Genomic DNA, 57,671 nt, shown 5'->3' on the forward strand with positions numbered 1-57,671 from the left:
CCATTCAATGGGAAATGTCAGAAAATTGCTCAGCAAGTCCTGTTGTTTGGTCAGAAATATCGGGTGCCAATGGTGAAACTTTTAATCCTTCAACCCTTTACCAAACCACCTGCTACCGCAGAAAAGTGACTGATGAATGTGATGCCGAGGTTTACTCGAATATTGTTACGATTGAAATTGTTGACGATCCTAAGGTGATCGTCACAGCAGATGCTGATACTCTTTGCTCCGCAGAACCTTTTACTCTGACAGCCCAAGTAACTGGTGGAACTGGTACCTGTTACACCAGCTGGCAACGAAATTTGAATTCCTCTTCACCGGGCTCTCCCTTTTGGGAAGACATTTCGGGTGACACTTTTACTCAAGCCATATCCGGGTTTGAGAATACAACCGGAAGCCATATCTCGGTGTACTACCGGGCTATTTATGACTGCGAATTGACCAATTGTAATAAAGCAACTTCAGAGGCTGTGGAGGTCGTCATCCTACCTTCAAATGAGGTGACCCTGAATTTAACGGATACGACTATTTGTGCGGGGAACCCCGTTGAGCTGGTGGCCTCATCCTGCGGTGGCACTTTGGTATGGAATGATGGTTTTACAGAAGCTAAAAGAACCATTACCCCGACTCAAGATGCTGATGCTGTTTACACCGTAACCTGTTCGGGTTCTTGTGGATCCTATTCAGCTACGGCAACTATCAATGTGATTCAGGGCTTGCCTTTACTTGTGAACACTACGCCGTCAGCAGCTATTCAGCCTGATACTTTATTCTTTTCAGCCAAAGGAACCAACCTCCTTTGGTATTCTGCGAATCATCCGGATTCACTTTTATCAGCCGCACCGTATGAAACTGAAGTTGATGAATATACCTATTGGGTGAGTCAGTCTGACGCTATCTGTCAAAGCCCAAGATTGGAAATTAATTCAAGGGTCTATCCGAAACTGAATATCACTCTTCAAGCTTATGATCAATATGACTGTGAAGGCAATTCGGTAAATTTTCAAATCATTGCTGAAGGTGTGGGTGATCTGGTTTACCGTTGGCAACGGAAGCGGCCTGGAGAGGCAGATTTTACAGACCTCTCAGATGAAGACGATGGTATCAAAAATTCTCAACAGGCAACATTAAGGGTTTCAGCAATAGGGGATAAGGACAATCCGCACTTATCGCAGTACCGATGCATTGTAGGAGATTCAGTTTCAATTTTCTACACTAACCCTCGGACATTATATGCCAATGTGGTCAATCGAACTTTGCCAAATCTGGACGCCTGTGTAGGACAGGATTTTGAAATTGACCTGTATAGTTTCCTTGAGATTATCGGAGATATTCAGGGTTTTCAATGGCAGGTAAGAGATGAGGCTTTGGATGAATGGGTTGATCTTGCGGATGAAGGTTTTGTTTCCGGGACACAGACAAGCAAGCTTTCTTTTAAAAATCTTCAGGTTTGGCACTCCGGAAAATACCGATGCCGGATATTCTTCAACACAGGTGGCTTTGAGTGTATTGAAAATACAGATCAGACCTCTTTGACTGTGGGTGAATATCCTCAAAGACCTCCTGATCTAAGCGTTGAATACTGTCAGGGGGAGAGGACAAGGTCTCTAAGTTATAATGCCAAACCACACGATGATATCTGGTACCTCTCCAATGATGATTCAGATGTGGGAACCAATAAAGCTCCTAAAGTTTCATCAGATTCGGCGGGTACTTTCTTGTGGTATTTTGCTGCAGAGAGTGATGAAGGTTGTGCTAGCCCTAAAGCCAAATATACGATTACCATTCACCCTGAACCGCAAGCCCCGGATAACCGAACTCCCGCGGTGGTAAAAGAGGGAGATACTTTAGTTTTTGACGCTTCAGGAGAAAACCTCATTTGGTATCTGACGCGAACAGGGAAAAACTTTGAGCTCAATGTGCCGCCAACCTTTACTGAAGTCGATTTTTACGATTATTATGTTTCTCAAAGCTCTGAGTTCGGATGCGAAAGTCCAAGAACCTACATCGCCGCTGAAATCAGAGGTAACTTGGGCTTTACTGCTGATTTAGAAAATCTGGCTGATTGTGAAGGAAACTCGGTGCGGTTCAGGGCAAACCAAAAGGGTGTTCCTCCATTTACATTTCAATGGGAAAGAAAAAGACCTGGCGAAAATGAGTTTAGCCTCATAGAAGGTGAAACAGAAGATGAATTGCTGGTTTCAAATATCGGGTCTTCAAGCAATCCTCATTTGAGCGAGTACCGAGTTGTATTGACTGATTCTACAGGAGAAAGTGCGGTTTCAAATGCCGCAACTTTGTTTGTCAATAAAGTAGATGGTAGTATTCCCGATCAAACTTATTGTGCTGGATCAGGAATTAAAATTGATACCTCAGGTCTAATCGTTCAGGGTGAAATAGTTTTGATTGAACTTCAAAAGCAAGTGGGTAGGTCATGGATTGCAATTGCTGAAAGTGAGAATTTCAATTTTATTAATGTGCTTTCAGATAGTTTAATAGAGGGTGATTTCAGACTTCGGTTCACTTTTGCTTCCGAGTTTGGGGCTACATGTACTCGTAGCTCTACTGAGTTTAGCATTAACTTGTCAGAACTGCCGGAGAGCCCCGGAGCCATTGACCAAACAATTTGCCAATTCGGCTCTTTGAATTTGCCGGTTTACAGGGCTCTGACTTACCAATGGTATGATGCTGAGAAAAAACCAATTGAATCTGGAGCATTAACTCTGGCATCAGGAGATGATCAGCTCTTTTTCTACAGCTGGGTCAATATTGCGGGTTGCGAAAGCACCCTGGATTCCGTTAAGCTTAACGTGCTGAAAGCTCCGGTTTTAGAACTCCAGGATACGCTCTTCACTTTTTGTCGCTTTGCTCCGGAAGAATACCTCACGCTCAGTGATACAGCAGACTTTAACTGGTATCTTGATTCTTTATTGACCACCCCTCTTGATGAAGCTCCTTTGGTAGAGACCGCTGAATCAGGTACTACATTTTATTGGGTAACCTACACCAATAAAAACGGCTGTGGCAGCCTTCCGGTGAAAGTTACAGTTCAGGTAGAGGAATGCTTTCTGGGAGCCAGAGATGAAGATTGCAGGGAGCTCGTGATTGAAGAGGTAAGTGGGAATGACTGGTTATATTTTCACAGAGACAATGGTGAAATTGTATTTGCTCTTCACCCTAAAGGTCAAAACCTTGGAAGGATGGTGCTCAATTACAGACAAACGTCCTCATCAGATATTGAGACAGCTTTGGGTACGGTTTTTCTTCCCCGTTACTTTAATCTCAATAGTGAAAATGAATTTACCGAGCCGGTTTTGATCAGAGCCTATTATCAGAATCAGGAAATTGAGGATTATCTTGGTAGTGTAGAAGAGGAGGAGTTTAATGGAGGTTTGTTTCAGATTGTTCACTATGAAGGTATAAATGAAGACTGCTATTTTGAGAATAACGATAATTTTGAGGAAGGGGAAAGTTGGGTGATTCGTGAAGATCAGGATTTGCTTATGCAAAATGATGATTTTAGTTATTTTGAATTTGCTTTGAGTTCTTTCTCGGAGATTGGCTTTACTTCAAATCCTTTTGCAAAACTTGCTTCTTTTGAGTCAGCTTTTCAGGAAAACTCTGCATTGATTCAATGGCAAAAAAGAGATGAAGTACGACCTCTTGGATATTTTTTGGAGAAGAGTACGAACGGAGAGGAGTGGTTTAATGTTTCAACTTTTTCATCAGCTGACCCCTCTGAATTGACAGATTATTTGCTTTTGCAAAATGACTCGTACAACCGTCTTGTTTATCAGGATGCTGACGGTATACGTAAGATGATCGGGCAATTAGATATCACGAATTCATCAACTGAAACCAGGTGCTTCACTTATCCGAATCCATTTGTGGAATATGAAGATGTAAATCTTTACTTAAGTAATATTGAACCTGTTGAAATAAATGTATTGGATATTTCAGGGAAGGAGTATCCCGTGAAGATTGAAAATGAGGGTGACCTTCGTCAAAAAATAGACTTTCTTTCGGATATGATGGAGGGAGTTTATATTTTGGAAATTCTCGGAAATGACGAGAAGACCTGCCGATGGAAAATGATTCGGCAAAAACGGAATTAGAGACTTTATGACCCTAAAAAATATTTTCAAAGACAATTTCGCCAATAATGTATTCTCGGGCCTTGTGGTGTCACTGATTGCCTTGCCTCTCGGACTGGGACTTGCACTGGCTTCTGGTGCTCCGCCTGTATCAGGGGTAATTGCAGCTATTGTTGGTGGAATTCTCGTTTCTATTCTGGGTGGCTCCCATGTAACCATTACAGGGCCCGGCAACGGTCTTGTGGTTGCTGTTTTAGGTGCCATTACCGTTTTAGGGCAAGGTGATATGTATCAGGGTTACCTTTTTACTCTTGCGGCTATTATAATTTCAGGGGCATTAATCACTATTCTTGCTTTTTTTAATCTGGGGAAACTCTCAAATTTTTTCCCTGGCTCCGCTATTCAGGGGATGTTGGCGGCGATTGGTATCATCATTCTCTCAAAGCAGTTTCACATCATGGTCGGTAACCTCGATGCTACTGGTTCTCCGATAGAGCTTTTGCTTAGTATACCGAAATCTATCATTACCTGCTTTAATGACCCTGAAAGGCATGCTGCCGGAATTGCCGGTGTGAGTAGTTTGTTGATTATGGTTTTCTATTCCAGAATAAGAAACCGGTATTTTCAATTGGTGCCTGCACCTATGTGGATAGTTTTGATCTCAGTAGGCCTGGCTCATTTTTATGAGAATAAAGCCGGAATGGATCATCCTATTTCCAAAGAGTTTCTGGTTAGTATTCCGGAGAATGTGTTGTCAAATTTCCCAACGCCTGATTTCTCAAAAGTCCTCAATTTTGACTTCTTAACTGCGGTTTTTGCCATTACGCTGATTGCCAGCATAGAGTCTTTATTGTCTATTAAGGCCGTCGATAAATTGGATCCTCGAAGACGTCAGTCAAATGTGAGTAAGGATTTAAAAGCTCTTGGTTTGGCCACTGTTGTTTCGGGTTTTTTAGGAGGCCTTAATGTGGTTACGGTAATTGCCCGGAGTTCGGTAAATGTCAATAATAATGCGACCAACCGGTCTTCTAATTTCTTCCATGCCGTTTTTCTGATCTTGTTTATTCTACTCTTTCGTGAGCAATTGGAATACATCCCGTTCCCGGCTTTGGCAGCTATTTTGGTTTACACCGGTTATAAACTGGCTTCGCCTACTATTCTGGAGAGAATTAGTGATATTGGGAAAGAGCAGGTGCTTATTTTTCTGGTGACACTGGTAAGTACCTTGCTTACAAGTCTGATTGTTGGAATAGCCATTGGTATTCTTACCACTATTCTGGTTCATGTGGTTCTTACCAGAAGTGTGAAACTTTTCTTTCAAAACTTCACCAAAGACAATATTGAGTCATACAATGAAGAGGATGGTACCATGCATATTACGGTGAAGTATTTCTCCTCTTTTGTCAATTTTTTCAGACTAAAGAAAGTTTTGGATGCCTTGCCACCAAATAAGCGGGTGGTTGTTGATTTTTTGCAGTGCAATTTTGTGGATCATACCGTCATGGAAAACCTCTGGGACTATGAGCAGGTTTTTGATAAAAACGGGGGTGAGTTTGAGGTAGTAGGTCTGGATCTGCACAGTGCCGAGTCTTCACATCCATTTGCTCTGAGAAGAGCCCTGAAGTATGTCCCATTTGTAAAAGAACCAGGTTCTCAAACAAAAAGACAGCAACAGATCAGCAGCTTCATGGAAGACAAAGGTTGGAGTTTCTCGATCGAGAATGATTTCCATATGTTCTTTTTGAGAGATTTTAATTATTTCAAAACCCGTCAGGTCGATCATTTATATAACATCGGTCAGGATAAAAAGAAGATTTTCAAACTCTTTGATATTGAGTATTCAGAAGGGGCTTTTATACTTGAAGAAGAATTGCACGCCACGATGTTGTATATCAATACAGGAAAGAAAATACCAGCATTTACCTTAGATAAAGGCGATTTGTACGAGCGACTACAATACCTGAGCGAGTATCGTGAGATTAAGTTTAAATCTTTCCGGGATTTTGCGAAAAGGTTTACACTCAGAGGCGACAGTACCTTAAAAATCAGACGATTCTTTACTGATAATCTGGTGTTGTTTTTTGAAAGCAATAACTACTACCATATAGAGTCAAACGGCAAAGGTGGCCTTCTCATCATGGACAGAGAGCGGCATAGTGGAGTGGGTGAGATTAAAGGAATGGTAGATTTTGGTGTACGTCTGGCCTCATTAATTGACAAAGAACATCCGAAGAAAAATGGAGTTTGATTTTAAGAAATACCATGTTAGGGCAATGAACGCCTCCTCAGAAGAGGAAAAAGCCGGGATCAATAGAGAGCTCAAAGCGTACTATGAAAGCCTGTCCAAAGAACAGCAATCTAGGTTTAATGAAGAGCTTCAAAGCTTTCTGATTAAAGAAATGGCCAAGATAAAATCGGTTTATGAAGGAGTGAAAAGTCAGGATGCTTCCGATAATTGAGTATTAATTCCATTCTCAATTCGCTCGAATAAGGCTGTATATGTTCTGAGTCAGTTTTTGAAAGTCGCAGGTTTATTAAATTAGTGACTTTAACAGATAAACCTTCATGCTCGCCATAAAACCTCTTAATGACCTTTCCATTTATCTGAACCATCTGGTTAAACGTAGGTTATGGCTAAAGGTGTTAATCGGGATGATTCTTGGGGCAGGTTTAGGTGTGCTCTTAAATCCTTCAACAGGTTTGGTTTCTGCAGAATTGAGTGAGAATCTGGCGAATTGGCTTGATTTACCCGGTAGTGCCTTTATGAAACTAACTCAAATGGTGATGATTCCCTTGATTTTTGCCTCCATTATCACTGGTCTGGTCAGTAATGTTTCAGATGATCTCAAAACTTTTGGGCTGGGGCTTTTACTCTATTTTATTTTTACAACAGTAGTTGCTATTTCTATAGGCTTATTGGTGGCTTTGGTTTTCAGACCTGGTCAATATGTAAACCAGTACGGCGGTTTCCCGGATGCAGAAGGTCATTTGCCGGAGGAGGGGGCTGTTTCAGTTTTTTCCAATATCCCCGAGGCTATATCCAATCTTATTCCGGCGAATCCTTTGGAGTCCATTCTTACCGGCGAAATGCTAAGCATCGTCATTTTTACGATTATTATTGGTGTAGCTATAACGCAATTGGAGTCTGAGATCGCAAGACCTTTAATTCGATTTGTGGAGGCGATTCAGAAGATCTGTATGGTAGTGGTAGGCTGGGCTATGCGATTGGTACCATATGCTGTTTTTGGTCTTATGGCTGCCCTTCTTTCACGTACGGGAATTGAAATATTTCTGGGGCTTGGGTACTATATGCTCGTGGTGATCCTGGGTTTGGTGCTTTTGCTACTGGTCTATATGCTATTGATCTTTGTTTTAACAAGAAAGAATCCCTTTACTTTTTTGAAAAATATAAGAGAGCCGCAATTGCTGGCTTTCTCAACAGCCAGTTCAGCCGCTGTAATGCCGCTTTCAATGAAAGCCGCAGATGAAAAACTTGGAGTGTCCTCAAAAATCAGTGATTTTCTTATACCCATTGGGGCAACTATTAATATGGACGGTACAGCTCTTTTTCAATGCGTTACCGTTCTTTTTATGGCTCAGGTATATGGTATTGAGCTCAGCTTTCTTAAAATCATCTTCATCATGGTTACTGTTGTTTCGGCAAGTATTGGTACCCCGGCTATACCCGGTGGCGGGGTGATTATTCTGACCACGGTTTTGGCAAGTTCAGGATTACCGGCAGAAGGGCTATTGGTGGTTATAGGTATTGATCGAATTCTTGGTATGTTCAGAACTGCCGTAAATGTCACCGGTGATCTGACTGCTGCCGTAATATTCAATAAATGGTTTGGGAGTTCAGAGGAAGTTTAAGCTTTAGAGTAAAAGAAACTATTTTTAACGAATGAACAGGAGAACTTTTCTTGCTGCTAATGCTGGATTACTGGTATCGCCGAAAATTCAAAAAGAGTGGCCAAAACGTTTTCTTTTCATTGGTGATAGTATTACCGATGGAAATAGGGGACGCAATGAAGATCCAAATCACATTTTAGGACACGGTTATGTCTTTAGTATTGCCAGCAGGTTAGGAGCCAAATACCCCGAGAAAGATCTGAGTTTTGTCAACAGAGGAATCAGTGGAAATACGGTCATTGATCTGCAAAATCGTTGGGTAGAGGACTGCCTGGAGCATCAACCCGAGGTGCTCACCATCATGGTAGGTATTAACGATTTCTACTATCAGTTGAAAGAAAATCGGGCCGACTGCACTCCACAAAATTATGAGAAGGTTTATCGGAAATTATTGATTGAAACCAAGTCGAAATTACCGGGGGTAGAATTGGTAATAATGTCTCCGTTTTTACTACCAATCGGCAAGGCTCATGGTTTGATGTATGCTTCGCATAAAACACTTTTTGAGCAATACCATAAGGCTTCGCAACAAGTAGCTGCCGACTTTGGAGCAACTTTCATTGACTTACAAAAAATGTATCTCGAAGAAGCCCGAATTCCCAATTTTGAATACTGGATATGGGATGGAATTCACCCCACCTACAGCGGTCATGAACTGCTGACTCAGGCTTGGTTTAGAGCTACAGGGTATCGTTAAATCTCAAACTTAATCCCCTGAGCCAAAGGCAACTCTTTACCATAATTAATGGTACAGGTCTGCCGCCGCATGTAGGCTTTCCAGGCGTCTGAGCCACTTTCGCGGCCGCCGCCGGTCTCTTTTTCACCACCAAAAGCTCCGCCGATTTCCGCTCCGGAGGTTCCGATATTAACATTGGCAATACCGCAATCAGAGCCATTGACAGATAAAAACTGCTCTGTTTCCCGAAGGTTCAGCGAGAAAATAGCCGAGGACAAACCTTGTGGTACATTATTCTGAATCCTAATGGCCTCATCAAGAGTTTTGTACGGAATCAGATAAAGAATGGGGGCAAAAGTCTCGGTTTTGAGAATAGGCATGTCAGCTGAAGCCTCTATGATGGTGGGTTCGATATAACAGTCGGTCGTATAGTTTTCTCCTTTTAATTGTCTATTACCACAAAGTACTTTTCCACCTTGTTTTTGAGCTTCCTCAATAGTATTGAAATAGGCATCCACTGCTGATTTGTCAATCAAGGGCCCTACATGATTTGTAGTGTCCAGTGGATTGCCGATTTTGAGTTGAGAATACGCTTTGACCAATTGCTCTTTGAGCTCCTCAAAAATATTTTTATGAATAATCAATCTCCGGGTGGAAGTACACCTTTGCCCGCAAGTTCCTACGGCTCCAAAAACAATGGCCGGGATGGCTTGCTGGAGGTCAGCATTTTCAGTGACAATAATGGCGTTGTTGCCGCCAAGTTCAAGCAGACTTTTGCCGAGTCTGCCAGCAACTGTGGTCGCAACTGATTTTCCCATTCTGACAGATCCAGTAGCAGAAACAAGATTGATTCTTTTGTCTTCTGCTAGCATTTGACCTACTTCTTTATCTCCCATGATCAGGTTTGAAATACCTTCTGGCAAATTGTTTTCTGCCAGAACCTCAGAAAAAAGGTATTGACAGGCAATCGCCGTAAAAGGCGTTTTCTCCGAGGGTTTCCAGATACACACATTGCCGCATACCCAGGCGATGGCTGTGTTCCATGCCCAAACGGCAACAGGGAAATTGAACGCTGAAATAATACCGACTATACCCAAAGGGTGCCACTGCTCCAGCATCCGGTGTTTGGGTCGTTCGGAGTGCATCTGCAGGCCATAAAGTTGACGCGAAAGACCAGTTGCAAAATCGCAGATATCAATCATTTCCTGAACCTCGCCGAGTCCCTCTTGAAGGCTTTTTCCCATCTCGTAACTGACGAGCTCGCCAAGGTCATTCTTGTGCTCCCTAAGTTTTTGACCGTACTGACGAACAATCTCGCCTCTGGCCGGAGCTGTGGTGTTTTGCCATGTGAGTTTGGCTTCCAGAGCTTTGTTTACAATGGCATCGTATTCTATTTTGGTACAGGCCGTCACCGAACCCAGCGATTTGCCATCTACCGGCGAACTAATTTGAAACTCCCGACCATTGCCTTTGAAAAATGACTGGCCCGTGCTGAGGCCTTCCAGTGTTTTTATCTTATTGAAAAGTGGGTTCATTTAACGTTCAGTTTGTGTTGAGAAGGTGCTTTCGAAGATTTTATCTGCATTGCCCGTTTCAAAACCATCTCTGAGATGCTCTCGCTTAAGTTCATTTTGAGGCAAATGCTGAAACTCAGGCAGAGGTCTTCTTTCGGCAAATTCAAGATAACTGCCGGGAATCATTGTTGTTTTTCCGTTGGCAAAAGTGGCCTCCACCTTATCGGCTACTGTGCTGCTTTGCAATAGCATTCCATCGGGACTCTTCTTGATTTTGCCCCCGGCGTCATTGAGTTTGACACCCAGAGATTCCAGAAAATCATTGAATTGCTCCAGCGTGTTGTAGCCCCTCGGCAAAGCATGAACGCTGATGGTGTAATGGTTGAGATAATACCGGTTATAAATCACCCATGCGGCATACTCGCTCTCCCGGTTTAGCTGGTAGTAATCTTCATAAGTCGGAAGCTCCCAGAGTGACTTTTCAAAGAAATGACCGACCTCTTCCACATTATCAAGGTTCAGGCTATCCACCGGGTCCCTGGTAAGAAATGATGTATACGAGTGAATAATCTCCTGAGCATTTGGGCTCAAATCGCCAACCCGAAGCTCAGAAATGAAAATTCTCGGGTACTCTTCAGATGGTGGGGAATACCACCATGCATTGAGTTTTTTACCTTCAAAATGAAAATAGTCTCTCTTCTCATAGCCGTAATGAAGAAAAATCTTCTCAAAAGAGCTGACGCCCAAATGCGGCACACCGAGGGTTCTGAACGCAATGTGATCATTGACGATGTCTGATCGTTCTTCAATGATTCCATGAGCCAGCATAGCCGTCATGATTTTATCAACCACCGGCACCCGTTCTTCGTAGGGTTTGAAAAGCCGATTTAGGATGGCAGAGAGTTTGTTGTTTTCTTCAAATTTCATAGAGTTAAAGTTTAGTCTTCAGAAAAGAGGCCTCCGGATTTTGTTTTTAGAAAAGCATCAAACGGAATTTCCTCCTGTTTTATGAAGCCGGAAGTTTGCAGACTACCTTCATTGACCATTTCTACAACGGCTGCAATAGAGGCCGCGGTGGTCCAGCTGATAGCACGCCAGGTTTTTCCGGCAATTTCTTTCGGTGAATAGGTCTTGTAAAATTCGCTTCTCGACAATTTCTTGTTGTGCCAGCCTTCCACCACAGCATATACGTAAACAATATCCTCTTTTACGGGTGGTTTTGCGTTTTCCAAAATGGCAGTCAGTTGCTCCTTTTTGTCTTTCATAATGAGCTCCTGAATCAGAAATCGCATCAGTTTACAATGCCCAGGATAGCGGATAGTTTTATAATTCAAGGTATCCACCTTGCCCTCGTAGGTCTCACACATGGTGCCCAAACCACCCGAAGTGGTAAAGGCCTCAAACTCTTTTCCCTCAATATTGATATACTCCAGACCGTCTAGTGAGGTGACCATTTTCCGTTCACCGTTATGAATGGCCTCGGCGTCATTGATATATTCATTGATCACGCCCTGGGGCGACCACGTAAACGAATAAGCCAGAAGACCGTTGGGATAACGGGGGAGTGCCCCAACACGTAATTCAATATCCCTCAATTTATCAAATTCATGTGTCAGATTAGCTCCGACAATACCGATGAAGCCCGGAGCGAGGCCGCACTGTGGAGCCATAACGGTTTTGGTATTTTTAGCCAGATCGCGGATGTAATTTGTGGTTTCCACATCCTCCGTAAGGTCAAAATAATGTAAGCCTTTTTCGGCTGCTTTCAGGGCGACTGTTTTATTGAGAAAATACGGGAGTGCAGATACTACGGTGTCGAAGTCATTAAAGATGGAGTCCAGAAATTCGGGTGAACTCACATCACCTTGGATGACCTCAAAAGGAAGTTTGTATTTGTAGTGGGGTGGGTTTTTATCGAGGCCCTTGACGTCAAAATTTTTACTCAGTAGTACGCCAACAAGACTGCCGACTTTACCCATTCCCAGCACGAGAATGCGTTTCATAGGGTTCTGTTGTTTTAAGATGAAGTGAACTAAAAGTAAGCATTTTCGGGCTGAAAAACAATAGGTTATCCACGACGTTTTTGGAGTAATTGTGATTGAAAGTCAACCTATTGTAATTGAATCTTAAAGCTGTTTATGCTTACCAGCGGATAAAATTATGTTGGACTTTTTTCAGAAGGGTTATAAGCTTTTTAACTTAAGGTCTGTTTTTTTTAAAATCGCCGAGCGATTGATGTCCCGGGTATCGTTTTACCCGGTTTGCAAAATGCCAAAACGAAATAAAACCTAACCTAATCAATAACCACTAATGAAGAAAAGAATCAATTTATTTCTAATCTTTCTGATTGGCTCTTTCGGGTCACTTGCCCAAAGTAGTCAGGAAAGACTCAGTATCAGTAGCAGTATGGATTCCACCATCCTGAATCAAATAAAAAGTCAATTTCAATTAAATTACGATAAAAGAGAGCGTGAGATAGGCCAGTATCTTATCAAGAACCCCGAACAAAAAAGGAGTTTTGTGAAAGACGGGTCTGTCTACTATCTACAAAGAATTGATGCAAACGGAACTCCCATTTACATAAATACTAAAAACAAAGCTTCTGGAGAACTTATAAAGGCCAATCAGTTATACACCGGAGGTTCTCTTGGGGTTAATATAGCCGGGCAGAGTATGATTGCAGGTGTTTGGGATGGAGGACAGGTGAGAGCCTCGCATGAATTGTTAAGTGGTAAAGTAGGCATGCAAGCAGGTCAGACGTATGATGGTAGTGCCAGCAATTATGCAGGAAATAATCATCAGACGCATGTAACAGGAACAATAGTAGGAAAGGATATTGTTAATCAACCTTCTGCGAGAGGGATAGCTTTTGAAGCCTCGGCTCAAAATTACGACTGGGACAATGACCTGGCTGAAATGGCTACTTTTGCCTCTGGAGGATATTTGATTTCAAACCATTCCTATGGTTATTCCAATGATAATACGCTTCCCGAATGGTTGTTCGGAGCTTATGATTATCAGGCCCAGCAATGGGATTTGCTTCTGAAAAACGCCCCAAATTATTTGCCTTTTATTGCGGTAGGGAACGAACAACAGTTCAACGGAAACTCTGCCAAGGCTGGCTATGATTTGATCACAGGAACTTGTGCTGCAAAAAATGTAATGACCGTGGGAGCTGTAAACGGGGATAAAACCATGTCTGATTACAGCAACTGGGGCCCCACAGATGACGGGCGTTTGAAGCCTGAAATAGTGACCAAAGGTACCGGAATTAATTCATCTTATTTTGCGGATCAAAACACCAATCAGCCCTCTGATGTTGCTTACAGTGGTAACGGAGCCAACAGCAGCGGAACCTCTTATGCTTCTCCGGCTGCTGCGGGGGCTGGTCTCCTGTTGCAACAATATTATAATAGTTTGCATGGCTCCTATATGAAAGCGGCAACACTGAAGGCTCTGATGTTAACCACAGCTGAAGATTTGGGTCAACCTGGCCCTGATAATAAGTTTGGCTGGGGCCTTCTAGATGTGGAAAAGGCTGCGGATGCTATTAAAAGTAAGAGTAGTGCTGGAAACCCAACTGCTCAGCAGGTGAGCGATACAGATTCTAAAGGTTCTTTTATTGAAGAGATTACGTATAATATTGCCAATAATGGTCTAGCCGAACGGGAGGTGTCAGTGACGGCCGATGGAAGTGTACCATTGATCGTAGGAATTGCCTGGACAGATGATGAAGGTACGGAACAAACAAGTGCCGAAGGGGTTGATCCCACAACCTCCCGTCTGGTTCATGAGTTTGACCTACTGGTCAGGAATGTAAACTCAAGCAATGATACAAGGCCTTGGAAGCCAAGCGTTATGTCGAACAGAACAGCTAATGCAACTCTTCAAACCGGGTGGTTTGATGGAAACAATAATAATTATAAGCAGGTAAAAATTGATAATCCAGTTGCCGGTGCCGAGTATAAAATATTCATCCGAAAAAAAGCGAGTTCGCCGGCTGCTTTAAAGGCTATTTCTTTGGTAGTAACCGGTACATCGCAAACGGCCTGTCCACAAACTTTGACTTTAACAAACCCAACGCATAATGTTTCCACAGGAATTCAGGTTTTTCAGGCTGTTCAAACTGTTGTAGCGAGCAACGTAATAAGTGGAAGTGCCGATGTAGTTATGAGGGCTGGTAATTCAATTGAATTAAAACCAAGTACTTCTGGTGGCGGCAATACTTTTGAGTCAGGAAGTGGAACTAAGTTTTTAGCCACTATTGGGGGCTGTGCGAACTAAATTTTTCCAGATATAAACTAATATAAATTCCATCGGATGATTTCATCCGATGGAATTTGATCACGAACTACACTTCAAATCCCTTCCGGTATTCACGTCCCACAAACTGGTTCGCTTCTTCGAGGTTAGTGATACGGGTGTTTTCGCCGTCCCATAGTAGTTTTTTGCGGGCGAAGAAATCTCCATTTTTGTCTTTCAGCATATAACTTCTGATCGCCAGGTTACCCATTAACACGGTTTCGGTCATTGGGCCGGCGTAGTCAAATGAGGAGGTTAAGCCTTTATGCTCTTTGCTGCCAAAACCCGCTTTGCAGGCATCCACCCATAGTCTCTGGTGGCCGTATTCCGGTTCATCGTTTGGCTCGGTTTCAGGGCCAAACTCTGTAGTGCCGTCGTTGAGGTAAAGTTTTGGCATCAACGGCGAGCTGTCATTGATATTGGTGCTGATAATTCCTTTTTCACCGATGATGAGTACCCCATTCGCACTGTTCTTTCCTCCGATATCATTATTAGCCGGGATAATATCAGGGTGTGACGGACGAATACCACCATCTGACCAGGTCATTTCTATTGGTGATTTACTTTTATCGGTCGTTCCGAAATGTAACGTGATAAACGACGAAGCCGGGCAGCCCTCAGGGTGATAATCCGGCGTCCACATTTGTGAGAAAACGGAGCCCACACTGCATTCGGCATCAGTTGGGTACATCAACCCCAGCGTTCTGAATGGAATATCAATCAGGTGACATCCTACATCGCCTAGGGCACCGGTACCGTAATCCCACCAGCCACGCCAGTTAAACGGGTGCAAATTGGGTACGTAAGGTTTTAGCTCGTTTGGTCCGAGCCAAAGGTTCCAGTCCAGCGTTTCGGGTTTCTGGCCAGGGTCTGCTTTCGGCATTTCTCCCCCTTGTGGCCATACAGGTCTGTTGGTCCATACTTGTACCTTAGAAATTTTCCCGAGTTTTCCACTGTCTATCCAGCCTTGAACCATGCCCAAAAGTGGGTTTGATCCCCCTTGGTTGCCCATTTGAGTCACTACTTTTTGCGAACGTGCCAGTTCCGTCAAGATTCTGGCTTCGCGGATATTGTGCGTCAATGGTTTTTGAACGTACACATGCTTATTTCGATCCATGGCGTATTTGGCCGCAGGTCCGTGAACATGATCAGGGGTTGAAATAGTTACGGCATCGATATCTTTTTGTTTGTCCAGCATTTCCCGGTAATCGGCATAAAGTTTTGCCTTCGGAAAACGCTTTACCGATTCTTTGGCGGATCCACCGAAATCCACGTCACAAAGGGCCACTACATTTTCCCGGCCGTTTACCGAGGCATTCCTGATATCGGAAGCTCCTTTTCCGCCTGCACCTATGGCGGCCAGATTCAGTTGATCACTTGGAGCTGTAAAGCCTACACCACCAAGAACGTTCCGGGGCACAATAAAGAATGATGATGCAATAGCTGATTGTTTGATGAACTCTCTCCTTGAGTTTTGAGTCTTTCTCTTTTTCATTAGACGGGTTGAAGTAAATTGAGGGATCAATTTAAGAGCAATCTCATGAAATAACTAAAGGAGTTCTTGCTTTTACATCTGAATGCCCGCAAAATGTCGATGACTTTCTAAGCTTTCTCTTTTAGCGTTTCTAAAATCTGTTGAAGAGCTTTTCTGAGGCCCACCGCCTGCTCGGCAGATTGGCCTTCACTCGAAAAGTTGCTCATGATTTCTTGTGGAATACATACGGCTTCTTCTTTCATCTGCTGTCCCTTTGGGGTCAAAGAAACAATGACTTTTCGTTCATCTTCACCCGAACGTTCTCTTGACAAAAGCCCCTTTTGCTGCATTCTTTTCAAAAGCGGCGTGAGGGTATTTGTGTCCAGCAGCAGTCTTTCTCCCAATTCTTTTATCATTTGACCGTCACGCTCCCACAGCACCAGCAGCACCAGATATTGCGGATAGGTGATGTTTAGTTTTTTGAGAATAGAGGTGTAAAGCTGGTTTGTCAACCGGCTTATGGCATAGAAATGAAAACAAATCTGGTTTTCAAGCAGCAGATTTTCACTTTTCAAACTCATATACTTAGGTTAGCTTCAATGTACTTTTCAATATCCTCGGGTTTGGTTGTCGGGGCAAAGCGTTTGATGGGCTTGCCGCTCGCGTCAATCAAAAACTTAGTGAAGTTCCATTTGATACGGCTTCCGAAAAGGCCGCCAAGGTTCTTTTTGAGGTATTTGAAAATAGGATGAGCGTTATTGCCGTTTACTTCAATTTTCTCAAACATCGGGAAACTCACGCCATAATTGATTTGGCAGAATTCCTGAATTTCATCTGAACCACCGGGTTCCTGACCGCCAAACTGATCGCAGGGAAAGCCGAGGATAACGAGATTTTTGTCTTTATACTTCTGATAAAGACTCTCCAAACCTTCGTATTGAGGGGTAAGCCCGCATTTACTGGCGGTATTGACCACCAAAACGGTTTTGTTTTTAAAGTCTTCCATTTTAACGGGCTTACCGTTTAGGGAGCTTGCTGTGAATTGATAAAATTCCATGTTGTTATTTTTTATTGAGAATAAATTTCAAAGCTCCTGTTGACCAAAGGGCCCACAAGATCAAAACCGGTTGAAAAAATAACCGGATTAGTCGTTTTAGGTCGGTATCAAGCCCGAATGCATCAATTCCATTCATATACTGGGCGATATTCCCGGGAAAAATGAGTACATAAAAAATGGCCAGTGCTATTCCGGTTTCAACTCTGTGTTTCTTCCAGAAAATCATCGAAAGCCCGAGTGCTATTTCTATTACTCCCGACGCTAGCACGACGAAGTCTTTACTGAAGGGTAACCAGTCTGGCACCTGAGCCTGAAATTCAGCCCTTTGAAAAGTGAAATGACCAATGGCCGCAATAACCATAAATGACCCAAGTATAATTCTCAGAATGTTCTGAGATGTGGAGGTAGGTAAATTCATATCGAGTAAGATTATGTCGTGTACGATAATAAAACGATTAATTTGAAAAGACGTTCATTTTGAGCTGCGATTTTCTCAATTCGGACTAATTTTAATTTGATTCGCAAAACTACTCTTCTATTTTGTGCACTACGTATATAGACGATTGAAATAAAATATACGCCTGTAAGTAATTCGTTGTGAAGCTATTGAGAATGAGACTGTTGAGCTTTCTTATTACTTTTGACTGATGACAATAAATATTCCTAACTTCGAGCCGAATCTTTTACCCACAAAAATGAAAATCTGCATTTCGCTACTTTGTCTGATCGGCTCCTTTTTAGGCTATGGTCAAAGGCCTGTCGATTTGGTTTATCCTCACCTTGATGCGGCCAACTCCCGTTGGTTTTTTTTTAATTCTGCTAGTCGTCCTTTTGGGATGGTTAATCTCAGTCCGGACAATGAAGTGAATGGAGCCTGGAATGCAGGTTACCGGTACAAAAAAGATAGCATTAAATGTTTCAGTCATATTCATGCCTGGCAGCTATCCGGTATTCCGGTTTTACCGGTTTCAGGTGAGTTTAAAGGGCATTTGGGGGCTGATGTTTATGGTTCTTCTTTCAGTCATGATGTTGAGATTGTAAAACCTGGCTACCATAAAGTGGTGCTGGATTCTTATGGCATTACCGCCGAACTGACTTCCACTACTCGTGTTGGTTTTCATCAATATAGTTTCCCTGAAGCGGCAGAGAGCCATATTCTTTTTGATTTTTCAACTTTCCTCGGTCCGACAGATACAGAGAGGGGCTATGTTAAAAAAGTCAACGACACAGAAATTGAAGGTTACGCCATCATGGGTCCGACGATCAGACGTCCAAAAAGTTTTAAGGTCTATTTCGTTGCACGCTTTGACCAGCCTTTTGAACAAATAAGAGCGTGGGAAAAAGGAAAACTGAAAGAATTTGAGAATAATTTAATTGAGGGTGAAGACATCGGGGCATACGTCAGTTTTGCTACGCAACAAAATGAAAAACGGAAAATGAAAGTGGCTATTTCGTATGTCAACACTAATCAGGCTCGCCTGAATATGGACACAGAGTTGCCACATTGGGATTTTGAGGAATGTGTTAGGGAAAGTCAGGAGCAGTGGAATGAAATGCTAAGCCGTATAAAAATTGAGGGCGGTACTGAGAAAGAGCAACGCCGCTTTTACACCGATTTATGGCATGCTTTGCAGGGCCGGAGAATTGTATCTGACGTAAACGGCAAGTACATTGACTACACTGGTGAGCGACCAAAAGTAGGTCAGATTCCACTCAATGAAAATGGAGAACCTAAATTTAATCATCACAACTCTGATTCGTTTTGGGGGGCACAGTGGACACTCAATACGCTATGGCATTTGGTTTATCCTGAGGTGACGGAAAGTTTTGTGAATTCTATGTTACTGATGTACGAAGATGGCGGTTTGATTCCTCGTGGGCCGTCAGGCGGAAATTATACTTATGTCATGACCGGAGCCGCAACTACGCCTTTTGTAAGCAGTGCTTATCTCAAAGGCTTGAAAGGTTTTGATGCTGAAAAGGTTTATGAAGGCCTTCACAAAAATCATTTTGAAGCAGGAATGATGAGCAAAGCGGGTTATGAGCACAATACCATAAAGGGCGGAGGAGTAGAGTATTATATCAATCAAGGTTTTGTACCACATCCACTAAGTGAAAGACGTTATGGTTTTCATCAGGATGGAACTACGCAAACTTTGGAATACGCCTATCAGGATTTTGCCTTAGCACAAATGGCTCAAAAATTGGGCAAAACGGACGATTATCATTTGTTCATGTCGCGGGCAAAAAATTACAGGAATTTATGGAATGAAAACCTCAAAGTTTTCTGGAATCGGGATAAGGACGGTAACTGGGAAGCAAAACCGGACCTACTTAGATATGATCATGGTTTTGAAGAAGGTAATGCGGCTCAATACCGCTGGTGGGTGCCTCATGATATTAAAGGCTTGATTGATCTTTACGGAGGAAGAAAGGCTTTTATTGATACCCTCAATACAGCTTTTGAGAGAGCTGAAAAACATGATTTTGTATCGGGGAAAGCTCATGATCAGGAGCTTCAGGAAGAACTGAGGAGGGTTTATATTAATTACGGTAATCAGCCGAGCATAGAAACGGCATTTTTATTCTCATATGCCGGTGCTCCCTGGCTAACGCAGTATTGGAGTAGAAAAGTGGTAAACAAGGTTTACAGCGACCTTACGCCGGAACTCGGTTACAGCGGTGATGAAGATCAGGGTTTGATGGGAAGTTTAGCTGTACTCATGAAAATAGGTTTGTTTTCGGTGAACGGTGGTACTACGGATCAACCGTTTTATGAAATAGGAAGCCCTGTTTTTGATAAAGTGACGATATCGCTGAATCCTGATTATTATCCAGGAGAGAGTTTTGTCATAGAGGCTGCCGGTAATAACCATGATAACGTTTTTGTGCAGGCAGCAACCTTAAACAATACTAAACTCAGAAAGGCTTGGTTACCTCATGAAGAACTTGTCAAAGGAGGAACACTGAAATTACAAATGAGCAACAAGCCCAATAAAAAGTGGGGCAAAGCAGAAGTATTGGCTCCGCCATCGATGTCAAATTAACTTTTAAAGACATGAAGAAAGTGTTTAAATGGATAGGGATTCTGGTTGCGGTTTTAATACTGCTGGTTGTGGTTTTTGCTTTTCTACCCGTGATACCTTTGAAAACGCATGCTAATTTAGATCCTGAAAAAGTAAAGGAGTTGAGGGCTTCTGAACCGGATGAAAACCTTTCCTTTACTACTTCTGACGGTTTGACTTTGTTTGTGAGACAATGGTTACCGGATAGCACCATTGCAGAAAAAGAAAAAACAGCAATTCTTATTTTTCATGGTGTTACTGCTCATTCCGGTCCCTATGAAATGACAGGCAGACCCTTCTCGGCCAGAGGTTACACCACCTTTGGCCTTGACTACCGCGGGCACGGTCTTTCTGATGGTCCAAGAGGTGATTACGAAAGTCGGGAGAAATGGAAAAAAGATTTAGCGGAGAGCGTGGCTTTTGTCCGTAGTCAGGGTTTTGAAAAAGTGATCATTCTGGGGCATAGCCTTGGTGTGGCAGCGGCTATTTACTGCACTCAGGAAGTGCCGGATCAAATTGACGGACTTATCCTTTTGTCTGGTGGATACCGTGGCAAAGAGGGTGTGAGAGATGAGCCAACGTTACTTCAAAAACTTCATATTCTAAGCAACAGCCTTCTCAGGCCGGGTTATCCGGTGGTTCACTATTTTAGAGACGGGATGACCGGCAGAAATGATCCATTGTTTAACTTCAGTTACACCCTCCGTTTTTTGACCATGGTTGACAGAGAACTGCTGGGTCTGCCCCAAAATCTTAATGTACCGGTTTTGGTGGCGGTAGGTGATCAAGATGAGCTTTTTGATGTAGACGCTGTTAAGGAAGTTTTTAACGATGTCCCGTCTGCAAATAAGGACTTTTTAGTTCTTGAAGGTGCTGCTCATGCCCGTTTTCCTGAAGAAAGCTGGGAGACCATTGCTGATTGGCTGGATGGTAATTTCTGAATAGAAAAGCTAACTTAAGGTGTAATTTGGAAATTAATTGAAAAATGAAGGCTTGAAAAGATGATTGTAACCAAAGGAATACGGTTTTCAAATTTATTGAAATGGAGTGGGCCTCACATTATCTGGCTACTCATTTTGATGACCTCTATTACGCTTTTATATGAATTCGAGTTACTCTCTTTCAGTATTCCATGGTTACCGATTTCGGTGATAGGTACTGCAGTCGCATTTTATGTAGGTTTTAAAAATAATCAGGCCTATGACCGCATGTGGGAAGCCCGCAAGATATGGGGTGGAATTGTGAACGACAGCCGCTCCTGGGGAATGCTGGTAAATAGTTTTGTGTCAAATCTGTTTATTGAAAAACCGCTATCTGAAAACGAGTTACATTCCATAAAGCAACGTCTCATTTACCGGCATATAGCCTGGCTGTATACCCACAGAAATCAACTGCTGGCACCTACATCATGGGAGCATATTAGTCAGGGCGGGCACCTGGCCAGAACGGCAGAATTTTATCAGCGAAAATTTGGGGTAGGCCTTGTGGATGATCAGATTGAGGGGGCTGACCCCGTAAAGTTTTTGTCTGAGGGTGAGTTTGAAAAAATAAAGCTTCTTAAAAATAAGGCTACTCAACTCATCAACAGTCAGGGTGATGATTTATCAGAGCTCCGTAAAAATGGGCTTATTGATGACTTCAGGCATATGGAAATGGCTAAAGTGCTGCAGAATTTTTATACGCTTCAGGGTAAAAATGAGCGAATAAAGAAGTTTCCTTTACCGAGGCAATATGCCAATATGAGCAGATATTTTGTGGGCATTTTTATTGCTCTTCTGCCTTTCAGTATGATTCCGGAACTGATGAAAGTGGGTGACTGGGGGCTATGGCTGTCCATACCGATTACTGCTTTAATCGGTTGGGTGTATGTTATGATGGAAATTGTTGGCGATTACTCTGAGAACCCTTTTCAGGGAATGGCAAATGATATACCGATGCTTTCCCTGTGTCGTACAATTGAAATTGATCTTCGGGAAATGCTGGGAGAAACAGATCTTCCGCCTTCAATAGAAAGCAAAAATGGGGTTTTGATGTAATTCAAAACTCAAAAAAAGAGCACTTGCAATTAGCAAATGCTCTTAATAAATTCAATGACTATCTGATTTTCAGAAATCAATCAAAGCCCTTAGTTTGTGATAGACTTCGTTGTTTTCATAAATACCTTGAAAAAGCTCGGCTCCCGGACCCATAGCAAAGATTGGGACCATAGTGGCCGTATGTTGGTCAGTCACAAACTCCACATTTAACTGATCTTGCGTTGCTCCTTTGGTCACAGCTGTGCCACCGGTTTCGTGGTCGGCCGTGACGATGAGTAAAGTGTTTTTATCTTTTTTGACAAAGTCAATGGCGATCTGAAGAGCTTCGTCAAAGTCCAGTTGCTCGGCAATCATCATTTCTTTGTCATTTCTGTGGCCAGCCCAGTCAATATATGATCCTTCGGCCATAAGAAAGAAGTTCTCTTTTTTGCCTGAAAAGTATTGAATAGCCGTATTCAGGGTTTTCGGGAAGTAGTCATCACGGCCTTCGTGTCTGCCTGGCAAGTTGGTTTCGTGAACGAGATATGCATATTTCTGAGAAGAATTTATCTGATCATAACGGACGGTGGTGTCTACCTGATAACCTCTTTTTTTGAGATCATCCAAGTAATTCATCCCATCAGCTCTTGAGGTAAAATATTGTCTTCCGCCACCGGCGACAAAATCAACTCCGGAAGCCGGTAACTGAGCCGCTATGATTTCATGTTGGCCTCTGTCAGTGGCATGTGCATAAAAACAAGCTGGTGTGGCATCGGTGATAGAACAAATGCTAATGAGGCCCGTGGCAAAGTTTTTGGCCTCTAGTTGCTCAAGAATAGTGGGGATGGCCACCGAATCTGTATTTACAGAAATAGCTCTGTTAAATGATTTTTGCCCAGTTGCATAGGCTGTTGCTGCCCCTGCAGAATCAGTTACCTTTTGAACGGCAGAGGAGGTTTTAACGAAGCCGATATGCTTAAACTGCTCAAAAGCCGAGGGCGAACCTTTGAAATGAATGGCCGTTGATATTTGCGAAAGGCCCATGCCATCCCCAATCATGAAAATGACATTTTGAGGTTTTTGCTGAGCAATAGTTGAAAATGAAATAGCAAAGAGAAAAAGTGTTGTTTTTAGTTTGTTCATGCTGTTGAAATTAAATGAGCAGGAGAATCAATCTCCCGCTCATTCATAGATATTTATTAATAACCCTGATTTTGGACCAGGTACCCCTCAATATTGGAAGCACCATCAATGGCACTTTGAGGAATCGGAAACAGGCGGTTGGTTACGCTGTTTGACGTTTTCTCTGTCCAGCTATTCTCATATTTTCCAAATCTGATCTGATCACCCCTTCTGAAGCCTTCCCAGTAAAGCTCAAACCCTCTTTCTCTGAAAAGAAGATCAAGGTCAATGCTGCTCAAAGCCGGAGGTGTCTGCTGAGGACGTGCCGTTCTGGAAGTTCTTACCGTATTTACATCGGCTAATGCACCGGCGTTATCGCCCAGACGAAGTTTTGCTTCGGCACGCATCAGATAAATTTCAGCCAAACGCATGAACACTAAGTCCACGCTACTGAAGTTATTGGCATTGGGTGAAGTGTGGCTAAACTGATACTTGCCTACGCGATACCCGGCGGCGTGAAGTCTGCCCTCGTTAGTAAAGTCAACCTGCAAAGTATGGTTAACGTAACCCACATTTTTGTCTGGCCCGTTTCCTTTGATTTGGGTTACCGGGTAAATCCTGTAGCCACCCTCGCAGGTTAAGAACGCACCATCAGAGCCCTTTCTTGGTCCCCAGATTACGCCTCGAAGAATACCACGATTCATCTCAAAATCCTGAGCGGCTATGCAGTAATAGTTTTCAGCGTCATTCAGAGGAGACAGTCCTGAAAGGTCAGCGATCTCGTCGGGAATCATTTGATTTTGTTTGAAGAATCTGGCATCTGCTGTAGCAGGATCTTCGTTGCCGTAGGCTGATGCCCAGGTTTGGTAAAAATCAGGTGTAATGGCTGGTCCATCTGTTCCATCGGAACTTGGATATTCCGGCCTTCCCCAAAAAGAACCTGCTATTGACCAGTAGGTCCAACGACTTTCTTCGTTTGAAAGGACTCCTCTTTGATCTGCCGCGAAAATGATTTCAGGGTTTGAGTTATTCTCATCATTGAAGAGATCAAAATACTCCGGAGAAAAAGAATGCTTTCCGGAATTGATAATACGATCAGTGTAGGAAACCACCTTATTCATATCCTCTGCAGAAAAATTAGGTGTTCCGTAAGGATCGCGGTAAACGGCGGAATTAAGACTGAGCCTCGCCAAAAAACCGAGCACAGCGTTTTGGGTCAATCTTCCCGGCCCTTTATCTGTGTTAATTTTATCAACCACAGAGAGCAGTTCAGCCTCGATGTAATCTATGGCATCCTGGCCTCTGATCACTTCTGATAATTCACTGGAGTTTTCTTTCTTAAAGACCAGTCCCCAGCTATCCAGCATCAGCATGTTCAGATAGGCTCTCAGGGCTTTCATTTCATAAAGGGCACCCTCAGCTTCTCTATTGCCTTCAGCGGCCAGAGGTGTAAGGACTTCAATAGCCGATAGGGCTCTGGAGATATTCTTTGATACTTCATTCCAGGAGTCACGAACGAGGCTGTTTCCCGGAGTAATGGTATGCCTATGAGCATCCATAAACTTACCACCATCAAACCAGTCCGTACCCCCTCTGTATGGTAAGATAGCCTCATCTGATGGAATAAGTTGAAGCCCGTAATAATTGGTATGTCTCCAGGTCCATGAAAGCTGACCATATGCAGGGGCGATAGAACCGCTGACTGCCTCGGCGAGGCCTTGTCCGGAGAGTGATTCGTCAAGAACTTCTTCTTTGAGATCGGTGCAGCTCCAGTCTATGACTGAAAGTAAGCCAATGGCCGCTGCAAGTATTATATTTTTTTTCATGATGTTGAAATTTCTTATTTGATTCAAAATGAAGGATTTAACTCCTCTTTTAGAATGATACATTAAGGCCAAGCATGTAAGTTCTGGCTTTTGGATAGGTAAAACGGTCAATTCCAAAAGTTTGAATTCCGCCGGTGGAGCTTCCGGTGTTTACCTCAGGGTCAAAGCCACTGTAGTCGGTAAGAACAAAAAGGTTTTGACCTGTCAGTGAGAATTGTACACCTTTAATCCAGTTGCTACTCAAGAGTTTCTCCGGGCTTAGGTTATAGGAGAGCGTAGCATTGTTCATTCTTAGATAGCTACCGTTTTCAAGATACCTTGTTGAAACTTCATTGGAGTTTGAAATAGCCTCCTCAGGGTACTCAACAGCAAAAGCAGTCGTATTAAAAGAAGAAGAAAGGCTTCCCTTATTGAAAATTGACATGGCCGTGTGATTGAAAATTTTGTTTCCTGATACTCCGTTGAAATTGAGCCCCAGATCAAAATTTTTGTAGCCCAGATTGACAGTGAAAGCATAAAGCACATTTGGAATTGCGGTTCCCACAACATATCGGTCATTTTCCAAAACCTGGCCGTCTCCGTTTTTATCGAGGTAAGCGTTTAAACCATCGTCACCGATACCTACAAATTCTTTCATGTAGAAGGCACCTATAGACTCACCGTTTATGTAGCCATTGATGGTAGCTCCCGTTTGTCCGGCACCCTGAGCAGCTCCTGTAGTCAGAACAGCGTAAGGTGAGTTTTCAACAGAGTTTTTCATCAGTGTTATGTTTCCACCAATGCCATAATAAAAGCTTCTTTGGCTGCTGCTGCGATAATCAAGGGATAACTCAAGACCGGAGTTTTTGATTTGCATATCCGGTACGTTTGTCCAGTAGGTGGCCGTAGGTTGAATTGGGTCAGCGGGCACCACTTCCAGTAAGATGTTCTCTGAAGTTTTGTTGAAATAGTCAACAGTACCTGTCAGCTTATTGGCAAGTATGCCAAAGTCAATACCGATGTTCGATTGTCTGGATACCTCCCATTGGATATTCGGGTTTGCCAATCGTGTAAAGATTGTGCCGTAAGGGTAATCATCCAACGTATTGGCGTTAGGGTTAAGAGGATAGGTGTCATTCCCAGACTTGCTTTCTACGTAATTCGCCTGAGTTATCTTAGAAGGAATCTCCTGATTACCGGTCAAACCCCAGCTGGCTCTTAGTTTCAAATTCGTGAAAACCGAGGTGGTCATAAAATCCTCATTGCTGATATTCCAGCCTGCGGCAAAAGATGGGAAGTAACCGTATTTATTATTTTCACCGAATTTAGATGAACCATCTGCCCGCATGGTGGCTGTGAAAAGGTATTTGTCTTCAAAACCGTAATTCACTCTTCCAAAGAATGATTGAAGCTCATTTTTGATGGCATACGTGTTTAGTGTTGTCGGCTGCTCCTGCGTGCTGGTCTGATCCTGATAAATAGGCTCAATACCGCTGCTGGCAAAACCAGTCAGGTTAAAACCGCGAAGATGCTCAAAGGTTTTCTGATACGAATGCCCGGCTAAAAAATTCAGGTTATGACTGCTTTTCTGATAGTTATAGGTCAAGGTATTTTCGATCAGGTTATTGTCATTTTTTACCAAAGAAGAATTTAATGAGCCAAGATCAAGCCCCTCAAGAAGAGCATACGGCAGCATCTGTACGATCCTGTCTGTTGAAGAACGGTCTAGGCCAACGTTGAGCTTATACGTAAGGTCATCTGTAATTTTCAGACTGGGAGAAAAATTGGCAATAATACGGTTATTGACGGCATTGTCTTTATAGATTTCCTGACGGGTCAGAGGGTTCAGCATATCATCAATAAGGCTTGGACTTCCATTGGTATACGCCGGGATAGTCGGGTTAAGCTGAAGCATATTCACGACCATTGAACCACCGTCGGGCCTGTTATTTTCAGTTTGGGAAGCCGTCAGGTTATACGCAATATTTAATCTGCCGTTTAAACCGGTCTGATTTAGATTGAGACGGCCTGAGTAACGCTTTAAATTGCTATTGAGAAGAATGCCTTCCTGATTATCGAGACCAAGCGATGCAAAATAGGAGAATTTTTCACTAGCTGCTCCACTTATGGAGAGGTGGGTGGTATAAGACTGAGCCGTTCGTGTCAGTTCATCTTGCCAGTCTGTGCTGCCACCGGCATTATAGAGGTTGCCACCGGCATTAACTACTTGCTTTTTGAATTCATCAGCACTGAAAACATCAATCTTGTTTGATAATGTAGAAATGGCAGTGCTGGCGGATAAATTCATTTCTGTTTTGCCTGATTTTCCTTTTTTCGTGGTGATGACCACAACGCCATTGGCAGCTCTGGCACCGTAAATAGCAGCAGCTGAAGCATCTTTCAGGATGTTGATGGATTCAATATCCTGGGGGTTGATGAAGTTCAAAGGGTTGGTGGCAACGCCTGTTGAAGAGTTGTCGAGAACAAAACCGTCAATCACATAAAGCGGTGTCGTTCCTGATCTTAAACTACCAACTCCGCGAATGATGACATCTTGAGATGCACCGGGTTCGCCGCTGACAGACGAGACGTTAACACCTGCTACTTTACCCTGTAAAAGCTGTCCGGGGTTGACTACTATCCCCTTGTTAAAGTCTTTGCTCTTTAGGGTCCCTACTGCTCCTGTAAGGTCAGATTTCTTTTGAGTACCGTATGCGAGTACTACAATATCATCTAACTGAGAAGCTGAGGGCTCCAGCTGAACAGAGATGTTGGTCTGGCTTCCCACCAAAACCTCTTGTGACGTGAAGCCGATAAAATTGAAGACCAATACTGAGTTTTCGTCTTTGACAGTAATGGAGTACTCGCCGCTGGCATTTGTAAGGGAACCATTTGTGGTTCCTTTTTCAATAATTGAACAGCCAATCAAAGGAGTGCCGTCAGGCTCTGTGACTGTACCGTTAATTTGAATCGTTAGTGGTGCTGCGTTGGCTACTCCTGATAAAAAGAAAAGGAGCATAGTACCAAGTGCACACAATCGGAGAAATAGATTGTTTTTCATGTTACTTGAAGAGTTAATTGATCAATAGGTTCTTTCTGAAGCGAAAAGAGTATTTCGAAAAGATTGTGTTGGATTAACTAAAGTTAATCTTTTTGTTGTCAAACCTTTACAGGAGCTACTCTTTTTTTGAAAGAACTTTTCAGATCGTTTTGGCTTAAGGACTTTTGGTTTTTCGGCCGCAAAACTAGGATTGCAAATGGCTTGGAACCAGACAGAATTTCAGACTTAATTATTTGATAAAACTGTGTTGAATATGTTAATGGTCAAGTCATCATTTCTTAAACAATCCTTAATACGGGAGTTGGATATTTTAACTACTTTAGGCTCTTCCTAACTATTCAAACCTCTTCAATGCGAAATGAAAACCAGGCTGCTGATTGTTGTTCTTTTTTGCCTTCAAAACTTAAATCTTACTGCTCAAAAAGTACATGCCCATAATGATTATGAACACGATTTTCCGTTTTGGGAGGCTTATACAGCTGGGGTAAAATCAGTGGAGGCTGATGTTTTTGAGGTGGATGGCAAGCTGCTGGTGGCTCACAACAGAGAGGATGTTTCCGCCGAACGGAATTTAGAAAATCTTTATTTACAGCCGCTGGTCAAGGTTGTTCAAGCGTCGGGGTTTCAGGGTTTACAATTGTTGATTGATTTCAAAACGGAGGCGGAGCCAACGCTGTCGGCCTTAATGAAACTTTTGGAAAATTATCCTCAATTGACGGCTAACAAGAAGGTGACTATTGCTGTCTCGGGAAACAGGCCTTCTGATTATTCTGCTTTTCTGGAATACATTCAATTTGATCATCAGGACGCCGAAAACTGGCCTGAAACCTTAGACAATATTGCTCTTTTGAGCCTTCCTTTTTATAAAATTTCTCCCTGGAAAGGGCAGGATGAATTACCTCTAAAAGACAGGTCAAAAATGGAAGAAATGATTGCCATTGCCCACCGGAGAGGTCTCCCCATTCGTTTCTGGGCAACGCCAGATACACCTTTAGCCTGGAAAACACTCAAAGAACTCGGCGTTGATTATATCAATACCGATAAACCCTATGAGTGTGTTAATTTTCTGGAAAAGTAGCCGATTAGTTTACCTTTTGAAAAAGGAAAGTGTAATCACCTTTGGCTTTGAGTTTTTTGTTCTCAAAAATGATCCTCTTCACCACTTCACCGTCCCAACGGGTTTTAAAAGCACTGTACTCCATGCCTTCTGAAGAGGGTTCTTCAATATTCATACTCCACATTTTAGGATCGAATTTAAGACGGAGCTTTTCTCCATTGGCCGAAATCAAAACCAATTCTCCCGGTGCCTGACTCTTAATGGCACAAATGGTCATAAATACCTGCTGCAGACTTTCAGTTTTTGAAAGATTATAGACGTCCTTAAGACTTACGCTGGGCTCTTGTTGGCTGATACTGATTTTACGTTTCCAGCTTTTAATGCCCGACGATTCAGGGTAAGCCTTCCGCATGTTGAGTTGAAGGGCTGTTTCTTTGGCGTTTTCTACAACTTCCACCTCGGTGGCCTCAAAAGACCGGCCGTTTTCCTGCACCTCGCTGTTTATTAGAGGTACATTATGGTGGTCAGACCGGGTAAACCATAAAGTATAGCGTTCAGAAGAGAACGTTCGGGCCGTATAGTTACCCCGCCCGGCGTCAATGATCATGGGCTGGCCATCCTGATAAATGATAAAGTCGCCAATGTCATTATGATTATGGCTTTCGGCATTATGGCCGCCGTGAGTTGCCATAAAAAGTCCGTGGTTATTTCTGGCTACCAGCACCTGAATATCTTCAAACCAGACTTTTCTGACAGGCTGGAGCTCGGCTTTTTCATCAGGAATATTTTTTATGGTGAGCAGATTTTCCATGGTTCTCATCCGCATAAAACCGTGGGTAGATTTCATGCCGAACTGTTGAAAAGCCCATTGCCCGAAGGTAGCCAGCGGTTCACTATCAATGGCTCCGCCCAGTCGGTAAAGTAGCAGGCCATCGGGAGCGAGGGTGGGGTCAGCGTCGGCAAAATTGACAAAATAGGATTCGTCGATATGAGTTTTGTAAATATAATTACTCATGTTTTGAATCAATTGCTCCTGATAAATATTGACTTTACCACTTGTGCTTTTATCAAGTAATTCCAGACAATCAAAAACGGAACCACCGGCCGCAAACCAGTAGGAGGGGCCTTCATCACAGCCTCCGTCATCACCCAGGCTGTTAAGGTAACTATCAAGTCCTGCCATAGCTCTGTAAACCATTTCGTGCCTAGGAGCTTCTTCAGGCTCAAGAAGAAGGGTGCTGAGGAGCCAGTTTGACATGATCCAGGGATTCCAGTTGTTTACGGGTTTGGTTTTGCTCATATACCCGTAGTTCTCTGAATCCTGAATCATCGGCATGAAAATCCTACTGTTAGTTTCAGAATAAATTCGTTTCCTGATCAATGGGTTGATTTTATCCATTTCAGGACCGCAGAGGTAGTCGGCCAAAGCCAGTACTCCTGCCGTTTCTGCCTGAAATAGATCAACATAAGGGTGGTCAATATCCGGCAAACCCGTGTGTGAGATGTGGGCCGGAACACCCCAGTAACTTTCTTCACAAATGGACCAAATACCATTGAAGATGGCCTCGGAAAACCTGCCTTTTCCCTCCATGCTTTCTGCAAGCACCAAATGCATGAGATTTTCTCGTTTCCCGAAAGAAATTTCCTGATGAACAGAGCGGTCACCACTTCGTTTGTATTCCATCATGATGGAACCCGAGATGGGCATGAATTCATATTCAAGAGCCGCCTCTCCCTGTTTAATGACTTCGAGGATTGTTTTGGACGGCAAGGCTTTAGCCCATTCCTCAGGAGTTTTCGGGTAGGGCTTAAATTCTTCTTTTGAGATTAGATATTTCTCAATATCACTGGTCGACCAGTTATTTTGGAGGAGGTTTCGCTCAGTTATTTGTGAGAAGCCACAAAGCGAAATGGTCATTAAAAGGCAAAAGAAGATTGTTTTCATCATGATCAATAGGTTGACTAAAAGGCCATTTATAAAAGTGTCAATTACTCTCCTCCCCTTGAGATAAGCCCCTTTTCTTTGTATTTGTCAATAAAGTGCTGATCAAGCTCCTCCGAATCTTTGTATTTAATTCTTAAATCGCTCAGGTCAGCTTTGAGCTTTTTGACGACCTCGGCGTATTCTGGATCATTATAGACATTACGAAGCTCTTTCGGGTCATTTTTTCGATCATACAGCTCCCATTCATCCACATCGTAATAGAAATGAACAAGTTTGAAATCCTCGGTGACAATACCGTAGTGGCGTTTTACCATGTGCACCGCCGGGTATTCGTAATAATGATAGTACACGGCATCTCTGAAATTCTCGGTTTCTCCTCTGAATAATGGAATTAGGTTTTCGCCCTGCATGTCGGCAGGGGCCTCTACACCAGCTGCGGCGAGAATAGTTTGGGCAAAGTCCAGATTCTGTACCATTTGCGTGTTTCTGGAACCTGCTTTTATTACCCCGGGCCATTTAACCAATAAAGGCGTTTTGAAAGACTCATTATAGATGAACCTTTTGTCAAACCAGCCATGCTCGCCCAGATAGAACCCCTGATCGGAGGTGTAAATGACAATGGTGTTTTCTGCGAGTCCGCTTTCTTCGAGATAGTCAAGGACTTTGCCCACACCTTCATCAACTGAGGCAATGCTACCCAGGTAGTCCTGCATATATCGCTGATATCGCCATTTCATTTTGTCCTGTTGAGACATAGTCGGGTAGTCCTTGATAAACTGCTCATTCATAGGTCCGTAGACGGCATCCCAGGCGGCTCGCTGTTCTTCATTCATAGCCCCAACTTCCCGGGCGAAAGCTCCTTTGTCCCAGCCGGCTGTTTCAGGAATTCCCAATTGATCCATGACATCGGGGTAGATTTTGGAATCTCCGGCCCAGTTCATGTGCTTGAGCAGATTCATCTCGGCTTCATGGGCGGCAGATCCTCTACCGCTGTAATCGTCAAAAAGCGTCTCGGGTTCTTTGAAAGTACGTTTGGTAAAGTCTGTATAATGACGTTCTGCCGGCAACCATTCCCGATGCGGAGCTTTGTGCAGGTAGGCCATGAAGAAAGGCTTGTCCTCTTCTCGCTCCGTTTTAAGCCAGTTGATGGTCATGTCGGTGATGAGGTCGGTCACATAGCCGGTAATGGTTTTTTTTCCTTCTTTTTTGGTGATGAACTCCGGATTATAATAGCGACCCTGACCTGGCAGAATTTTGAATTCATCAAAACCTTTCGGGTTATTGCCGAAATGCAATTTGCCAAACATGGCCGTTTGGTAGCCATTGGCTTGCAATAGTTGCGGGAAAGTCATTTGAGTAGTATCAAACGGGAAGTTATTATCAATTTTACCATTCAAATGGCTGTGTTTTCCGGTCAGGATCACTGCACGAGATGGAGCACAAATGGAATTGGTAACACAGGCATTGGTAAACAGCATACCGTCATTAGCGATACGATCAATATTTGGGGTCTCAATCAACGTATTGTCATAGGCAGATATCGCCTGATACGCATGATCATCCGCCATGATAAAGAGGATGTTCGGGCGTTTTGGAGTTTCTTCTGTGCATGAGAATAGAAATGAAACTCCGAGAATGAGAAATCCGAGGGTTCTGATTTTTTTCATAGGGTTACTTTAGATAACCCAAGATCGTAATATTTTATGAATCACTGAAGAGTTATTGGCCTCGGCCAATAAGAGTCTTAAATCAGTCGATAAAATCCAGAACTGCTTCTCCATTCATACATTCAATACCTGAAGGAATGGGAGCGATGGAGCAGTCTGAAATCACGCCATATTTGTCGTTAAAAGTAGCGGTAAGGCTCGTGTAGTGTCTGACTTTTTTGAGAAAGCACTCCGTGTCCTGATTGACATTGTAAACAATATATCCGGCTGGTCCGCCGCAGGCTTTACTTCCGATCTCGGTGAATTTCCATTCGTTGGCATCGCTGCACGAGAATTCTTTTGATAACGATTCTATTTCAGAATACAGGTCTTGCAACAGTTTTTCATCAGCTTCTCGGCTGGTGTCCTGAGAAATAGCTCCTGTAGTTTCGCATCCGGCGTCTACCGAGCTTTCGGGACAAGCAATACTTACGAAGATCAATAGAGTTAGGGAAAGAATTTTCATGGTTTCGGTTTGTGATTTCAGTCCTTTAACGCCCTTATCTGGCAAATAGTTTATGCCAATGTCAATGCTTTTTGGCGTAATCAAGTGTAGCCTGCCATACCCGGAAAAGGTTGCCTGAGCAAATTTTCTCAATATCTTCATCGGAGTACCCTTTCTCCAGCAGTAGGTTGATGATATTCGGGTAATCGGAAACATCTTTGAGTCCCAGCGGCAAAGAGTCACCCACACCATCAAAATCAGAGCCGAAGCCAACATGATCAACACCAGCCAGATTGACAACCCGTTCAATATGATTCACTACCATTTCAACATCACTATACATTTCAGGATGACTTTCACCAAAGGCTCTAATGAGCTCACGAGCACCCGGGTCTCTCATACCCAGCCCTTTTTCTTCCAGCATTTCCATCATTTCTTTTCGCAGGGTATTTCGCGTTTCGGTGACTTTACCATCGAGAAAAGTTGATCCGAAATTAATCATAATAACGCCGTTGTTTTCTTTGACCATTTTCACCATCTCGTCGGTCATATTTCGCTCAAAATCGGGTGTGAAATGGCGTAGAGAAGAATGCGAGGCAATCACCGGTATCGGTGTAATTTTCATCACATCGTAAAACGTGCTGTCTGAAACGTGAGAAATATCAATCATAATACCTTGCCGGGCCATTTCCTGAACTACCTCTTCGCCAAACGGACTCAAACCTTGCCAAACCCGAGTAGTATCGTAAGATGAATCGCCCAGTTGATTGACTTTACTATGCGTTAAAGTTATGTAGCTGATACCTCTCTTTTTGAAATAAGCTATGTCTTCAACAGAGCCCACCGGACTGCCATTCTCCATGCCCATTGGCAAAGCTATTTTTCCTTTTTTAAAGGCTTTTCTGACCTCTTTTGGGCTGGTGGCTATCTGGAAATAATCTTTATCTTCTTTGGCAATGTACTCCACCATATTGATGAGGCTATCAGCCAATTTTTCCCCACCCTCCTGTGTATACGAGGCCGGAATGTAGATGGACATGAATGGAGCATCAAGCCCGCCTTCTTTCGCTCTTTTGAAATCAAAATCACCATTCTCAGACTCTACCGGTATACCTGTGTACTCTTTGGTCAATTGAAAATTCTGCACTTTCAGGCGGTATGGAAGGTCAACATGCCCATCCGTAATAATGAATTTATGAGCTAGCTCAACGGCTTTTTCCTGAGCTTTAAGGCTCAGGATAGGAACAAGGGTGAGGGCAAGAAGTAGTTTTTTCATCGGGTTTTCAGGTTTATTGATGTTAAAAACTACAAAGTGTTTTCTAAAACCTCTGCTATTTTGGTCTACGAATGGCTGATTTTCAGATTATAATACTATTCTGCCTCTTTTTCTTCTCAAAAATTAGAAGTCTTTGTGTCTTCAGAGGATAAGTTTGAAAGAATGAGTTCTTTAAGCAACGGAAGGGTTTCTGATGCAAACCACTCGTTCCTCTTCATCCAGATATTATTTCTTGGTGAAGGGTGGGGGAGGGGCAAAAATTCTGGCAAATATTTCTCAAAGTTTCTGACAGTTTCAGTGAGTGTAGCCTTGGCTTTTTCTTGTAGATAGTAGTTTTGAGCATATTGACCCACCAAAAGAGTAAGCTTGATGTTCTTCATTTCAGCTAACACCATTTCATGCCATTGAGGAGCACACTCGGGTCTTGGAGGCAAATCTCCAGACTTTCCTGTTCCCGGATAACAGAAGCCCATTGGCATAATGGCAAACAGCTCCGGATTATAAAACTGATCTCTTGAAACACCTAGCCAGCTTCTCAAATTATCACCGCTTTTATCGTCAAAAGGAACTCCCGTTTCATGAACTTTTCTACCCGGTGCCTGACCAATAATGAGGATTTTGCTTTTCGTGGATACCTGAAGAACCGGCCTGCAGCCATGAGGCAAATGCTCCTGGCAAACGTTGCAGTTATGAATATTATCAATCAGCTTTTTCACTCCCTAATTTAGAAAACAATGTGCAAAAAGAAACCCTCCGGCAATGGAGGGTTTCTGCGATTAGTTTCTATCCAGAGGCGGAGTTGCCGGGTTAGGTGGTGTTGGGGCCGAAGGTGGGGCTGGCGGACTCACCTTTGAAGCCTTCATTGGTTTGACCGGCTTGGCAGGTTTTGGAGGCTTAGGTGGTTTCGGTGGTTTGGGAGTTTCACCAAATGACTTCTGAACTTCCTCCGGGAGCATTTGAAGAATTGCTTCGTGGTTTTTCTCAACTTTTTCAGCACTTTCCTCAATCTCCTTTTCTTTCAATTCCATTTCTATTTCAAATTTCTTCATCGGAATTTCCAGTTCTTTTTCGAGTTTTAACTCAAGCTCCTCCATTTTGAGGTCAAACCCTTCCATGTTCACTTCGAAGTCTTCCATTTTCTTCTCGTGAATCTCAATTTTTGACTCAAACTCTTTTTCGAGCTTCTCCATTTTTTTCTGAAAGTCGGGGTCTTTCTTATCCAGTTTGGTAATCTGACTTTGAAACTCCTCACTGTATTTTGAAATGATTTTCGCCTGTTCCTGAATTTCTGCAATTGATTTCTTAAACTCAGGATCGTTTGCCGGATTAAACTCCACTTTCGCCATTATTTCTTCATGAATTTTCTGAATTTTATCGGAGTCAATCTGAATGTTCGCAGTCTTCTCTTCTAACTCCTTTTTGGCCGCTGAAATTTCATTCCAATACTTCTTCAGTTTTGCTCTCTCGGCCGTAGTTAAATTCATTTTTTGACCATTGATCGTGATAGATTCGGCGTCAATCTTGACATCATAGTCATCATTTTTCAATTGGATCTTTTCGTCTCCAAATCCATAATAAATGTGGCGATGAACTTTCTCAGAATCAGAAACCGTGGCCTTTGGTTCTATACCAGGGGCAATTTCAACGATATCTGGCTCAACTTGAACAATTTCCGGCTTGACCACCTCTTCAAATGGTTCAATGTCTATGACCTCATCTGTTTGAGCTTGTACCGCACCAACTGTACTCAGTGCTGCAATCACCAGTAAAGTAGCCATAAGTTTGACCTGTTGAGTTTTGGGGTTAATACCAAGTAAACGTTGTATACGACCCAGCATAGGCATTCTTTTTTTGCCGAATGCCATCGCCAGCGTGGGGTGCTGTTGGTTGAGCTGTATTTGAGCCAGGGTTTTGGCCAGTAAAACTCTGTTTCCTGTTAATTCTGCTGCCCAGTCGTCACACGCATGCTCACGGTTTTCTCTGATCTGGTAACTTACAAGCCAGTAGGCCGGATGATAGAAAAACAGGTTCTCCAGTAAGGTTTGGGCTAAATTAAGTGCAAAATCATTACGCTTGATGTGGGCGACTTCGTGAGCAATAATGAGTTCAAGCTGTTCATGGCTGAGACCACTAACCAAAGAAACGGGTAGAAGCAGAACGGGTTTCAGGCTTCCAAGCACCATTGCGGTACTTACTTTCTCAGACTCAAAAGCCTGAAAAGATGGAATGTTCACATCAACTTTTCTTAAAACGGCGTTTAAGGCCATATCCGCTTTTTGACTGAGTTTTAGTGTGCCTTTGGTTTTGAGGAATTGCACATAAAACAAGCCGCCGAACTGTCTCAGCATTAAAAAAGAAAAGCCGATCAGCCAACCGACGAAAAGCCAATGAGCATTCGCCTGAACTGTTTCGAGAAGATTTTGCGACGCAGAACCCGAAACAATTTGATTCCACAGCAGAGGGCTACTTTCAGCTGATCTCTCTCCCCCTACTACTTTTTCCGGCATCAGAATGAAAAAGGTCAAAGCTGAAGCGAAAAACTGTAAGGCAAAGGCTGAAAGTCCAAGCCAGACCTTATTCTCAGCTTTTTTGATAAAACGATTGGCCACCCAAAAGAGGGCCACAAGGAGCACCCCCTGCCAGAGGGAATGCAGCATGGTCTGCCCAAACTGTGCAGCCAGCGGTGATTCGAAAATTGATTGTAGCTTATTCATAATTTGTATTTGTTACGTTTTTTAAGACCGAAGACGGATGACCGGATACGGAAGTTTTCTTCGGTCATCCGTCACCCGTCTTCGGTCAATCTTTCACCCCATCCCCTCCAGCAATTTCTTAATTTCCTCCAACTCTTCTTTACTGGCTTTATGGTTTCCCAGAGCCTGCATAACCATGCTCATGGTAGAACCGCCAAAGGCAGAATCGACGAACTTTTCCAGAAGTTGCTTTTGCGTGTTTTCCTGAGAAACAGCGGCCTCATACACGTGATACCTACCTTGTTCGGTACGGTTTAAAATGTTTTTACCATGCATTAACTGCATGATTTTCAGCGTGGTGGTGTAACCCACATCTCTGGATTTATTTAATTCATCGTTGATTTCTCTGACAGAAGAGGGACCTCTTTGCCAGAGTAATTGGAGAATTTCTAATTCAGCTTCAGTTGGCTTGATCATTATCTACGATTATTTTCGTAACAAATATAATACGATTGGTTTCGTAGGTGCAAAGTTTTTCTACGATATTTTTCGTAATTAACGAATTTTAAGATTTGATACCGGACCACAATTGTAGGAGTAAGTAGCCAATGAAAGGCTTTCAAAGGAAAATTGTACCTTGCCGAAAAAATATCAAAAATGAAATCAACCCTTTCAAAAGCTGTTACACTTTTATCACTTATTGCGATTATCGCATGTCAGGAGAACAAAGAAGAAGCTGGCCCAAATACATTATCCGAGATCGAAATGGAAGAGGGCTGGACTTTGTTATTTGATGGTAAAACCACAGATGGTTGGCACCTCTACAATGCCGGGGACGTACCATCGGCCTGGATAGTGACTGAAAACGGCGAGCTCTATTGCAAACCTGACACTTTTGAAGTGGTGCATGGAGATTTATTGACAGATAAATCCTACTCAAATTTTGAAATGAAATTTAACTGGAAAATTTCAGAGGCAGGGAATTCAGGGGTTTTTATTAATGTACAGGAGGATGAAGCATACCCTACCGCCTGGACCACAGGCCCGGAGTACCAATTATTGGACAATCTGGGTATCCATGCCGAATACCTTCATGATTCTACCCATTGGGCCGGCTGTTTGTATGGTTTTCAAAAGAACCTTAATACCGTTATTGCTAAGCCTGCGGGGGAATGGAATGAATCGATGATCAAACAGGAAAACGGGAGAGTACAATTTTGGCTTAATGGTGTAAAAACAGCCGATCAGGATTTGACCGGTAAAGAATGGAAAGAAAAAGTCGCCAATAGTAATTTCAAAACCTTTGAGGCTTTCGGAGCGGCCACTTCCGGCCATATTGCCTTACAAGATTGGGCGAAGGGTGTAAGTTTTCAGAACTTGAAGATCAGAGAACTGTAGTCGTCTATGTGTTGAATTAGAAATGGGCGGTTATCATATAAGCATTTTTCCACCCATCATTTCCATTTCATCCATTCGCCAAAAGGCCCCCGGGCTGATGAAATAGCTGTATTCTCTGGGAGGTTCTACGCCTACCAGCTCAAAAGCGGCTCGGATAAACTCAGCACAGGTGTATTTGTCATCTTCAAAGATTTCTTTCAGTCCTACAAAAGATCGCCAAAGAATACGGTAATATTCTGCCCGGTCATATTGCTTAGTCAGGTTATCTAAACAGAACTCTTTTATTTGTCTTTGCATGGTCAGGTTTTGACCAATTTCATTATGCCTGGCCCAGCCCACCCTTCCGGCGTAGGGCTTTTGATGACCGTCATAATCTTTAAAAACAAAAGACATTGGTACCATTCTGATTCCATTTTCCAAAACAGATTCTATAAGGAAAACACGGTCAAGTTCCTCAAGTCTGATCACTATGCCTACATGGCTCCACGCTGATCTCGATCGCCTTCTGATGAGGGATGACAGCCAATGATCTCCGGAAAAAAATAAGAAATCACCAGTTTGTAACTCAGACCTAATCTCGTTGTAATTTTGTAAATTCGTTTGAGGTTTATCCCTCGGAAACAGGGATTCCAGTTTTGATTTCTTGTAGAGTGGCAGTGCCATGAAACTTTTGGATTAGGACAGGGGTTTTAGGTTTGATTTAAAAATTGCATAGCAAATTAGCTAAAAATATATGGTAACGGTATCAGAGCAGGCGAAGAATAAAATTGAAGAATTAAAGGCCAAAGAAGGGAAAGACGGTAGTCACGGAATTCGGGTGGCGGTACAAGGTGGAGGATGTTCAGGCTTGATGTATGATCTGGAATTTGACGCCTCTGAACGTGAGAATGATCAGGTTTTTGAAGACAAAGGAATTAAGATATTTGTGGATAAGAAAAGCATTCTTTATCTCATCGGTACGGAGCTTGATTTCTCTGATGGACTAAACGGCAAAGGCTTTCAATTTAAGAACCCTAATGCCAGTAGGACTTGTGGCTGCGGAGAGAGTTTTGCGGTTTAAGTTGTGAGTAGGAAGTTTGAGGTCTGATTTCCGTTGTTGGATGTTTTGATCGATGACCGATGACGGAGGTTGAGTTTATGTTGTTAGGTGCTGGATGTGTGTGCCAGAAGCCTTTCTCCATGTTCCGTTCTCCTTTGCACAATTAAAAATTGTCTAAATCTTATCAAAAAAATGGAAACACAGAAGAAATTAACCCGCACCACAGGCTCAGAGGCTATGGTCTTTGGAATTTGTGGTGGCCTGGCCAAATACTTTGGCGTTGATAAGACTTTGATCAGAGTAGCTTGGGCAGTCATTACTTTTCTGGGTGTTGGCTCGCCGATTTTGATATACCTGCTCATGGCTTTTATTATTCCCAAAGAGGCCTAAAAAAAATCAACGAAAGAAACTCTCGTTGATTTAAAACCTATCGTCTGCGAAAAAGTACGCAAACTAAACCCTAAACTTTACCTGTTATGCTCCCGTAGTTAGCTGGTATCTCTCCTGCTTAGGCATTACTATCCACAAAATAATGTAGGTGATAATTACCGGGAACGGTGTAAAGAATCCGAGAGCGAATAATACTCTTACCAGTGTTACGTCGATGTTAAAATACTCTGCCAAACCGGCAGCTACACCACCTAACATACTCTCGTTTCCTTTAATTCTAAATAGCTTTTTCATGTTTTTGTCTTGTTATAGTTAATAAGTAATATCTGTTTTTGTCTGTCTGATAGTAGTGTTCTATCGTTTTGACATTTCAAAGATAATATACTGACAAGGTACTATGCTATGCAAAGTACATGAATGGTTTTCAGAAATGAGGAGTGGTATTTCTGCCTTGGTTTCTGGCAAGAATTATTGAGAACTTTTACTCGAAAGCAGTCTCAGGTAGTCTTTATCGCCTTTTTTAGGGATTTTTGTTCTGCGTTTTGAATGAGAAGTTTGAAATCTCTCTGATTGATAATCCGACTGGTGGGTTTCACAAAAAGCTTCCTGATGGGGAATTTATAGTTGAGTTTGATACTAAGTTCATAGTATTCATCAAGCGGCATTCCACTGTTATCTTCCGTAGCGATACAGAGGCTCTCACCCTGCTCAATATCATAAGACTCAACGAGCCATGGCTGAAGGCAATCATGAATATCAAATTCTCTTTTCATTAGAACATTTTTGCTAGGCAGCCGATATTCATCTGTCCACCAGTCGTCTTTAACTGCGGCCATAGCAGCTTTGGTTTGCTCTAATGTCTTTACCGCTTCCAGTTCCTCTAACTTTTCGGAGAGTAGGCGGGTCATGGCTTTCTCAAAAGGCTCCTCGCTTAAGAGAGCCTCCATGCCAAGAAGGGCACCGAGCATGTTTGAATAGGCATCTTCCATACTAAAAGCTGAATACCGTTCAGGAACCAATGGTACCGTAGAGGCCCCGTAAAAAGTTGCAATTTCATGCCACACAGAAAGGTCGAAAGCGATTTTCGCGGCAAGCCTGGCCTGCTCCTCTTTATCAAAGCTTTCGGGAATGCTTAAAGAAAGTATTTTTGAGCCACCCTCGTAGCCAAGTTCAATTTGAAAGCTTTTACCCCGGTTCTGTTGAATTTGCGAAAAAAGATAGGCAGTCCAGTCGGCCTGATCTCTGAGGTGTCCAATGTCAAGAAAGCCACCCTTGAGAGAATAGATGATTCCATTTTTCTCCAACGGGCTACCCAAATAAGTATGCGGTCCCAGCTGGTCTACCGAACTGATATCGGAGTATTTTTTGAAAGGTACTCCAGTCATTTTGAGATCACTCCCAAAAGCACAACAAGTGCGTATAATACGGGGTGGAGTCTTTGACTCCAGCGTTACTGGTAGCTCCGTAGCGAAGCCCCAAAACGGCAATAGTAGGTATATTAAAAGGACCCTTTTCAAACTCGATTCAATTTGGCTGCAAAGAGAACGTTTTTTTGACCAAAAAAATCTGCGATGGGCAAAAAAAATACCCGAACGTCGGTCCGGGTACTGCTTTGAAAAAATATCAGGTCAAAAAAGCCTTTCGCTTGGTGGGGTTACTCCTTGCAATCTCAAATAGATTGTTGTTTGTCCGCGATGGTGTGTCAGGTGTTCAAAAGCTTTGGCAAAGGCCACACCTTTTGACATTTCAAACTGGCCGAAAAGTTTCACATCACTTTCAAAGCTTTCGTTTGGCATTCCTTTGATAGTCTCAATGATAAAATCAAAACTTTCGTTGACAGCCTTCATGCAGGCTTCTTTGGTTTGAAACTGTTCATCTTTTTCAAACTCAACTCCATCTTTAGGGTTGTCAACACCGGCAATCATGGATCCAAACATATAATTGGCCCCGGCTATATGAAGAAACTGCTGAGCAAATGAACGGATATCCGTGGTTGGTTTTGAAGAGAAACCTTCAGCTGGCATGGCCTCCATGTATTCAGCTGTAAATGCTTTTGCTCTCTCAAAATCAGCTACAAGCTTTTCTTTTTCATCATTGGTTTCTAAGGCCATAGCTGTTGAAAAAGAGGCAATAAAAAGAATAATCAGAATGTTAAATGGGGTTAAAATCTTCTTCATGATTAAGGTAAGTTTGGTTTGATATTAAAGTAAACGGAAAAGCCCCTAGAATGGTTTGAGTTTTCCACTATCGGTTGGTTTTCCGTTCGAAAGGGTTTGGGTAGTTAATTACTCAAAGAAAGGAATTCCTTCAGGGGCGTATTTACGCATACCTTCTTCATTGATTTCAACGCCAATACCCGGTACATCACGTACTCTGATGAAGCCATTTTCTACAGCTTCACCTTCAAAAGTGACAATCTCCTGGAACATTTTATCACGATGGAAATAAATCTGCCACTCCATGATCATGAAGTTAGGTACCGAGGCACATACATGAGCCGAGGCCATAGCACCCAGGTAGGAGGCTACCATATGCGGTGCAAAAGGTACATAATAGAGATTTGCCAAATTGGCAATTCGCTGAGCTTCTCCAAGGCCACCGGCTTTTTGCAAATCGGGCATGATAATATCTACTGCACCGTTTTCCAGCAATGGTCTAAAGCCATGAGCCAGGTAATGATTCTCACCGGCACAAATAGGCGTGGAGGTAGATTCTGTTATTTTCTTGTAAGCATCACTGTTCTCGGCGGCTATCGGCTCTTCAAGCCACATCAGATTCAATGGCTCTAGCATTTTGGCCGCTTTTTCGCCGGTTATGGCGTCATATCTACCGTGCATATCGGCACAGATATCGATGTTGGGTCCAACTTCTTCCCTGCAGGCTGCCATCTGATCATACATACGTTGTAGCTCGGCAGGAGAGGCCGTCCAGTTAAAGCGGTCATATTTATTTGGGTCATTTGCTTGATCAAGGTCAAACTTTACCGCCGTGAAGCCCATGTCAACGGCTTCTCTGGCCGCTTTTGCGAAGTCTTCGGGCTGAGGAAGTCGACTTTGATACAGGGCCGTATCCATATAAACACGTACCGAATCTCTGAATTTACCACCAAGTAGCTGGTAAACCGGTAGACCCAGTGCTTTGCCGGCAATATCCCATAAAGCAGTCTCCACGGCTGTGAGTACGGCTACATACATTCCACTTTGAGCCCCTTGGAAAAAGCCTGCTTTGCGGATACTTTCAAAAAGACGGTGGACATTCAATGGGTTTTGCCCTTTGATATAATTTCCCATTCTTTTAACTAAATGATAGGTTCCGGCCACCGCATCTACTCCCTCACCGTGTCCTACGATATCCTGATTGGTATAAACCTTTACAAAAAGGCTTCCGCCATTTCGGATATAGCCGCATTTAATGTCAGTTATTTTTAAATCTGATGGGGCTGAACTTTTAGGAGTTCGGTCAATGGCCTCAGTATAGCCCTTTCCAAAATTTACCAAAGGTGCTGCCGCCATGGCTGATGTTAAGGCGGCTTTTGTTAGAAAATCTCTTCTGTTCTGTTTCATAGTTTAATTAATTTCGTTTTAAGGAACAAGGAGAATGGAACAGGGAAAAAGAAGTTAACTTGTCCCTCCTTTGTTCTTTTATTATTCACATAAAAATTGCCACATGTCTAAAATTGAGTCATTCGAGGATTTAACTGTATATCAAAACGGCTTGCAACTGGCTATTGATCTTTATAAAAAGTTAGCCCATTCAAAAGAGTACTCTTTAAAGGATCAAATTTTTAGATCAGCGGTCTCAATTCCTTCAAACATTGCAGAGGGTTTTGAGAGAGAGTACAACAAAGAATTCATTCGTTTTTTGAGAATAGTTAAGGGTTCTTCCGGCGAACTAAGAACTCAAATTTATATTGCCGAGGGTATTGGGATCATTGAAAAGGAAACAGCTATGGAGCTGGTTAGTAAGTGCAAACACATTTCATCTATGCTTCGCAATCTCATCAAAACCAGGACAGAGAGGTTCAGGGATTAATCCCTTTGTTCCCTTCTCCGTTCTCCTTGTTCCATCAAATAAAGAATTACCACGTCCTCTTCTTCAATATCTCCTGAATCTGATCGGCTGAAACCGGTAGTTCATTGATATGCTCACGGAGCCACTGCGAGAAATCTTTCTCAATTTCGTCTGACCAGCGGGTGTCAATTTGACCCGGGGTATACTTTTGCTCACGCAGTCGCTGGTGTCCGAACATATCCCGAAGTCTCACCACTTCAGAAACACGAACAACTTCTTCAGCAAGATGAGGCGGAATGAACAGAATGCCACCGTCTCTTCCTAGAACTACATCACCAGGCATGCACGTGGCGGCTCCAATTCTGGTTGGATTATTGATACCAACCAGTGTCGTATTTAGGGCTCTTTCGGCACTATTTAAGTGATGAGAAGGGTGATAACTTTTAAAATAGGAGGTGAACCCACCGATTTCTTTGAGTCCGTTGATATCCCTTACCGCTCCATCGTAAACAATACCATTTCCTGTTTTGGCATATATAGAGTTGCCAAGATTATCGCCGATGGTAGGGCCATCTTCATAGGCTCCAAACTGGTCAGCGACGTAAACGTCTCCCATTTGTAGCAAATCAATAGGCCAGGCGTTCTGAGACTTGATTCTTCCGTCTTCGTTATGGCCTTTATCATCAATGGCTTTCTGGATATCAGGCCTGCCAGGTGTGAAAGTGGCGGTGAGAGCTCTTCCTACCAGAACTGAGTCAGGGTTGATCGTCTGCCAGTTCCCTTCAAATTGATACTTATAATTATGATTTCGCAGAACCGCCCATGCTTCTTCCAGGGTAACTAGTTTCATTCGTTCAAGGATGTCGTCTGAAACTTTTGGTCTGCCGTCATCAAATCGCTCGCCTTCCCACTCGCGGGTGAGCAATAATAGGTATTCCTTTGAGATTTGCTGAGCCTGAAGGAGAGGGGAGGCCAGCATAAAGAGCAGCAGAATGCCGCCCATGATTCGTGTTCTTTTCATTTAGGTTGAGGTTGAATGTTTAGATAAATCTAAGCATTATCAATTGAACAGCATTTGAAAAGAGGTGTCATATCGACAATTAAAGAAAAAATGTAGTCACAGTGCTAGTTTTGGGATGAAACCGAATGCGATTTTCAATTCAAATGCCAGATGGCCGCATTAAGTATGGAAGCAAAACTTACCCAAATGATATACGGAATCTGCAAATAGCCGGCAATAGGTTTGACTTTGATGAAATAGAAGATCATCATCAAAATAGATGCCCAAAGGAAAACGATTTCAACAAGTGCAAGGCCCGGGCTTTCAAAATAGAAAAACAGAAAGCTCCAGCAGAAATTGAGAAAAAGCTGAATTCCGAATATGATCAGGGCATTGGTGCGAAATTGACTCGCCGGGCTTTGCCAAACAATAAAGAGGCTCACTCCCATAAGGGCATAAAGGGTAGTCCAGACGGGTGCAAAAATCCAGTTCGGTGGATTGAAAGAGGGTTTATTGATTGAGCTGTACCAGGAGTCAATACCGGTAACGGTTGCAAAACCAGAAAGACCTCCGATAGCTAGTGGAATAGCTAAACACAAAATAAAAATCAGTGCCTTTTTCATGTAACTGGAACAGTAATCCGTGTTGATTAATTCAAAACTTAGTCTGGAAGTTAGGAGTTAAAGAAGTTTGAAAGTTCGGAACCCGAGGTGAACTTTTTGACTTTTCAACTCCCAAACGTTTAAACTCCAATACTCTCACTTTTCGGCTTAAAAACTCCACTTCAGCCTGAAAAAGAACCCATTGCCGAGCAATTCCATTTTGTCATTTTGTTCCATGTAGAAGGATTGTCCCACCAGAATTGCTTCGAGGTCTTCGCGGAGACTCACAGAGATATTTGGACTGATAAAGGCCAGGTTCATCCCAAAACCGTACATGCCGGCTAGTGAAACATTCCATAAAGGTGAAATAGGGTATGAGGCGGTTAAAAATGTAGCGTCTTTACTAGGGAAAAGTGTTTTGGCTGTCAGATTACCGAAAGCTCCTATTAAAGCCAGGTCTCCGGAATCTCCAAGATTGATCGGCTCGCTCAAACCATTTGAGCTGTGAAGGTAAGCTCCGTTAAGGTAAAGACTATTGGCAAAGGAATAATCAAATGTAGCTGTTGCAACAAACACATTTTGCTGCTGAATAGCTTCTTTTGTAGGCATAAAATAGGTGGCCTCTCCTTTAAAACCCACATTGCCAAGACTGCCCGCCCAGCCAACTCCAGCAGCGACATCTTGTATGTATTTTCCTGCGATCAGTTGGACATCATATCCGGCGGTATTGAACTGAAATTTGCCGGCGTAGGTACTAAATCCGAGAGCATCACGATTTATCGCAAAGTCAAAACTACTCATTCCGTTTGGCAAATAGTACTGGGCTCTGATGGCGTCGGTCCCGGGTCTTTCCTCATAATCAAAGTCTATGAAATTATAAGTGTTGAAAAGGTCATTCGGGTTCCAGGCTAATGTCCTGCCCCAGTTGATGCGTTGCCGGCCAATGGTAACTTCCAGATTGTTTTTGACATAATTGAGGTTTAGGCGATCAATAGTACTATGAAGTACAAAAGGGTCTTTATTGACTAAAACCCATGACATGTCAATTAAACCAGTATCAAAATCAAGATTGCTTCCATATCCGGGAATAGAAGCTACCTGATCTCCGAAAATTATGCGGTTTCGCCATCCGACGGACGCGGTCAGGTTGTCGCTAATATATGCTTTGATATTTATGCGATTATGAACAAGGTTGTCAATTCCTATTTCATTCAGATCCACAAAGTTTACCGTCTGCATATTTTTGAGATAGCCATTGATCTGCACCACCTCTTTGAAGCTGCGTTTGGTCTGCAGGCTGTCCTGAGCCGCAGCCAAGCTGGCAACATTTAGTAGCAATATGAGTATGTAGAGTTTTTTCATTTTTTCTTAAGACACAAGATTTAAGACCTAAGACGCAAGACTTTTTTGGTAGACGGGAGAATGGGGAACGGAACAAGGAGAAAGGCCATCCGGTCAGTGCCGAACTTCTAACCTCCGGCATCGGACATCAGACATCCAACACCCAACTTCCAACATCAACCTTCCACCCGCTCATCTGAAACGATCTTGCCGTCTTCCAGAGTGATGATCCGCTTTGCCCGGTCTATTACCCGCTGATCGTGCGTACTGAAAATAAAAGTAACTCCCTCTTCCTGATTCAGCTCGGCCATGATATCCAATAAGTTTTCAGTCGATTTTGAATCAAGGTTTGCCGTAGGTTCATCTGCCAGAATAAATTTGGGTTTCGGGGCCAGAGCTCTGGCTACAGCAACACGCTGTTGCTGCCCGCCGGAGAGCTTACCAGGCCTGTTTTTCATGCGATCGCCAAGACCAATTTTAGTCAACAATTCCTTGGTTCTGGCTGTTCTTTCTTCAGCTGGTCGTTTTTGGAGAAGCATGGTAAATTCCACGTTCTCTTCTGCGGTCAATACCGGAATCAGGTTGTAAGCCTGAAAAACGAAGCCGATGTTTCGAAGTCTGAAATCGATCAACTGATTCGGAGATAATTCTGACATGTTTTCACCGTCAACCATAATTTGTCCTTTGGAGGGTTGGTCAAGACCACCGATCATGTTCAGCAAGGTGGTTTTACCGGAACCTGATGGCCCGACAATAGCGGCGAATTCTCCTTTTTCAAAACTCAGGTCTACACCGTTAACGGCTTTGATTTCCTGATCGCCATCCTGAAAATGACGGTGGAGGTTTTGTATTTCTATTACTTTCATTTCTTTTTAAGATTATAAGATGTAAGACTTAAGACAAAAGACTTTTACTGGAAAATGGAAGATGGAGAACGGAACAAGGAGAATGATCTCTAACATCCTGCTTCTAACCTCTAACCTCTGATTTCACACTTCGTACTTCCCACTCCCCTTATCAAACTTTTCGAATGGCCTTCGCCGGGTCAAGTCTGATGGCTTTAATGATCGGGAAAATGGCGGCTAAAAAGGTGACGATGAGCACCATGATTCCGATTTTGACAAATTGATCTGGCAATAATGCCGGATAAACCACAGAACTAAAGCCCATCATCTCCAGGCCACTTTCCATTCCTTTCAGAACTATGCCGGTCTTTCCGGTAATGAGAATGGTAATGAAGGCAAGGAGCATACCCAAGGGAGCCCCGACCAGTGAAAGGAAAAGTGTTTCCAGCATGATCATGACAAAAAGTTTTGCCTTGTTAAGACCAATGGCCATTAACATTCCTATTTCCCTAACACGATCCATAATTGACATCAACATAGTATTGACAATACCAAAGGCGAGAGCCAACATGATAATGCCGATGATGACCTGCATACTGCTGTCAAAAGAATCAATGGCGTATTCCATCAAGGGGTCAAGTTCACGCCAGTTTTCAACTTTTGAAGTACTATTTACCGTTTGGAGTTCGCTTTGCAAAGCTTCCATTTGACGATCGTCTTTTAGTAAAACGGCAATCTCTTGAGGTTGACCATTGGACTTTAACAGAGGGTCAAGGTCTTTTTTCTGGACAAAGGCATTCATCTCATCATAGGCTGAGTTGCCACTTTTAAAAATCCCGACTATTCGGAAGGATGCCGAAACCAGTTCTCCCTGAGTATCGGTGAAAGTGATGACCAGCTTTTTCCTAAGTCCAAGCTTCAGTTTATCTGCTGTTTTCTGGCTTACTAAAATCTGATTTCTTCCTCTGGGTAAAAAGTAATCTCCTTCCACCACTTTTTCATTTAAAGCAGTCGTTTGATTCTCTGCGGTGGTATCAACTCCGGAGACGCGGATGCCTGAGCTGGAGCGGGAAGAAGCGACCATTGCGTTGACTACCAAACGGGAGGAGTAAGCCTCTACATTTTCATCTTTATCCAGAATTTCTTCGTATTGCTCGGCATCCTGAATGACATGTTTTGACATATATTCCTGCCTGAATTTCTCATTATGGATTTGCAAATGAGAGCTTTCATTGGCAATCAGACTTTCGATTCGGCTATCGTACATTCCCCACGAAAAACCCGTAAGAAATACCCCGGCCCACAGGCCAAGCATGATAGCGATGATGATAATTAGGCTTCTGGTTCTATTTCTCCAGATATTTCGCCAGGCGATTTTGAGGAGCATGTTGCTGTATTTTTAATGTTTACAATGGTCGGAAGTCTGAAGTTTGAGGTCAGAGGTTTTCCGCACGTTATTGATTATTTAGGTGTCTTTTTGAAAGCAATCATCATATTCATAAGTGAGAAAGCTTTGCTATAATATTTTTGAAAATCTCCCTCGGAGAAATATTTCCTTCTATTTCCTTTATGAAGACATGTGACTACCTCCGCCAACGACCGAATGGAATAACCAAGAAACTTATGAAACTCTTTTGTGGATTGAAGCATTGCACCTTCTGAGATGTTTAGTGCGATAGAATCTCCTGCTCTCCTGATTTGAGATTGCAAATTGTAAACTTCATTCTTAGGGAAGTCTTCGGATAGCCCATGAATTTCCTCTCCAAAATCCATGGCAAATTGCCAAATAGTTAATTTCTCAAATTTGAATTTTGCTTCCATTTGAATTCAGTATTCATTTTTCAAAATTACCTCAAACCTCAAACCTCAAACCTCAAACCTCAAACCTCAAACCTCACAAAATCACCCCCTCAACCCCTCCAACGGCTCCATCTTCAAAAGTTTAATCATCGGATAAATAGATAGGACAATTGACATAATAGCTACTACCCAGGTTTGGGAACTGATGAGAGCCGGGTCTGTGACGGCGGTAATGACCGGCTCGAAACCGACTTGCTCGTAGGCCTTGCCGGCTCCGCCTTCCAGTTTTACCGGAGAATTATGAAGCCAGCTGGTGATAGGTATGCTCAATAGGCTCCCGAAGATGGCTCCGATTGCGGTCATGATAATGCATTCGACCATTAAGGTGAGCGAAAGCATTTTGTTTTTCATGCCGATGGCCACCAGCATGCTGAATTCTCGTTTGCGTTCCTGAATCATCATAAGGAGCGTTCCGTAAATCACAAAACCGATAATCATATAAAGTACATAAAGCATGATTTTGCCAGACTCCCGGTCGCCCTCAATGCTATTGACGAGTTCAGGCATAAGCTCTTCCCAGTTTTTGACTTCATTGTCCGTTTCGCCAATGGCAAGTTGGAGCTCACTTTGAACTTCTTTCATGTCTTTGCGGCTTTTGAGATTGACAGCGACGGTGGTGGCCATCTCCTGAGCAGAAAATAGTCTTTGCGAAGCTTTCAGCGGTATATAAACCATATTGTCGTTCAATTGGGGAGCACCAAATTCAAGAATAGCAGCAACCGGATATTTGCCAACAGCCGTGGATGCATGATAGCCGGCACCGTAAAAAACAACCGTGTCTCCGGGACTCACTTTCAGGTATTTCGCCAGACCTTTTCCAAGCATGAGCTCTTCAGAGTCGGCCGTGAAATATTTTCCTTCTAGTACTCTCTTTTTAAGCCCTGTCAACTCATCTTCGAGCTGAGGGTCAGAGCCGGTAATCATAACTCCTTTGCTGACTTCCTCCGAGGATGCCAGAGCAAAGCTTTCAATTCGGGGAGAGTATGAAGTGATCTCGGGTATTGAAGTTATTTTTTGCTCGAGATCAGAATCAAAAATCAGGGAGTTGTCAATTGTTTTTTCATCTGAAAAGGCGGGGTTTTGAACCTGTAAAAAACCGCTGTAATAGCTCACCATGTTTTGAATCTGACGTTCATAAACGCCCTCCTGAACCGATCGCATGATGATAGCCAGAAACACTGCAAATAGTGTAGCGGCAATCATAATCGACGTCCTCACTCTGTTTCTCCAGAGATTCCGCCAGGCCATGGTGATGATGAGTTTTAGGTTTTGCATGTGTTTGAACTTTTTTCGTTAAGCTGCAACTAATGGGTAAAGACGGAAGACGGAAGACGGAAGACGGATGACGGAAGACCGATGTTTACACCTGTCATCTGTCACCGGTCATCGGTCAAAATCACTTCACCCTCTTCATATTCTGGACCGTGAAAAACGAAGGTGTAATGTTGGCGTTGAAATCTATTTTTTCCATGATCATAACGGTCTTGTTGCCGGGCTCTTCGGCAGGGATAATCTCCATTCTGCTGGCGAGGGTACGACCTCCCAAGTTTTTTATGCCCCCGGCCTGCATGGTGTTAACCAGATACTCGTCTTCGTCGTAGTACTCGGCTTTCATGTAGATATAGTCTTTCTGATCTACCCAGCTAATGACCTTCCCCCATACTACGGCGGCGTTTGGTTTTGGTGTCATTTCTATTTTCCAGCATTTTCGGCCACCAACAGTTTCTTCTCCGAGCATTTTGGGGGTAAAATCATCCTTGTTAGAAGTTTCTTTTACCAGATCATCGTTGGTTAAATCGGAGCCCATCCAGCTTTGAGCCAGCATGCTTGGAGGCATTTTGATCGTTCTTTCAATGCTCGGTAGCCAGTTCCAGAGTTCACGGTTTCTTTTTAGAAAAACGGTTCCTTTGTCTTTGGCCGGGGCTGTAAGGTAGGAGAGGGAATACTCTGTGCCCAGGCTCCATGATTTCATTTTCATTTCCCGCTTCCATGTCGGCCTGACAATTTGTACTGTGACTTCGGAGTAGTTTTTATCACCCTTCATTTTGTCATCGGCTTTTTGAATTATTGTAGAGGCACTTTGGCCAAAACTGCTGATGATGAACAGAAAACTAAGTGCTGTTAGCAAGCCAAGCCGTAAGGTGATCGACTGATAACGAGAGGTATTTTTTAGCTTTTTCATTGATCTTTTGATTTTATATTTTGATCCAGTTTATATCTTTTCTTGAGAGCCCGGGCTACATTTTCCAGATGACTGTCGTCTTCGGTAGTCAGGTATTGCACGGCCATACCATCCATTGCTGCTGCCAGAATTAAGAGTTCAGTTTCAGGGTCTTCAACTCCTATATCCTCCAGTCTTTTCTGATAAATGGGTACCCAGGATTTTATCTTGTTGTCTACAATCTGCTTTATAAAGGGATGACTCTCTTTCTGTAGGCCGAGCGAAGTCATGAGAACATTAAATTCTTTATGTGACTTCATGAACTCGACGGTGAAGTCAATCATTTTGCCGAGCATCTCAAATGAGTTCTCAATAGACATCATCTCGCGATAGGGCTGCTCCATATGCTCCACCATATCTGAAAGGACGGCTTGCAGAAGCTCGTCTTTTGAGTCAAAGTAGTTGTACATTAATCCTTTTGAAATACCGGCTTCTTTGGCAATCATACTGATACTGGTAGAGGCAAATCCTTTCTCCCCAAAAAGGCGTAAAGCGGTATCTAAGATTTTACGCTTACTCTCTTTTCTGATTTTCTCAAATTCTATATCGCTCTTAGGACTCAAATTTTTCTTGATTTAATTTTTTGACTGAACGGTCGGTCAAAGATAGGTGACGAAAGTTTATTTTCCAAATAGGGGTGGAAGATTTAAGATGGAAGACATGAGACAAAGGACTTTTTATCGGAGAAAGGAACACGGAGAAAGGCTACTCGCACAAAGCATCCAATACCTGAAACGTGACCATAAACTTCTAACCTCTAACTTCAAATTTCGGACTTCCAAAATCTTAAACTTCTCAACTTTCAAACTTTCAAACCATCAAAAAACTATCTTTGCCGCATGGCAGAATCCATTGAGCTTAAACCAGGCAAAAAAATCTATTTCGCTTCTGATTTTCATCTTGGAGCACCTGATCACGAACGCAGTTTAGTCCGTGAGCGAAATATTGTGAAGTGGATTGAGAGTATTAAATCCGATGCTCAGGTTCTGTTTCTTATGGGCGATTTGTTCGATTTTTGGTTTGAGTACAAATCCGTTGTGCCAAAGGGCAATACCCGACTATTAGGAAAGCTTGCAGAACTTAGTGACGAGGGGGTTGAACTGTATATTTTCCCGGGTAATCATGATTTCTGGGTGATGGATTACTTTACCCAAGAGTTGAACGCCAAAATCATCCATGAACCACAGGAATTCCTATTGAACAATCAATCGTTTTATATCGGGCACGGCGATGGCCTCGGCCCGGGTGATACTTCGTACAAATTATTGAAAAAGCTACTGTTTGCGAATCCTGTTTGCCAATGGCTTTTTCGCTATGTTTTGCCCCCTGATGTAGGTCAATTCCTCGGTAACCTTTGGGCACGAAATTCATATAAAAAGAATCGAAAGGAAGACTTAACCTTCGAGGAAATTGATATTAAAGAGGAGTTTATCTATCAGTATATTCTGGAAAAAGAGGCAAAAGGTCAAAAACACGACTATTATGTCTTCGGTCACCGGCATATTGCTATTGACGTGAAGGTCAATGATACCGCCCGATACATCAATCTGGGAGATTGGATACGCTTTAATTCGTATGCCGTTTTTGACGGGGAAAACCTGGAATTGATTGTTCAGAACTGAGGGCTTTCAGAGCTCGTTCTCGATCTCCTGTTTGGCCGAGAAATAGCCTTTCAAAACCGTAAAAGTAGTAATGGCCAGGAAGAAGATAATGATCCAGTGGACATAATTGATAATCCATGGGAAACGGTCGCCGAGGTAGTAACCGCCAATCACAAGAATACCCACCCAAAGGCCACCGCCAACAATATTATAGATACTGAAATTGACCAGTTTCATTTTTACCAAACCAGCCAGAATAGGAGCAAAAGTGCGAATCACTGGTAGAAAACGGGCAATGATCAAAGTGCGGCTACCGTATTTTTCAAAATACTTTTTGGTGCGTTTGATATGTTTCTTTTTGAAGAAAAGGTTCTCTTTTTTGTTTTCCAGAGCTTCCCCGAAAAAATAGCCCGACAGGTACCCGGTATACGAGCCCAGGACTGCGGCCGCAAAAATAGCCATCAACAACAGATAGATATTCACTTTGAGTAAGCCTAAGCCACAGAAAACTCCCGAAAGAAAAAGCAGATAATCGCCGGGCAGAAAGAAGCCGAAAAACAGGCCATTTTCAATATAGACAATGAGCACAATAGCGATCAAACCACCCGTTTGGATAATCTCTTCAGAGTTCATGATGTACTGAAAAAAATCGGTGATTTGCTCCATTCAGCTACTGCTTGAATCGTAAAATTAAAGGGATAAGTGAGAAATGAAAATGATATTGATCAAAATACCATTACACGGCTCGCTTTTTAAAACTACGCTTCAAATTCGGAAAGCTCCAGCCATCTCAGTTCCTTCTCTTCCAGTGATTCTTTGAGTTCTTCAAGCTCCTGACCGAGAGCGTTTAGCTTCTCAAAATCCGTTTCACCGCCATTCATCAAGTCAATGATTTCGGTTTTGCGGTCTTCAAGATCAGCCATATCTTTTTCCAGCTGTTCAAATTCTCTTTTCTCTTTATAACTAAGCTTTACCTTCTCTTTTTTGATTTCAGGTTTTGGTTCTTCGGCTTTGGCGGCCTTTTTCTCCTGCTCTTTTTCTTTCTCCTGTTCGTCTTTCCAGAGTCTGTATTGAGTGTAATTGCCGGGGAAGTCCTTGATATAGCCATTGCCTTCAAAAGCAAAAACATGGTCCACGATCTTATCCATAAAGTAGCGATCGTGACTTACTACCATCACGCAGCCGCCATAGTTTTCCAGAAACTCTTCGAGTACGTTAAGTGTCTCAATGTCCAGGTCGTTCGTGGGCTCATCCAGAATCAGGAAATTGGGACTTTGTACCAGAATCTTCATCAGCTGCAGCCTGCGTTTCTCACCGCCGGAGAGCTTATGGATATAATTATGCTGCACTTTGGGCGGGAACAAAAACATGCTCAGAAAAGCCGAAGCCGATAAATCGCGGCCATCTCCAAGTTTCACATGATCAGCATATTCGCGAATAGCATCAATCACCTTCTGATCTTCATCAAAGGCCAGTCCGTCCTGGGAGTAATATCCGATTTTGACCGTTTCGCCTTTAATAACTTTTCCGGAGTCGGGTTTCACGCTGTCAATGACAATATCCAGCAGGGTTGATTTCCCCATTCCGTTTTTACCCACTACACCGATTTTATCACCGCGTTTAAACGTGTAGGAGAAATGCTCAATCAGCCTTTTATCGGCATAACTTTTACTGATATCCTGAATCTCTACTATCTTTTTACCCAGGCGTTCGGTGCGAACATTCAGTTCCAATTTATCTTCTTTACGGTAGCCTTGGGTCTTTTCTTTCAAGTCGTGAAAGGCATCAATACGGTACTGGGCCTTTGTGGTACGGGCTTTAGGCTGTCGCCGCATCCATTCCAGTTCTTTTTTCAGACGCTGCCGGTTCTTCTCATTGGTGCTGGCTTCCACTTCCTCCTGCTCCTCCTTTTTCTGCAGATAGTAGGCGTAATTACCAATGTACTTATGAATATCATTGGCCCGAAGCTCCAGAATGCGGTTACATACTTTATCGAGAAAATAGCGATCGTGTGTTACCAGAAATAGCGTCACGTTGGATGACGAAAGGTAACCTTCGAGCCATTCGATGGTTTCTAAATCCAGGTGGTTGGTAGGCTCATCCAGAATGATGAAATCGGGCTGATCAATGAGTACTTTGGCCAGAGCCACGCGTTTTTTCTGCCCGCCGGAAAGCTCACTGACATTTTTCTCAAAATCATGAATGCCCAGCTTGCCCAGAATCTGCTTCACCTTGGCTTCATAATCCCAGGCGTTCAGACTGTCAAGCGTTTCTATACACTCTGACAGTAAATCCTGATTATTGGATTCCACGGCCTTCTCGTAGTTTTTAATGGCCTGAGTGATGTCATTTTCGGCGTAGAAAATGGTTTCCAAAACCGTCTGATTTTCCGGAAAATCAGGGTCCTGCTCCAGATAACCTACACGGATGTCATTGCGGATGGTGATTTCACCGCCATCGGTCTCGGTGAGGCCGGCGGCAATGTTAAGTAAGGTGGTTTTGCCGGAGCCATTGGCTCCAATGAGGGCCACTTTTTCGCCTTGTAAAATCCCGAAGGTAATTCCCTTAAAAAGCCACCGCTCGCCGAGGTCGCGACCAATATTCTCTGCCGACAAATAATTCATGCGGCAAATTTAGGAGGGAAAAGGAAAGGATAGCGTTTTTGTGGGAGAAAGAATGGGGGGAGATTAACGGTTCATGTATGAGCAGTAGTGGATTTTATACGACTACTTTTCGGATTACAAGATACTTTTAACAAAATGAAAAAACGGTTCAAGTTAGCACTCAAACCGCTATTGCTTATACACATTGTTGTGTGCCATTATTATTGCATTTTTGTTTACCGCCCGTAAGTTTCTTTCAAAAAGTCCTCAACTGAAACAGGCTCTCGTCCCAATATATTAGCTAAATCCTGAGTTGGGTGATCAAAATATCCACCTCTTACCTGAGCTGCAAATCCGAGGTTAGCTTGAATGTACATTTCAGGGATACCCGCTTCTTTACTTTGTTGTTCGTAGGTTTCAGGATTAATTGGATTGTATTCCAGATTTTTACCCGTCAATTCGGATAGTATTTCCATAACTTCATTGAAACCTACTGAAGCAGTACTTCCAAATTCATACGTCTTATGATCATGTTCATTTTTGGATAATACTTTGGCTGAGCCAATAGCCATATCTTGTCTTGTAGCAAATGAAAGCTTTCCGTTACCCATTGGCATTGCATATCCTTCAGTTAAAACCTTCTCTCCTAATATCATTGGTAAGGATTCCATGTAAGGTGCATTGCGAAGTATGCTATAGTTTAAACCGGATTGTTTAATAGCTTCTTCGGTTAAGGCGTGCATATCAGCAGCTCCTTCAGGATTATTCTTACCTAGTGACTTTTCACCTTGTGTACTTGTATATACTATACTTTGAACGTTGCTATTTACTGCTGCATCAATAACATTTTTATGAACTGTAAAATCTTGTGCTGCTTCATGAGTAGATACAAAGAAAAGGGTTTTAATACCATTGAAAGCTTTTAGCAAGGACTCCTTATTGGCATATTCACCAATTCTTACTTCAACCCCCAATGCGGCAATCTCCTTAGTTTTGTCACTTACTTTACGAGCTAAAACTGCTATTTCGGATGCTGACTTTTCTTTTAATAGTTCTATTAAGGTCAAATAACCTAAATGACCTGTTGCTCCTGTTATTAGTATCATGATTTTATATAATTTTAAGTGGATTGTTATTTATTCGGAATCTCACAACCTGTTTCATCGCATGTATATGCGGATGGACTTTTGCTGATTAAAGGTTTATAAGGGCCATCATCTTCTAAAATTCCTGAGAGCGTCTCTTTAAATACCTCTTTAGGTTGTGCCCCAGATAGTGAGTATTTTTTATTAATTACAAAATACGGTACGCCACGTAGGCCATTATTAATACCTTCTTGAATTTCCGATTTGATTTCAGCTCTATATTGGTCGCTTTTCAACATGGCTAAAGTTTCTTCTTTTGAGATACCAAATTCTTCACCTAATTCTGTCAACACATTTGGGTCTGCTATATTTTTAGCCTCCAAATAGGAAGCTTCAAAAAGCCGCTTTGCCATTGCTTTGCCATGGCCTCTTTGTTTGACCATATAAGCCAAACGGTGT

General features: G+C 42.8%; 50 protein-coding genes (1 of these 50 running past the window's edge). 15 read left to right on the forward strand and 35 right to left on the reverse strand.

Annotated features, from left to right (window positions below):
* The first annotated feature begins 14 nt into the window (after positions 1-14).
* The 5 genes from AFM12_RS16390 (at position 15) to AFM12_RS16410 (ending at position 8,700) form a co-directional block, all read left to right on the forward strand.
* A complete protein-coding gene (locus tag AFM12_RS16390) occupies positions 15-4,115 on the forward strand; it encodes a DUF8696 domain-containing protein (RefSeq protein WP_131458425.1) in 4,101 nt (1,366 codons plus the stop codon).
* Between the two features lie 7 nt (positions 4,116-4,122).
* Positions 4,123-6,342, forward strand: coding sequence for a SulP family inorganic anion transporter (locus AFM12_RS16395; RefSeq protein ID WP_055150408.1), 2,220 nt, complete (start codon positions 4,123-4,125; stop codon positions 6,340-6,342).
* Complete coding sequence (locus AFM12_RS16400) at positions 6,332-6,553, forward strand: hypothetical protein (RefSeq protein ID WP_055150411.1); 222 nt, start codon at positions 6,332-6,334, stop codon at positions 6,551-6,553. The genes AFM12_RS16395 and AFM12_RS16400 overlap by 11 nt, the downstream gene beginning before the upstream one ends.
* Positions 6,554-6,659: 106 nt before the next feature.
* Positions 6,660-7,964, forward strand: a complete 1,305-nt coding sequence (locus AFM12_RS16405) for a dicarboxylate/amino acid:cation symporter (RefSeq protein ID WP_055150414.1) — start codon at positions 6,660-6,662, stop codon at positions 7,962-7,964.
* Between the two features lie 31 nt (positions 7,965-7,995).
* Complete coding sequence (locus AFM12_RS16410) at positions 7,996-8,700, forward strand: SGNH/GDSL hydrolase family protein (protein WP_055150417.1); 705 nt, start codon at positions 7,996-7,998, stop codon at positions 8,698-8,700.
* Here the strand turns inward: AFM12_RS16410 and amaB are convergent.
* Genes amaB through AFM12_RS16425 form a run of 3 tightly spaced genes read right to left on the reverse strand, consistent with a single transcriptional unit; the run spans position 8,697 to position 12,196 of the window.
* Positions 8,697-10,214, reverse strand: a complete 1,518-nt coding sequence (gene amaB / locus AFM12_RS16415) for an L-piperidine-6-carboxylate dehydrogenase (RefSeq protein ID WP_055150420.1) — start codon at positions 10,212-10,214, stop codon at positions 8,697-8,699. The two genes, AFM12_RS16410 and amaB, sit on opposite strands and share 4 nt — an antisense overlap.
* Positions 10,215-11,120 (reverse strand): DUF1338 domain-containing protein, encoded by a 906-nt coding sequence (locus AFM12_RS16420; RefSeq protein ID WP_055150423.1) that lies wholly within the window; start codon positions 11,118-11,120, stop codon positions 10,215-10,217.
* An 11-nt stretch (positions 11,121-11,131) separates the two neighbouring features.
* Positions 11,132-12,196: a saccharopine dehydrogenase family protein gene (locus AFM12_RS16425; RefSeq protein WP_055150426.1), complete on the reverse strand. Its 1,065-nt coding sequence runs from the start codon at positions 12,194-12,196 to the stop codon at positions 11,132-11,134.
* A 307-nt stretch (positions 12,197-12,503) separates the two neighbouring features.
* Between AFM12_RS16425 and AFM12_RS16430 the strand changes: the two genes are divergently transcribed.
* Positions 12,504-14,477, forward strand: coding sequence for a S8 family serine peptidase (locus tag AFM12_RS16430; RefSeq protein ID WP_055150429.1), 1,974 nt, complete (start codon positions 12,504-12,506; stop codon positions 14,475-14,477).
* 67 nt (positions 14,478-14,544) lie between these two features.
* Here the strand turns inward: AFM12_RS16430 and AFM12_RS16435 are convergent, their stop codons facing one another.
* The 4 genes from AFM12_RS16435 to AFM12_RS16450 all read right to left on the reverse strand — a co-directional run bounded on the left by AFM12_RS16435 (position 14,545) and on the right by AFM12_RS16450 (position 17,444).
* Positions 14,545-15,990: a Gfo/Idh/MocA family protein gene (locus AFM12_RS16435; protein WP_055150432.1), complete on the reverse strand. Its 1,446-nt coding sequence runs from the start codon at positions 15,988-15,990 to the stop codon at positions 14,545-14,547.
* A gap of 107 nt (positions 15,991-16,097) precedes the next feature.
* The gene (locus tag AFM12_RS16440) at positions 16,098-16,550 is read right to left on the reverse strand and encodes a MarR family winged helix-turn-helix transcriptional regulator (protein WP_055150435.1); all 453 of its coding nucleotides are present in this window, start codon (positions 16,548-16,550) and stop codon (positions 16,098-16,100) included.
* Entirely contained in the window at positions 16,547-17,026 is a 480-nt protein-coding gene (locus AFM12_RS16445) for a glutathione peroxidase (RefSeq protein ID WP_055150438.1), read from the reverse strand. The genes AFM12_RS16440 and AFM12_RS16445 overlap by 4 nt, the downstream gene beginning before the upstream one ends.
* Positions 17,027-17,030: 4 nt before the next feature.
* Positions 17,031-17,444 (reverse strand): DoxX family protein, encoded by a 414-nt coding sequence (locus AFM12_RS16450; protein ID WP_055150441.1) that lies wholly within the window; start codon positions 17,442-17,444, stop codon positions 17,031-17,033.
* 277 nt (positions 17,445-17,721) lie between these two features.
* On the opposite strand from AFM12_RS16450, the gene AFM12_RS16455 reads away from it, so the two are divergent.
* The 3 genes from AFM12_RS16455 to AFM12_RS16465 are packed head-to-tail and all read left to right on the forward strand — an operon-like array spanning position 17,722 to position 22,127.
* Positions 17,722-20,073 carry a GH92 family glycosyl hydrolase gene (locus AFM12_RS16455; protein WP_055151216.1) on the forward strand — a complete coding sequence of 784 codons (2,352 nt, stop codon included), beginning with the start codon at positions 17,722-17,724 and terminating at the stop codon, positions 20,071-20,073.
* A gap of 11 nt (positions 20,074-20,084) precedes the next feature.
* Complete coding sequence (locus AFM12_RS16460) at positions 20,085-21,032, forward strand: alpha/beta hydrolase (protein WP_055150444.1); 948 nt, start codon at positions 20,085-20,087, stop codon at positions 21,030-21,032.
* 60 nt (positions 21,033-21,092) lie between these two features.
* Entirely contained in the window at positions 21,093-22,127 is a 1,035-nt protein-coding gene (locus tag AFM12_RS16465) for a bestrophin family protein (protein WP_055150447.1), read from the forward strand.
* A 69-nt stretch (positions 22,128-22,196) separates the two neighbouring features.
* Here the strand turns inward: AFM12_RS16465 and AFM12_RS16470 are convergent, their stop codons facing one another.
* From AFM12_RS16470 to AFM12_RS16480, 3 genes are read right to left on the reverse strand one after another with little or no spacing between them, the layout of a single operon-like run.
* Complete coding sequence (locus tag AFM12_RS16470) at positions 22,197-23,249, reverse strand: alkaline phosphatase (RefSeq protein ID WP_055150450.1); 1,053 nt, start codon at positions 23,247-23,249, stop codon at positions 22,197-22,199.
* Positions 23,250-23,305: 56 nt separating this feature from the next.
* Complete coding sequence (locus tag AFM12_RS16475; RefSeq protein WP_055151219.1) at positions 23,306-25,054, reverse strand: RagB/SusD family nutrient uptake outer membrane protein; 1,749 nt, start codon at positions 25,052-25,054, stop codon at positions 23,306-23,308.
* A gap of 49 nt (positions 25,055-25,103) precedes the next feature.
* Positions 25,104-28,094 (reverse strand): SusC/RagA family TonB-linked outer membrane protein, encoded by a 2,991-nt coding sequence (locus AFM12_RS16480; RefSeq protein WP_055150453.1) that lies wholly within the window; start codon positions 28,092-28,094, stop codon positions 25,104-25,106.
* Between the two features lie 358 nt (positions 28,095-28,452).
* On the opposite strand from AFM12_RS16480, the gene AFM12_RS16485 reads away from it, so the two are divergent.
* Entirely contained in the window at positions 28,453-29,172 is a 720-nt protein-coding gene (locus AFM12_RS16485) for a PI-PLC domain-containing protein (protein ID WP_055150456.1), read from the forward strand.
* Between the two features lie 4 nt (positions 29,173-29,176).
* Here the strand turns inward: AFM12_RS16485 and AFM12_RS16490 are convergent, their stop codons facing one another.
* The 7 genes from AFM12_RS16490 to AFM12_RS16520 form a co-directional block, all read right to left on the reverse strand.
* Entirely contained in the window at positions 29,177-31,099 is a 1,923-nt protein-coding gene (locus AFM12_RS16490; RefSeq protein WP_229308526.1) for a heparinase II/III domain-containing protein, read from the reverse strand.
* A gap of 41 nt (positions 31,100-31,140) precedes the next feature.
* Entirely contained in the window at positions 31,141-32,763 is a 1,623-nt protein-coding gene (locus AFM12_RS16495; protein WP_055150459.1) for a sulfatase family protein, read from the reverse strand.
* Between the two features lie 82 nt (positions 32,764-32,845).
* On the reverse strand, positions 32,846-33,352 hold the full coding sequence (locus AFM12_RS16500; protein ID WP_055150462.1) for a hypothetical protein: 507 nt from the start codon (positions 33,350-33,352) through the stop codon (positions 32,846-32,848).
* Positions 33,330-34,523, reverse strand: a complete 1,194-nt coding sequence (locus AFM12_RS16505) for a dipeptidase (protein WP_055150465.1) — start codon at positions 34,521-34,523, stop codon at positions 33,330-33,332. The genes AFM12_RS16500 and AFM12_RS16505 overlap by 23 nt, the downstream gene beginning before the upstream one ends.
* Positions 34,524-34,639: 116 nt before the next feature.
* Positions 34,640-35,239 carry a uracil-DNA glycosylase family protein gene (locus AFM12_RS16510; RefSeq protein ID WP_055150468.1) on the reverse strand — a complete coding sequence of 200 codons (600 nt, stop codon included), beginning with the start codon at positions 35,237-35,239 and terminating at the stop codon, positions 34,640-34,642.
* A gap of 60 nt (positions 35,240-35,299) precedes the next feature.
* Entirely contained in the window at positions 35,300-37,237 is a 1,938-nt protein-coding gene (locus tag AFM12_RS16515; RefSeq protein ID WP_082391389.1) for a M56 family metallopeptidase, read from the reverse strand.
* Positions 37,238-37,330: 93 nt separating this feature from the next.
* Positions 37,331-37,693, reverse strand: coding sequence for a BlaI/MecI/CopY family transcriptional regulator (locus AFM12_RS16520; protein WP_172678818.1), 363 nt, complete (start codon positions 37,691-37,693; stop codon positions 37,331-37,333).
* Between the two features lie 180 nt (positions 37,694-37,873).
* Between AFM12_RS16520 and AFM12_RS16525 the strand changes: the two genes are divergently transcribed.
* On the forward strand, positions 37,874-38,614 hold the full coding sequence (locus tag AFM12_RS16525; RefSeq protein WP_055150477.1) for a 3-keto-disaccharide hydrolase: 741 nt from the start codon (positions 37,874-37,876) through the stop codon (positions 38,612-38,614).
* A gap of 33 nt (positions 38,615-38,647) precedes the next feature.
* Here the strand turns inward: AFM12_RS16525 and AFM12_RS16530 are convergent, their stop codons facing one another.
* On the reverse strand, positions 38,648-39,277 hold the full coding sequence (locus AFM12_RS16530; protein WP_055150480.1) for a YiiX/YebB-like N1pC/P60 family cysteine hydrolase: 630 nt from the start codon (positions 39,275-39,277) through the stop codon (positions 38,648-38,650).
* Between the two features lie 70 nt (positions 39,278-39,347).
* Here AFM12_RS16530 and AFM12_RS16535 point away from each other — a divergent pair, with 70 nt between their 5' ends.
* Positions 39,348-39,674 (forward strand): HesB/IscA family protein, encoded by a 327-nt coding sequence (locus AFM12_RS16535; protein ID WP_055150483.1) that lies wholly within the window; start codon positions 39,348-39,350, stop codon positions 39,672-39,674.
* 171 nt (positions 39,675-39,845) lie between these two features.
* Positions 39,846-40,043 (forward strand): PspC domain-containing protein, encoded by a 198-nt coding sequence (locus tag AFM12_RS16540; RefSeq protein ID WP_055150486.1) that lies wholly within the window; start codon positions 39,846-39,848, stop codon positions 40,041-40,043.
* Between the two features lie 84 nt (positions 40,044-40,127).
* On the opposite strand, the gene AFM12_RS16545 is transcribed toward AFM12_RS16540, so the two are convergent.
* The 4 genes from AFM12_RS16545 to AFM12_RS16560 all read right to left on the reverse strand — a co-directional run bounded on the left by AFM12_RS16545 (position 40,128) and on the right by AFM12_RS16560 (position 43,606).
* Complete coding sequence (locus AFM12_RS16545) at positions 40,128-40,337, reverse strand: PspC domain-containing protein (protein WP_055150489.1); 210 nt, start codon at positions 40,335-40,337, stop codon at positions 40,128-40,130.
* A 203-nt stretch (positions 40,338-40,540) separates the two neighbouring features.
* Positions 40,541-41,560, reverse strand: a complete 1,020-nt coding sequence (locus AFM12_RS16550) for a DUF4056 domain-containing protein (RefSeq protein ID WP_157687448.1) — start codon at positions 41,558-41,560, stop codon at positions 40,541-40,543.
* 111 nt (positions 41,561-41,671) lie between these two features.
* Entirely contained in the window at positions 41,672-42,220 is a 549-nt protein-coding gene (locus AFM12_RS16555; RefSeq protein WP_082391391.1) for a DinB family protein, read from the reverse strand.
* A 108-nt stretch (positions 42,221-42,328) separates the two neighbouring features.
* Positions 42,329-43,606 (reverse strand): mandelate racemase/muconate lactonizing enzyme family protein, encoded by a 1,278-nt coding sequence (locus tag AFM12_RS16560; protein WP_055150495.1) that lies wholly within the window; start codon positions 43,604-43,606, stop codon positions 42,329-42,331.
* A gap of 103 nt (positions 43,607-43,709) precedes the next feature.
* Between AFM12_RS16560 and AFM12_RS16565 the strand changes: the two genes are divergently transcribed.
* Complete coding sequence (locus AFM12_RS16565; protein WP_055150498.1) at positions 43,710-44,075, forward strand: four helix bundle protein; 366 nt, start codon at positions 43,710-43,712, stop codon at positions 44,073-44,075.
* Between the two features lie 46 nt (positions 44,076-44,121).
* Here AFM12_RS16565 and AFM12_RS16570 read toward each other — a convergent pair whose 3' ends face one another.
* The 9 genes from AFM12_RS16570 to AFM12_RS16610 all read right to left on the reverse strand — a co-directional run bounded on the left by AFM12_RS16570 (position 44,122) and on the right by AFM12_RS16610 (position 52,486).
* Positions 44,122-45,057 (reverse strand): RraA family protein, encoded by a 936-nt coding sequence (locus AFM12_RS16570; protein ID WP_374754277.1) that lies wholly within the window; start codon positions 45,055-45,057, stop codon positions 44,122-44,124.
* A gap of 152 nt (positions 45,058-45,209) precedes the next feature.
* Positions 45,210-45,677, reverse strand: coding sequence for a TspO/MBR family protein (locus tag AFM12_RS16575; RefSeq protein ID WP_055150504.1), 468 nt, complete (start codon positions 45,675-45,677; stop codon positions 45,210-45,212).
* Between the two features lie 147 nt (positions 45,678-45,824).
* Positions 45,825-47,018, reverse strand: coding sequence for a DUF1302 family protein (locus tag AFM12_RS16580; protein WP_055150507.1), 1,194 nt, complete (start codon positions 47,016-47,018; stop codon positions 45,825-45,827).
* A gap of 155 nt (positions 47,019-47,173) precedes the next feature.
* The gene (locus AFM12_RS16585; RefSeq protein WP_055150510.1) at positions 47,174-47,863 is read right to left on the reverse strand and encodes an ABC transporter ATP-binding protein; all 690 of its coding nucleotides are present in this window, start codon (positions 47,861-47,863) and stop codon (positions 47,174-47,176) included.
* A gap of 151 nt (positions 47,864-48,014) precedes the next feature.
* Positions 48,015-49,229: an ABC transporter permease gene (locus AFM12_RS16590; RefSeq protein WP_055150513.1), complete on the reverse strand. Its 1,215-nt coding sequence runs from the start codon at positions 49,227-49,229 to the stop codon at positions 48,015-48,017.
* Positions 49,230-49,303: 74 nt separating this feature from the next.
* Positions 49,304-49,663: a four helix bundle protein gene (locus AFM12_RS16595; protein ID WP_055150516.1), complete on the reverse strand. Its 360-nt coding sequence runs from the start codon at positions 49,661-49,663 to the stop codon at positions 49,304-49,306.
* 81 nt (positions 49,664-49,744) lie between these two features.
* Positions 49,745-50,977, reverse strand: coding sequence for an ABC transporter permease (locus AFM12_RS16600; protein ID WP_055150519.1), 1,233 nt, complete (start codon positions 50,975-50,977; stop codon positions 49,745-49,747).
* Positions 50,978-51,098: 121 nt separating this feature from the next.
* Positions 51,099-51,884, reverse strand: coding sequence for an outer membrane lipoprotein-sorting protein (locus AFM12_RS16605; protein WP_082391392.1), 786 nt, complete (start codon positions 51,882-51,884; stop codon positions 51,099-51,101).
* A complete protein-coding gene (locus tag AFM12_RS16610; protein WP_055150522.1) occupies positions 51,881-52,486 on the reverse strand; it encodes a TetR/AcrR family transcriptional regulator in 606 nt (201 codons plus the stop codon). Before AFM12_RS16610 ends, AFM12_RS16605 begins: the two co-directional genes overlap by 4 nt.
* A gap of 276 nt (positions 52,487-52,762) precedes the next feature.
* On the opposite strand from AFM12_RS16610, the gene AFM12_RS16615 reads away from it, so the two are divergent.
* Entirely contained in the window at positions 52,763-53,545 is a 783-nt protein-coding gene (locus AFM12_RS16615) for a UDP-2,3-diacylglucosamine diphosphatase (protein WP_172678819.1), read from the forward strand.
* A 6-nt stretch (positions 53,546-53,551) separates the two neighbouring features.
* Here the strand turns inward: AFM12_RS16615 and AFM12_RS16620 are convergent, their stop codons facing one another.
* The 4 genes from AFM12_RS16620 to AFM12_RS16635 form a co-directional block, all read right to left on the reverse strand.
* Positions 53,552-54,190 (reverse strand): DedA family protein, encoded by a 639-nt coding sequence (locus AFM12_RS16620; protein ID WP_055150525.1) that lies wholly within the window; start codon positions 54,188-54,190, stop codon positions 53,552-53,554.
* Between the two features lie 92 nt (positions 54,191-54,282).
* Positions 54,283-56,148, reverse strand: a complete 1,866-nt coding sequence (locus AFM12_RS16625; RefSeq protein WP_055150528.1) for an ABC-F family ATP-binding cassette domain-containing protein — start codon at positions 56,146-56,148, stop codon at positions 54,283-54,285.
* A gap of 215 nt (positions 56,149-56,363) precedes the next feature.
* Positions 56,364-57,233 (reverse strand): NmrA family NAD(P)-binding protein, encoded by an 870-nt coding sequence (locus AFM12_RS16630; protein WP_055150531.1) that lies wholly within the window; start codon positions 57,231-57,233, stop codon positions 56,364-56,366.
* Between the two features lie 26 nt (positions 57,234-57,259).
* Positions 57,260-57,671, reverse strand: the end of a protein-coding gene (locus tag AFM12_RS16635; protein ID WP_055150534.1) for a DsbA family oxidoreductase. 470 nt of this gene lie beyond the right edge of the window; the window shows 412 of its 882 coding nt (coding positions 471-882); its start codon lies beyond the right edge, outside the window — the gene reads right to left on this strand; its stop codon occupies positions 57,260-57,262.

The sequence above is a fragment of the Jiulongibacter sediminis genome, from assembly GCF_001306455.1.
Taxonomy (GTDB): Bacteria; Bacteroidota; Bacteroidia; order Cytophagales; family Spirosomataceae; genus Jiulongibacter; species Jiulongibacter sediminis.

Excerpts from the sequence above, each read along its gene's own strand:
- AFM12_RS16390 (WP_131458425.1), top strand. The coding sequence starts at position 15 with ATGTCAGAAAATTGCTCAGCAAGTCCTGTTGTTTGGTCAGAAATATCG.
- AFM12_RS16395 (WP_055150408.1), top strand. The coding sequence starts at position 4,123 with ATGACCCTAAAAAATATTTTCAAAGACAATTTCGCCAATAATGTATTC.
- AFM12_RS16400 (WP_055150411.1), top strand. The coding sequence starts at position 6,332 with ATGGAGTTTGATTTTAAGAAATACCATGTTAGGGCAATGAACGCCTCC.
- AFM12_RS16405 (WP_055150414.1), top strand. The coding sequence starts at position 6,660 with ATGCTCGCCATAAAACCTCTTAATGACCTTTCCATTTATCTGAACCAT.
- AFM12_RS16410 (WP_055150417.1), top strand. The coding sequence starts at position 7,996 with ATGAACAGGAGAACTTTTCTTGCTGCTAATGCTGGATTACTGGTATCG.
- amaB (WP_055150420.1), bottom strand. The coding sequence starts at position 10,214 with ATGAACCCACTTTTCAATAAGATAAAAACACTGGAAGGCCTCAGCACG.
- AFM12_RS16420 (WP_055150423.1), bottom strand. The coding sequence starts at position 11,120 with ATGAAATTTGAAGAAAACAACAAACTCTCTGCCATCCTAAATCGGCTT.
- AFM12_RS16425 (WP_055150426.1), bottom strand. The coding sequence starts at position 12,196 with ATGAAACGCATTCTCGTGCTGGGAATGGGTAAAGTCGGCAGTCTTGTT.
- AFM12_RS16430 (WP_055150429.1), top strand. The coding sequence starts at position 12,504 with ATGAAGAAAAGAATCAATTTATTTCTAATCTTTCTGATTGGCTCTTTC.
- AFM12_RS16435 (WP_055150432.1), bottom strand. The coding sequence starts at position 15,990 with ATGAAAAAGAGAAAGACTCAAAACTCAAGGAGAGAGTTCATCAAACAA.
- AFM12_RS16440 (WP_055150435.1), bottom strand. The coding sequence starts at position 16,550 with ATGAGTTTGAAAAGTGAAAATCTGCTGCTTGAAAACCAGATTTGTTTT.
- AFM12_RS16445 (WP_055150438.1), bottom strand. The coding sequence starts at position 17,026 with ATGGAATTTTATCAATTCACAGCAAGCTCCCTAAACGGTAAGCCCGTT.
- AFM12_RS16450 (WP_055150441.1), bottom strand. The coding sequence starts at position 17,444 with ATGAATTTACCTACCTCCACATCTCAGAACATTCTGAGAATTATACTT.
- AFM12_RS16455 (WP_055151216.1), top strand. The coding sequence starts at position 17,722 with ATGAAAATCTGCATTTCGCTACTTTGTCTGATCGGCTCCTTTTTAGGC.
- AFM12_RS16460 (WP_055150444.1), top strand. The coding sequence starts at position 20,085 with ATGAAGAAAGTGTTTAAATGGATAGGGATTCTGGTTGCGGTTTTAATA.
- AFM12_RS16465 (WP_055150447.1), top strand. The coding sequence starts at position 21,093 with ATGATTGTAACCAAAGGAATACGGTTTTCAAATTTATTGAAATGGAGT.
- AFM12_RS16470 (WP_055150450.1), bottom strand. The coding sequence starts at position 23,249 with ATGAACAAACTAAAAACAACACTTTTTCTCTTTGCTATTTCATTTTCA.
- AFM12_RS16475 (WP_055151219.1), bottom strand. The coding sequence starts at position 25,054 with ATGAAAAAAAATATAATACTTGCAGCGGCCATTGGCTTACTTTCAGTC.
- AFM12_RS16480 (WP_055150453.1), bottom strand. The coding sequence starts at position 28,094 with ATGAAAAACAATCTATTTCTCCGATTGTGTGCACTTGGTACTATGCTC.
- AFM12_RS16485 (WP_055150456.1), top strand. The coding sequence starts at position 28,453 with ATGAAAACCAGGCTGCTGATTGTTGTTCTTTTTTGCCTTCAAAACTTA.
- AFM12_RS16490 (WP_229308526.1), bottom strand. The coding sequence starts at position 31,099 with ATGATGAAAACAATCTTCTTTTGCCTTTTAATGACCATTTCGCTTTGT.
- AFM12_RS16495 (WP_055150459.1), bottom strand. The coding sequence starts at position 32,763 with ATGAAAAAAATCAGAACCCTCGGATTTCTCATTCTCGGAGTTTCATTT.
- AFM12_RS16505 (WP_055150465.1), bottom strand. The coding sequence starts at position 34,523 with ATGAAAAAACTACTTCTTGCCCTCACCCTTGTTCCTATCCTGAGCCTT.
- AFM12_RS16515 (WP_082391389.1), bottom strand. The coding sequence starts at position 37,237 with ATGAATAAGCTACAATCAATTTTCGAATCACCGCTGGCTGCACAGTTT.
- AFM12_RS16520 (WP_172678818.1), bottom strand. The coding sequence starts at position 37,693 with ATGATCAAGCCAACTGAAGCTGAATTAGAAATTCTCCAATTACTCTGG.
- AFM12_RS16525 (WP_055150477.1), top strand. The coding sequence starts at position 37,874 with ATGAAATCAACCCTTTCAAAAGCTGTTACACTTTTATCACTTATTGCG.
- AFM12_RS16530 (WP_055150480.1), bottom strand. The coding sequence starts at position 39,277 with ATGGCACTGCCACTCTACAAGAAATCAAAACTGGAATCCCTGTTTCCG.
- AFM12_RS16535 (WP_055150483.1), top strand. The coding sequence starts at position 39,348 with ATGGTAACGGTATCAGAGCAGGCGAAGAATAAAATTGAAGAATTAAAG.
- AFM12_RS16540 (WP_055150486.1), top strand. The coding sequence starts at position 39,846 with ATGGAAACACAGAAGAAATTAACCCGCACCACAGGCTCAGAGGCTATG.
- AFM12_RS16545 (WP_055150489.1), bottom strand. The coding sequence starts at position 40,337 with ATGAAAAAGCTATTTAGAATTAAAGGAAACGAGAGTATGTTAGGTGGT.
- AFM12_RS16555 (WP_082391391.1), bottom strand. The coding sequence starts at position 42,220 with ATGAAGAAGATTTTAACCCCATTTAACATTCTGATTATTCTTTTTATT.
- AFM12_RS16560 (WP_055150495.1), bottom strand. The coding sequence starts at position 43,606 with ATGAAACAGAACAGAAGAGATTTTCTAACAAAAGCCGCCTTAACATCA.
- AFM12_RS16565 (WP_055150498.1), top strand. The coding sequence starts at position 43,710 with ATGTCTAAAATTGAGTCATTCGAGGATTTAACTGTATATCAAAACGGC.
- AFM12_RS16570 (WP_374754277.1), bottom strand. The coding sequence starts at position 45,057 with ATGGGCGGCATTCTGCTGCTCTTTATGCTGGCCTCCCCTCTCCTTCAG.
- AFM12_RS16575 (WP_055150504.1), bottom strand. The coding sequence starts at position 45,677 with ATGAAAAAGGCACTGATTTTTATTTTGTGTTTAGCTATTCCACTAGCT.
- AFM12_RS16580 (WP_055150507.1), bottom strand. The coding sequence starts at position 47,018 with ATGAAAAAACTCTACATACTCATATTGCTACTAAATGTTGCCAGCTTG.
- AFM12_RS16585 (WP_055150510.1), bottom strand. The coding sequence starts at position 47,863 with ATGAAAGTAATAGAAATACAAAACCTCCACCGTCATTTTCAGGATGGC.
- AFM12_RS16590 (WP_055150513.1), bottom strand. The coding sequence starts at position 49,229 with ATGCTCCTCAAAATCGCCTGGCGAAATATCTGGAGAAATAGAACCAGA.
- AFM12_RS16595 (WP_055150516.1), bottom strand. The coding sequence starts at position 49,663 with ATGGAAGCAAAATTCAAATTTGAGAAATTAACTATTTGGCAATTTGCC.
- AFM12_RS16600 (WP_055150519.1), bottom strand. The coding sequence starts at position 50,977 with ATGCAAAACCTAAAACTCATCATCACCATGGCCTGGCGGAATCTCTGG.
- AFM12_RS16605 (WP_082391392.1), bottom strand. The coding sequence starts at position 51,884 with ATGAAAAAGCTAAAAAATACCTCTCGTTATCAGTCGATCACCTTACGG.
- AFM12_RS16615 (WP_172678819.1), top strand. The coding sequence starts at position 52,763 with ATGGCAGAATCCATTGAGCTTAAACCAGGCAAAAAAATCTATTTCGCT.
- AFM12_RS16620 (WP_055150525.1), bottom strand. The coding sequence starts at position 54,190 with ATGGAGCAAATCACCGATTTTTTTCAGTACATCATGAACTCTGAAGAG.
- AFM12_RS16625 (WP_055150528.1), bottom strand. The coding sequence starts at position 56,148 with ATGAATTATTTGTCGGCAGAGAATATTGGTCGCGACCTCGGCGAGCGG.
- AFM12_RS16630 (WP_055150531.1), bottom strand. The coding sequence starts at position 57,233 with ATGATACTAATAACAGGAGCAACAGGTCATTTAGGTTATTTGACCTTA.